We start from the raw sequence: 57,138 nt of genomic DNA, 5'->3' as shown, positions 1-57,138 counted from the left end.
CGTGAAGAAGGGCGCGTTCCTCAACGACGAGCCCGACTCCTACACGTACGCGCCCACCACCATCGAGGCCTCGGACGTGTTCCGGAAGTCCGACGGGCAGACCCGCTCCAAGCACTACTCCAAGCGGCGCGTCATGGACTACGACCACATCGGCTGGTCCGCCGGCGGCGTCGGTCTGTGGATGGTGCGCAGCAACCACGAGAAGGCCTCCGGCGGGCCCTTCTACCGCTCGCTGCTGCGTCACCAGAGCGCGGACGGTGGCGGCCTGTACGAGATCCTCTACTACGGCCAGAACCAGACCGAGGACCAGCGGTTCGGCCTCCAGGGCCCGTACGTCATCGCCTTCACCGACGGCGGGGCGCCCTCCTCGGCGCTGTTCCCGGGCACGCTGACCACGCCCTGGGCCGACTCGCTCGGCATCGCCGGGTACGTACCGGCGAGCGGCCGGGGCAAGGTGGCCGGGGTCGGGATATCCGGGCGGAACACGGCGTATCCGTACACCGTGGGGCTCGCCAACTCGGCGGCGCAGTACTGGGGTCCGGCGCGTTCCTCGGACGGCTTCTTCTCCATCGCGGGTGTGCTGCCGGGGACGTACACGCTGACCGTCTACAAGGGCGAGCTGGCGGTCCACACGACGTCGGTGAGCGTGTCGGCGGGCGGCACGACCACCCTGAACACGATCGCGATCCCGTCCTCCAACGACCCCTCCAACGCCGGCGCGATCTGGCGGATCGGCGACTGGAACGGCACGCCGGGCGGGTTCAAGAACGCGGACCTGATGACGTACGCGCATCCCTCCGACGTACGGGCCGCGTCCTGGACGGGGAACGTCGTCATCGGCAACGACGCGACCGCGGCGTTCCCCTGCTACCTCTGGAAGGACGTCAACAGCGGCATCCTCGTGTACTTCAGGCTGACGGCGGCCCAGGCGGCGGCCGCGCACACCCTGCGCATCGGCGTGACGACGGCGTACGCCAACGGCCGCCCGCAGGTGACGGTGAACGACGCCTGGACGTCCGCCATCCCGTCCCCGCCCGCCCAGCCGAACACCCGGTCGCTGACCAACGGTTCCTACCGCGGCAACAACCACACGTTCACGTACAGCGTCCCGGCGTCCGCCTGGAAGACGGACCCGAGCCAGTACAACGTGCTCAGGATCAACGTGGTGAGCGGGTCGGGGACGACCGGCTTCCTCAGCGCGGGGACGGCGATCGACGCGATCGACCTGCTGGCCTGAGCCGGGTCAGGTGCCGCGCGTCCACTGCTGGTTGGTGCCCCCGTTGCACGTGTACGTGATGAGCGCGGCACCGTTGGCGGTGGACGCGCCGTTCACGTCCAGGCACTCGCCGGACGCACGGGACTTGACGTTGACGTAGGAGCCGGTGGTGGTCAGCGACCACTGCTGGCTCGTCGCCGAGGAGCAGTTCTCCTGTGTGACCGTGCTCGCGTTCTCCTGCACGCACAGGGAGCTGTTCCTGACCATCAGCTGGTAGTAACCGCTTCCGACGGACTTGAACCAGTACTTCTGGTTGGTGCCGCCGTTGCAGTCGTACTGCTTGAGCTGGGCTCCCGCCCAGAGCGACTGGCTGGTCACGTCCGCGCACTTGGAGGAGTGGCGGGCGATGAGGGTGTGGTAAGTGGCGCTCGTGCCGGAGACGGTTCCGGCGGCCGTGTCGACGGTGACCTCCGGCGACCAGGTCATGGCCATGGTGGTCGAGTTGGAGAAGGTCAGCGGCAGCCAGACGTACCGCGAGTCGTTGACGGTCCCGCCGAAGGAGTTGCCCCAGCGGTCGCCCAGGTAGAGGTACGAGGTACCCGAACTGCCCTGCACCGGAAGGACGTAGGCGGTCTGCGAGCCGTACGCCGTCGAGTCGCCGATGTTCTTCATGGCCGACCAGGGTCCGGCGAGGTTCGTGGCCGTGGCGTACTGCTGCTGGTTGGGGTTCCAGCCCGTGGCACCCGAGGTCAGCATGAAGTACACGCCGTTCCGCTTGAACAGGGCCGGGGCCTCGCGGTGGCCGCCCGGCCAGGGGTTGGCGACCAGGCTCGCGATGCCGGTGTAGTCGGCGGTGAGGCGGTAGATCTGGAGGTCGTAGTTCTCGCGGGCGGCGGAGACCATGTACCCGGCGCCGTCGGTGTCGACGAAGACCGTGATGTCGCGGGACATGTGCTGGCCGAGCGGGCGGAAACTGCCCTTCCAGGTGTAGTTGCCGTCCACGGTGTCGGAGACGGCGACGGCGGCACGGGCCTCGCTGTAGTCGGTGCCGTTCTCCTTGTGCATCCACATCACGAACTTGCCGGTGGACGCGTTGTACATGACCTTCGGCCGCTCGATGTTGGCGGTCGCCAGCTCGGGGGCGCTGGCCTCGGTCAGGACGTGGTTGCGGAACTCCCAGTTCTTCAGGTCGGTCGAGCGGTAGGCGTCGACGTACCGGAAGGTGTTGTCGGCGTTGCGGTGCTCGCCGAACCAGTAGTAGTAGGAGCCGACCTTGAGGACGCCGCCGCCGTGCGCGTGGACGGGGTTGCCGGAGGTGTCCTTGAACTGGGTGCCGTTGGTGACGGTCTGGGGCGCGGCCTGGGCGGGGCCGGCGGTGGCGAGGGCGCCGAACACACCCAGGCACAGGGCGAGGAGGACCGCGCAGGCGCGTCTCATCTCACTCACCCGTCTTCACGGTGTCGGCCACCGGGATGCCGAAGTCGGGAGTGCCGTCCGGCTTCCAGCCGAGCTTCTGGACACGGGTGTGCCGGTTGGGGTCGTTCAGCGGGTCGCCGTTGATCTCCTTGTACTGGCGGGCGTGGTAGACGAGGACGTCGGTGCGGCCGTCCTCGGCGACGGTGAAGCAGTTGTGGCCGGGGCCGTACTGCTTGGTGGTGTCGTTGCTGGTGAAGACCGGCGTCGGCGACTTGGACCAGCTCATGGGGTCCAGGAGGTGGCTGTCGGCGTCGGCGGTCAGCAGGCCCATGCAGTAGTTGAAGTCGGTGGCGCTGGCCGAGTACGTCATGAAGAGGCGGCCGTTGCGCTTGAGGACGTACGGGCCCTCGTTGACCTTGAAGCCGATGCACTCCCAGTCGTACTCGGGGGTGGAGAGCCGGACCTGAGGGCCCTTCAGGGTCCAGGGGTTCGCCATCTCGGACAGGAAGATGCCGGTGTTGTTGTCCAGCCCGGGCTCGTGCTGCGCCCAGGCGAGGTAGCGCTTGCCCCGGTGGGTGAAGGTGGTGGCGTCCAGGGAGAACGTCTCCCAGGCCGTCTTCACCTGGCCCCGCTCCACCCAGGTGCCCTTGAAGGGGTCGGGGTGGGCGTTCTCCAGCACCCATATGCGGATCGCCCACACGTCCTCGGCGGGCGCGGAGGCGAAGTAGATGTACCACTTGCCGCCGATGCGGTGCAGTTCGGGCGCCCAGATGTGCGCGCCCATGTTGCCGGTGGGGTGGGCCCGCCAGATCACGGACTCGGCGGCCGTGCCCAGGCCGTTCAGGGTCCGGGAGCGGCGCAGGATGATGCGGTCGTACTCGGGGGCGGTGGCGGTGAAGTAGTAGAAGCCGTCCTTGTGCCGGTTGATGTGCGGGTCGGCCCGGTTGCGCACGAGCGGGTTCACGAACGGAGCCGGCTTCGGGGACCTGGCCGGGGTGGCGGCCTGGGCCACACCCGGGACGGCGGGGACGGCGGCCAGGGCACCGGCGGCTGCGGCGCCCTTCAGCAGCAGTCTGCGGCTGGGGGGTTCGGGCAGAGCGTGGTCGCGGTCGCGGCTCATGGGGAGGGGCCTGCCTCTCGCTGGGGGACACACGGCGTTGTCCGAAACGTCGTCTGACATGTCGAACACCATCTGTCATTACGAACGCCGAAAAGGTAAGGGTGTGCCACCAGGAGGTCAACGGGTCTGACGGGACGAAGAGAGACGGCTGCGGGAAAGGGGGCAACCTTTCCGGCCCGGGTGACGACTGGTGGGTCGAAAGCGCGATTCCCCTGAACCACGTAAGGACGCAACCGTGGCAACCCACTCCCGCCGCCGTCCCCTCCGCAAGCGGCGCACGGCCCTCGTCCTCGCCGTCGCCGTGGCAGCGGTGGGAGTTCTGCTGTCCCTGATGACGGCACTCCGCCCCGACAGCGAGCCGAACGCCGTGCGGGCCGCTGCGGAGCCCACCGCGGCCAACCGATCGGGTGCCCCGGCGGCGACACCGGAACAAAGGGCCGAACCGAGCCCGAAGCAGAAGCAGAAGCCGAAGCCGAAGCCGAAGCCGTCCAAGGCGTCCCCGACGCCGACCGCGACCACCCCGTCGAAGCGCCCCTCGCCCACCGACGCCCCGCGTTCCACCCCACGGCCGGTGTCCGGCACGGCACCGCTGGCGGGACGTATCCAGCCCCAGGTCACCTACAAGGGGGTCGCCACCCACTACGACGCCGCGGACGGCGACGGCGCCTGCCTGTACGGTCCGAGCCCCGACCTCATGGTCGCGGCGATGAACCACACCGACTACGAGACGTCCAAGGCGTGCGGGGCGTACATCCTCGTCCGGGCGGCGAACGGCGCCTCCGTCACGGTCCGGATCACCAACGAATGCCCGCTGCCCTGCGCCCCCGGGCAACTCGACCTCAGCAAGGAGGCCTTCGCCAAGCTGGCCGGCCTCTCCGCCGGCCGGATCCCGGTCACCTGGAGCCTGCTGAGCCCCGACACGTCCGACACCGTCTCGATCCGCTACAAGTCCGGCTCCAGCAGCCACTGGTGCGGCATCCAGGCCCTCGGCCACCGCAACCCGCTGGCCCGGCTGGAGGTCAGGTCCGGCAGCGGTTGGACCCGGCTGACCCGCACCGAGTACAACTACTTCCTCTCCCCCTCCGGCACCGGCTGCGGCGGCCCGCTGCGGCTCACCGACATCTACGGCGAACAACTCACCGTGGACGGCATCGCAGTCCGCCCGGACGCCAAACAGGCGACACGGGTTCAGTTCGCCCGGCACTGAGCGGTTCACAGAGCAACCGACGGGCCGGGACCGGCGTGGAAGCCTGAGGGCCACCCCCGCGAGTTCAAAGGAGTGCAAGGAATGGCGAGGGCTGGCCACCCGCTACGACAAGACGCCCGAGCGCTCTAGACACGGAAGATGTGCACCACGTGCGGAGTGTCCGCCAGAGTGTGCGGTGCCAGGGCGTGGTACGCCCAGACGTGGACCCAGGCGTTGCCCGTACGCAGTGTGAGCACCGACTTCATCATGCCGGGGGCGAAATACGTGAGCAGCAGGAAGGCCACCGACAGCACGGCGTCGTCGGGCGAACCGAACCGGGTCCAGGCGTCCCACAGGTGGAACGCGGTGTAGGTGAGGCCGCCCAGGACCACCGTGGCCGCGGTCGAGCCGGTGAGCTTGAGTATGCGGGGCAGCAGAATCGCGTAGATGAAGATCATCGCGGGGAGTACCGCGCCCGCGAGGTAGAGCGTGAACGCAAGGGGCAGGCCGAGCAACAGCCGGCGTCCGCCGAGGTCGAGGAGTTCGGGTTCGAGTACCAGGAACTGGACCACCGACTCGGCGACGAGGACGACAGCGATCAGGACGGCGTCGGCCCGGCGGTCGGCGGAGCGCAGGCAGAGCTGTTCTGTGGTGTAGCGGCGGCGGAAGTACAGCAGAGGGACGAGGGCGTACACGACCAGGTTGTAGAGCGCCCAGGTGACGGCCTCGGCCGCGGTGACGTGCTCGTGGGTTCCGTAGAGCGTGCCGGCGAGGTGGAAGCCGAAGGGGTGCCAGCCGAGTGCGCGAGCCAGGACGTATCCGAGGGTGAGACCGGCGGCTCCGTAGGCCAGCAGCAGGAGGGTCTCGCGCAGTGCCTGGGCGCGTTCAGGGGCTCGGGCGGCGAGGTCGGGGCGTGCTCGCCATCGGGTGAGCAGGCAGACGAGGGCCATCAGGAGCAGGGCCTCTACGAGGCCGATGTTGGCTTCCAGAAGATGGTCGGCGGTCTTTTGCCCGGTGCCGGCCGGCCAGGCGAAGGGCAGCCGGTCTCCCGCGACGGCGAGGACGAGGGCGCAGACGGCCAGCCAGCCGAGGGCGGCCGCCCATACGGCCCATGAACGCGGCAAGGACGCACGTCGGTCGGGCTTGGTTTCCGGGGCGGTCGTGGAGCGGGTGAGCTGCATCGGAGCCTCCGCGATTTATTTAGCACGACTGTGCCATGAAGGTCTGAGGGCAATGTAGCACGGCTGTGTTATAAAAGAGCCATGCCGAAGGTGGTCGATCCCCGGCTCCGTCGTAGAGAGCTGGCCGAGGCGGTGTGGCGCGTGGTCCGCCGCGACGGCCTGGAGCACGCCTCGGTCCGCAACGTGGCACGTGAGGCGGGCCTCTCGATGGGCTCTCTGCGGCACTACTTCGCGACCCAGTCCCAGCTCATGACCTTCGCGCTGCGGATGGTCATCGTGGGAATCACGCAGCGGATCGCGGCACTGGCCCCCGGTGGCGACCCGAGTGATCGCGCCGCACGCGTCCTCGCGGAGTTGCTGCCACTGGACGACCAGCGGCGGGCGGAGAACGAGGTGTGGCTGGCCTTCACCGCCCGCGCCATGACCGATCCCGAACTACGGGCCCTGCGCGACGAGGGATACGACGCGCTCCGCGCGGTCTGCCGCGGTCTCGTGACCGAGCTCATCGATCCGGCCCGCGACCCGGACCGGGAGGCCGCACGCCTGCACGCCCTGCTGGACGGACTCGCCGTACACGCGGCCATGCGCCCGGACGTCGACACCCCCGACGTCATGCGCAACGTCATCGCCGACCACTTGGCCGAACTGCTCGCTCCACGGGCGGACACTTGTTGATGCAGCGTTCGACGGTGTCGCGGTCCTTGTGGAGCGCGGTGTCATGGCTGACCGGGCGGCCCCTGAGCGTCCCTTCTGCTTACGGTTGGCCTGGTCGGTCTTCTCCGGGATCACCGCCTTGATGTTGCGTCTGCGCGGGTAGGCGCGGTTGGCGTGGGAGGAGTTCGCCTTATCGCCGGCGGCCGCATCCGGCCGGGTCCGGGGACGGCCGACGCGCCCCTGCACCTTGACCTTCTCCAGGACCGGGACGAAGCGGGGCTGTCCGTAGCCTGACCGGGGGTGAGGATGATGGACAACGGTAGGCAGCGAGGTGGACCTTGCTGGTTGCCCCGCCCCGAGAGCGGCCCGGTTCGGCGGCCCGCAGTCGTGCACGATGGCGCGCGACGACGCATGCTCGCGGGCGCGCTGACACCTCGGGCGTTCGCCTTCCGGATCCACCAGCGCTACGGACATGAGCTGGCCCATGACTGAGCGGCTCGCCGAGCTCGACGACGAGTACGACCTCGTCGAATACATCGACAGAACAGTGGACCAGGTCACTGTCGACGTCACAGCCGAAGCCCGCCGCCTGGCAGCCATCGACCGACACTTGTGCTGAACCGCTCGGGAAACGCCGATCGAAGTTCAAGCTCAGCGGCTGACAGCAACCGCCGAATTTTCTGTTATCGGCCGCCCGCCGCCCCCGTCTCCCCTCCCGTGCACAGCCTCACCCACACCACAGCAGCGGCCGCCGGAGTCCTCGCGGCGGTCGCCTCACTCCTCGCCGCTCCCCCGGCGGTGGCGGCCGGGCCCCGGGACGTCACCGCCGACGTGCTGGCCGACCGGGACGTGACGCTCACGGGCGACACGGTCGTCACCGTGCCGCCGGGGACGACGACGTACGACGGCGTGTTCCGCGGCGAGGGCACGCTCACGGTGCGCGGCAGCGGGACCCTGGTCCTCACCCGGGACAGCGACTTCACGCTCCCCGAGTCGCGACGGCGGCAGCGGGTGCGGATCGCGGGCGGGAACCACCCGTACGTCACCGTCACCCGCCCCGACCCGCCGGCGGTCACCGTGGAGCGCGGCGCGACGCTCCAGTACGGCGACGGCGGTACGACGGGTCTGATCGGCCGTTTCCCGTACAACACCCCGGCGTTCCGCCTCAACCAGGACAACATCCGGGTGGACGGCACGCTGCGGCTGTCACTGACGAGCGCGTACAACCTGGGCACCATCAGCGGCTCCGGGCTGATCACCCAGCCGAGGTTCCTCTGGGGCACCTGGGACCTGTCGGGCACCCACTCCTTCTCCGGGGTGATCGACAACGGCACGCAGCTGAACGCGGGCCGCCCGGAGTACGCGACCTCGCTCCCGAACGTCCGCAAGATCCTCAACCAGGGCACCTGGACCGTCGACACACCGCTCGGCCGGACCGTCACGATGGGCATGGACTTCTACCAGCGCGAGTACGGCAGCGACATCAACGTCCAGTCGCGACCCGGCAGCAAGGTGATCCTCACCGGCCAGTACAGCTGGTCGGACCGGGGCGGCGACAGCGACCCGTCGCTCAGCGACCCGGCCCTCAACTGGACGCCCGCCCGCAAGAACGTCAACAAACGCGGCACCAACATCAAGGGCGCGAACGTCCAGTGGGGCGACGGCACGACCGACAAGATCTTCATGCCGGGCACCGCCGAGACGGTCTACATCAACCTCCTGGCCGCCCGCTCCCGTTCCCGCCTCACCTTCGCCTACAACGGCCCGGTGACGCTCGGCGCCCCCATCGGCGGCGGCGTATTCCACGACACCCTCTCGGCCCCCGGCGCCGGCGACATCGTCATCGCCAAAACCCCCGGCAACGACGTGACCTTCGCGGCCGTCCAGTACTACGACGGCTCCACGACGGTGGAGAAGGGGGCGGTACTCCGGCTGGGCAGCGGGAAGCGCGGCGGGGACAGCGGGCTGTACACGGCGGGCCGCCACTACAAGGTCGTCAACGACGGCTCACTCGTCCTGCGCAACACGAAACGGCCCCTCACCCTGTCCCGCATCGGCGGCAGCGGCTCACTCACCCAGTCCGGAACCGCCACGACGACCCTGACGGGGCCGGCCGTCACGTACACCGGGACGACCACCGTCTCCCAAGGCACCCTGGCCCTTCGCGACGGCGCCACGCTCACGCACAGCAGGGCCGTACGGCTCACGGCGGCCACGGCCCGGCTGGACGCCGGCCCGGCCGGCCTGCGCGTCGCGACCGCGCTCAGCGGCAAGGGCACGGTCACGGGAGCGGTGACGAACGACGGTGCCGTGACGACCGGCCTCACGGTGCGCGGCGCCTACACGCAGAGCCCGAAGGGTTCCCTGGTGCTGAGGGACGGGCCGTTGAAGGTGACGGGGGCCGTGCGGCTGGCCGGGGACCTCGACGTGTCGGCGGTAGCGGGCCGGGCCCGGGCCGCGCGCGAGATCAGCGTCCTCGACCACAAGGGCGACGGCAGGATCTCGGGAACGTTCAAGGGACTGCGGCAGGGCGCCCGTCTGAAGCTGGGCGACACCACCTACCGCATCGACTACCGGGCGGGGGACGGCAACGACGTCGCCCTGACGGCCGGAAGCGTCCCGAGCCCCTCCCCCACCGCTCCCGGGGAGTCCGCGTCCGGCCCCGTGGCGCCCCGGAGCGCCGGCGCCTCCGAGGACGTCGGCTTCGGCTGGTGGCCGTACGCGCTCGGGCTGGCCCTCGTCGTCAGCCTCGCCGTGCCGATGGCGACGCGACGCGGCCGGCGCCACCGTGGCGGCGGTCGGCACGCGGGCCGCGCGCGGCGGTGAGGCTCACAGCTCGGACTCGCCCCACGACGTGACGACCACGTCGTCGCCGACGGACACCCGGCCGGGTCGCAGCACGGCGAACTTCGCGCCGAAGGCGACACCGCCCTCGGCGGCCCGCCGGTAGCCGGCGAGGGTGCGCAGGGGTTCCGGGCCCGCCCTGGTCCCGGACTGCTGCTCGACCAGGGTGACGGCGCAGCGGATGGCGAGCTTGGCATAGCCCAGTTCCGCGTCGCCGATGCGGAGGTGGCGGACGCGGTCCTCGGTGTGCGGTTCGTCCCAGCCGTCGAGGTCGTCCCCGCCGTCCAGTGCGTCCACGCCGTCGACCACGATGTTGGGGCGGAAGCGGTTCATGGGCAGCGGGCTCGCGCCGCGTTCGCTCACTTTCCGGTTGAGGAGGTCGAGGGTGGAGCGCGAGACGATGTGCAGCGCGCAGCTGTCGGCGTAGCCGGAGGTGCCGGGCGTCAGGCCGTCGGTCACCCGGTCGTGTTCCGGCGGTACGCGCACCAGCCGGCTCGGGGTGCGCAGCACCTCCGAGAGCCAGCCGGCTGCCGTGTCGCCCTGGTCGATGCCCTGGTAAGCGGTTCCGAACAGGTCGATTTTCCGCCGGGTGCCCGTGGTGTCCACCCACAGGTGCAGGTCCTCGGTCCCCGGCGCGCTGAGTGTGAGGCGCTCGCCGTCGGCGGTGACGGCGGGCCGGATGACGGCCAGCCGGGGATCCCGGCGCTGGGTCCGGTACACGCCCTCCTCACTGACGACCATGAAGCTGCGGTCGTGCGCCAGTCCGGCGGGGGTCAGCAGTGCCTCGGTCGCCGATGTACCGGCGCATCCCTTGACGGGGTAGTACGACAACTCGACGACGCGGGCCATGCCCTTCCCTTCTCCTGGACGTGCGTGTGCGGCGTCCGGTGTCAGCGGCCGCTCGGTGCCTGAGGAAAGCCCAGCTGGGGCGCCAGCAGCCGGGCCTCGGCCGCCCAGTCGGCGAGGAAGGCGAGGGTCAGGCCGCGTTCGCGGTAACGGAGCCGGGCGGGGACGGACTCCTGGCCGCCGTAGGCCGGCTGCTCGTCGTCCGCCCGGGCGAGCAGCAGCGCGGTGAGCCAGTCGTACTTCACGGCGGAGGCGCACACGCCGAGCCGGACGAGCCGTTCGTCGCCGCGCCAGCCGCTGACGCGCAGGCCGTGCAGGTAGGCGTCGTACGCCGCCTTGGCCAGGCCGGGCAGGTCGGCGGCGGGGACGAACAGGTCGAAGACACAGTCGGGGAGGTAGTTGCCGAGGTCCTCGCCGAGCGCGCCGTCCCCGGCGAACGCCCAGTCGAGGACGACACTGCCGCTGCCCTCGGAGCGGACGTTGGCCGGCCACTGGTCGAGGTGGCAGAAGGCGCGCGGCAGGGACTCCATCACCGTGAGGAACCACTCGCGGTCGTGGTGGAGGCGGACCATGTCCGCGCGCAGGCCCGCCGGGAAGTGCTCCCGGATCAGGGGGTGTTGCCAGGCCTCGTCGTCGTCGAGCAGGTCCTGGCCCGTCGTCTTGCCGGCCGTGTAGTCGCGCAGGAAGCCCTGCGAGAGCCACGGCCGGTCCTCCCCGGCCCCCACCGCGCCCTGCGCGGCCCCGAGCCGGTGCGCGTGCTCGACGTGCCGGGCGAGCGGCCAGGCGGTCGCCGGTTCGCCCGGCACGTCCTCCAGCCACAACGCCAGGTCGCCGTCGGGGCGTTCGGCGCAGGCCAGCAGCCGGGGCGCGCGCAGGCCCTGCGGCTGCCAGACCTGGGCGAGCCCCGACTGGTAGACGTACGCCTCGCGGCGCCAGAAGTTCCAGTGCCGTGGGTCGTTGGAGGCGGCCCAGCCGACGCTGGTCTCCTTGGTCCGCGTCAGTACCTTCAAAACGGCCGCGCGTCCGCCGGCGGTGACCCGCCACACCCCGGCCGTGACGCCGTTCCACGGGTTGTGCGTGAGCGGCTCGAACACCGCCTCCTTCGCCGGTACTCCCAGGACCTCACGTACTTCGGCATCAGCGACAGCGATCTCGGGCATGCCCCGATGCTATGCCGCCGTCTCCGCCCTGTCCGTCGCCTCCGCCCTGTCCTTGCGTCCCCGCAGCCACACGTACACCGGGATCCCGGCGAACAGGAACAGCACGCCCTGGTAGACGGCCGCGTATCCGGCGCCCGCGATCAGCCAGAACGAGAAGCCGAAGGAGAGGACGGCGACGATCAGGTCACGGACCAGCCCGGCGGGGCGGACGCGGTCGGTGGTGCCGCGGGCCAGCCAGTACAGCTGGGCCGCCGCCGACAGCAGGTACGGCACGCAGCCGGTGAACGTGGTGATCAGGACGAGGACGCGGAACGTGGTGTCCGGGCCCGCCGTGTAGTTGAGGGCGATGAGGAGCGAGCCGAGGACCGCGCAGGCCCAGACGCCGAAGCCGGGGACGCCGCCCTTGCCGACCCGGGCGAAGGGCGCGGGGAAGAGACCGTCGCGCGCGGCGGCGTACGGCATCTGCGCGGCCATGAGGATCCAGCCGTTGAGGCAGCCGGTGATCGAGACGACGGCGACCAGGGCGATGGCCGTGCCGCCCCAGGAGCTGCCGGTGAGGGCGTTCACCGCGTCGGCGAACGGTGCGCCGGAGTCGACGAGCCGGCCGTGCGGGACGAGGCCGAACACGGCGACCGTGCCGAGGATGTAGACCAGGGCCGAGGCCAGGGTGCCGAGGACGCTCGCCCGGGCGACGGTGCGCTCGGGGTCGCGGACCTCGCCCGCGCTGACGGCGGCCGACTCGACCCCGAGGAAGCTGTACAGCAGCAGCGCGGCGGAGGCGGCCAGCGCGCCGGAGACGCTCTGGCCGGAGGCGTTGAACGGGCCGAAGTTGTCCGTGTCGACGAAGAACAGGCCGACGGTGGCCAGCAGGAGCAGCGGCAGGAACTTCAGGACGGTGGAGACGACCTGCACCGCGCCGACCCAGCGGGTGCCCGCGAAGTTGGCGGCGGCGGGCAGCCACAGAGCGGCCATGGCGACGGCGGCCTGGAGGACGTGGTTGCCGTGCAGGGGTATCAGGACGTCGACGTAGCCGACGACGGCGACGGCCAGGGCGGCGATGCTGACCCAGCACATCGTCCAGTACGACCAGGCCGACAGGAACCCGGCGAATTCGCCGAACGCGTCCCTCGGGTAGACGTACAGCCCGCCCGTGACCGGGCTGCGCCGCGCCAGCCTGCCGAAGAGCAGCGCGAGGGCGACCGCGCCGACCGAGAGCACGACGAAGGCGAGCAGGCTGACCGTGCCGTAGGGGGCGACGGTGGCGGGCAGGGCGAAGATGCCGCCGCCGATGATGTTGCCCATGACCAGGGCCGTGGCGGCGGCCAGGCCGAAAGTGCGGCGGGGCGGGGGCGCCGGGGCCGGCTCGGCGGGTTCGGCGGTCTCGGCGGGGCTGGGGACGGTCATGGGCGTTCCTGACGAGCGGAGAGGGAGCGGAGGGAGGGCCGTGATCGTAACCTGCCGTCCCACATGTTGGGCGACCTGTTCATGTACCGGACACATTCGGCTGGGGTCCGCCGCCGGGTCTCGACTACGGTCGTCCGTATGACCAGCACCCTCACCCTCGCCGAAGCCCTCTCCGCCGGGACGGTCGTCCTCGACGGCGGCCTGTCCAACCAGCTCGAGTCGGCCGGGCACGACCTGAGCGACGAGCTGTGGTCGGCGCGGCTGCTCGCGCAGCAGCCGGAGGCGATCACCGAGGCTCATCTCGCGTACTTCCGGGCCGGCGCGGACGTGGCGATCACGGCCAGCTACCAGGCCACGTTCGAGGGCTTCGCCAAGCACGGCATCGGCCACGACCGGGCGGCCGAACTCATGGCGCTCAGCATCGAGTTGGCCCGGGACGCGGCCCGGCTCGCCCGCGTCTCCCGCCCGCTGTGGGTGGCGGCCTCGGCCGGCCCGTACGGGGCGATGCTCGCGGACGGCTCCGAGTACCGGGGGCGCTACGGCCTCACGGCCGGCGAGCTGGAGCGCTTCCACCGCCCCCGCCTGGAGGTGCTGGCCGCCGCCCGTCCCGATGTCCTCGCCCTGGAGACGGTCCCCGACGCCGACGAGGCCGCGGCCCTGCTGCGGGCGGTGCGCGGGCTCGGGGTGCCGGCCTGGCTGACGTACTCGGTCGCCGGTGGCCGCACGCGCGCCGGACAGCCGCTGGAGGAGGCCTTCGCACTGGCCGCCGACGTGGACGAGGTGATCGCGGTCGGCGTGAACTGCTGCGCGCCGAAGGACGCGGACACCGCCGCCGCGATCGCCGCCCGGGTCACCGGCAAGCCGGTCGTCGTCTACCCCAACAGCGGCGAGACCTGGGACGCCGACGCCCGCGCCTGGACCGGCCGTGCCAGCTTCACCGCCGGCCAGGTGAAGGGCTGGCAGCAGTCCGGCGCCCGTCTGATCGGCGGCTGCTGCCGGGTGGGGCCGGAGGCGATCGCGGGCATCGCGGGGACGCTGGGGGCGGCATAGGAGCGACATGCTCCGCACCGGGTCACCAGTGCGCGCACAACCCTCCTCCGCTGACCTCCCCACTGCTAGCCTCCGTCCAGGGAACCGGTTTCCATGGTGTTGCCGCAGTTCCTGAGGGGTGGGTGCGGACCGGCGCCCGGAAGAGACGAGGCAGTCATGACGAGGAAGAACGGGGACGCGAGCCGCAGCACCATCCGGGACGTGGCGGCCCGCGCGGGGGTCTCGGCGTCGACGGTGTCACGGGTGCTCGGCGGTGTGTATCCGGTGAGCGCGGCGACGCGGGGGCGCGTGATGCGGGCGGTCCGCGAGCTGGACTACGTGGCGGACGCGCGGGCGAAGGCGGTCGCGGGTGTCGGCACGCCCACGCTGGCCTTCGTGCTGGAGGACATCACCGGCCCGTCGTTCGCGCACATGGCGCACGGCGTGGAGCGCGAGGCGACCCGCCTCGGCCATCTCTGCCTGGTGTGCAGCACGGAGGGCGACGTCCGGCACGAGGTGGAGTTCGTCGAGATGATGCGCGCTCAGCGCGCCGCCGCCGTGATCCTGGTCGGCGGCACCGCCGACACCCCCGAGTACCGCGAACGCACCCACCGCATGGCCGACTCCCTCGCCTCGGCCGGCTCCCGCCTGGTCCTGTGCGGCAGGCCGCCCCTGGACCCGGGCGCGCCGGTGACGGTCATCGAGTACGACAACGAGGGCGGCGCCTACACCCTGGTCGCCCATGTCCTCGCCCAGGGGCACCGCAGGGTGCTGTTCCTCGGCGGCCGGGCGGACCACACCACGGCCCTGGGCCGTGAGCGCGGCTATCTCGCCGCCCACCGGGCCCGGGGCCTCACCCCCGACCCCTCCCTCCTCCTGCACGGCGACTTCACCCGGGACGCGGGCCACCGCCTCGTGCAGCAAGCCCTCAAGGACGGCCTCGACTTCACGGCCGTCGTGGCTGCCACGGACATGGTGGCGGCCGGTGCCCTGACCGCCCTGCACGAGGCGGGCCTGACCGTCCCCGGCCACGTCTCCCTCGCCGGCTACGACGACATCCCCTTCGCCCGCGACCTGCACCCCGCCCTGACGACGGTCCACGTCCCCTACGAGGAGCTCGGGCGCCTCGCCGTCCGCACGGCCCTGGAACACACGCCGGGCGCCCCGGACGAACACCTGCTGCTGGGCACGCATGTCGTGGTGCGGGACTCGGTGGGGCCGCCACCGGCGTGAGCGGCGTCAGTGCCGGCGCAGTGCCCCGGCGCGCCGCAGCCGCCGTACGGCCGACCGCAGTTCCGCGCTACGGGTGGCCGAGGCGTCCGCCGGGGGCGACGCGGGTGCGGGTTCCTCCGGCGTGAGCGCCGCGTCGGTCGACCAGAGGGCGAGTTCGCGGTCGCGGGGACCGTGCGCCGTGTAGGACAGACCGTCCTCGGCGTCCGGCGCGCGGTCTCCGAAGACGCGCACCGGGTGCGTCTCGTCCCAGCGTTCCCAGCCTGGGTCGCCGTCCGTGGCGAAGCGGACCCAGGCGGCGTGCATCGCGTCGGCCAGTTCCTGCGGGGCGCCTTCCCCGGCCAGTTTGCGGGCCTCCGGAACCTCCCCGGTGTCGAAGACGAAGCCGAGCTCCAGCGCGTGGCAGGAGCCGAGGCCGGGGAGGTTCGACGGCCAGGCGAACTCGTAGACGTAGGACGGTTCCGTACGGGCGTCGGCCAGGTGGTGCAGGGGGATGCGCAGGAGGTGGTCGGTGACCAGCTGGCCGACGATCTCCGCCGTACCCGCCTCGGGGTGCAGGGCGCGGTAGCCGCGCGGGACCTCGCTGCCGCAGTGGCAGCGGGCCATGGCTCCCGCGAAGGCGACGGCTCCGAGGCGGTCGACGCGCTCCAGGAGCCCGCCCGGGACCAGCCACAGCCGGTACTCGTCGCGGGTCCAGCCCATCAGCAGCTCGACGCCCTCGGCGGCACCGCCCTCGGTGAGGGCCTGAAGGGGGTCGCGCGGGACGGTGTCACCGTCGACGACGATGCCGAAGGCAGGGCCGCCGACCACCGGGCTGCTGAGCCTGCCCACCTCGGCCTGGGTGTGCAGCAGCAGGTCGCGGTCGACGGCGGCGAAGGCCTCGGCGGTGGCGGGGATCTTCAGCCGGGACGCCATGCGGCGCACCATGCGCCGTACCTTGGCTCGCTCGGACGCCTCGGGCGGCCCGCTCTGCAGGACCGCACGCCGGACCATCCCCTGCGTCTGCGGGGCGGCGATGAGGGCGCCGATGCTGATCGCCCCGGCGGACTGGCCGAAGAGGGTGATGCGGCCGGGGTCGCCGCCGAAGGCCTCGATGGCCTCGTGCACCCAGGTCAGGGCGGCGATCTGGTCGCGCAGGCCGGGGTTCGGGGGCGTGTCCGGGAACAGTCCGTAGCCTTCGACACCCAGTCGGTAGTTGACCGAGACGCACACCACGCCGTCGCGGGCGAAGGCGTGGCCGTCGTAGACGGGGACGGCGGAGGAGCCCCTGGTCAGGGCGCCGCCGTGCAGCCAGACGAGAACGGGGAGCCGGGCCGCGGGGCCCGGCTCGGGGGTCCAGATGTTGAGGTTGAGGCAGTCGTCGCCCGGCACGACCGGGTCGGAGAGGTAGTGCGCGAAGGCCTCGGAGTACGGGGGTTTCGGCGGGGTGGGGCCGAAGTCGACGGCGTCGCGGACGCCGTCCCAGGGCGGCAGGGGTACGGGCGGGCGGAAGCGGCGGGGGCCGAAGGGGGGCGCCGCGTACGGGATGCCGCGGAACACGGCGACTCCCCGCTCGTACCTGCCGCGTACGGCCCCGTACGGGCTCCTGACCACGGGATCCGTCCGGCCTGCCGTCATACGCCCACCAGCCCTTCGCCGCGCTCGTGCACCGGAAACACCAGAGCACCACATCGCTCATCGGTATTCCGGTGCACGAGCCGGCTTGACCGCTATTTGGCGGACGCCTGGGCTGCGGACGCGCTATTTGGCGTACATCAGCGTGCCGAACCCGAGCTGGTCGAAGCCGCCACTGGTGGTGCCGTAGTCACCCCCTCCACCCTCGGGGGCGACCGAGAAGCACATCTGGGCGATGTACTTGTCGTCCAGGAGCAGGCGGCGGCCGTAGTGGTAGTGGAGCATCGCCCACACCGGGCGGACCTGGCCGCGGCTGGTGGAGCTGATCACCGTCTGCGACTGCTGGGAGCAGGTCTGGCCGCTGCCCCAGGTGTAGGTGGTGAAGGGCACGTTCATGTTCAGGTTGTACTTGGCCACGTACTGGGCGGCCTTCATGAAGCGGCGGCCGTCGTAGGAGTACAGGTCGTCGCCCTGGTTCCAGGCCATTTCGCAGACCGCGCCCATCTGGCCCATGCCCATGATGGTGTGGCCCTGGTCGCGGCCGGACTCCTGCCACTGGCCGAGGTCGTAGCCCTCGACTCCCGGGTACAGGAACGGCACCGCCCGCTGGATCTGGCCGTTGCCGCCGCCGCTCTTGAAGTAGTTGACGGCCTGGTCGTACTTGGCGCCGTCGTCGCACAGGATCCCGATGGCCATGATCGAGGCCATGTTGCACAGGTCCCAGTTGGCCCAGTAGTTGGTGATGCAGGCGTCGTTGTGGTTGGTGAGGAAGCTGTTGTTCATCGGGTAGAACACGTTCAGCATCATCTGCTTGAACTTGTTCAGGTCGAACCCGGCGTAGCCGCGCATGAGTTCGGCGACGTTGGCGAACTGCCAGCCGTAGATGCCCGCGGCGAGGAACCGGTCGGCGGTGCCCTGGATGGATGTCAGCGTGTTCGCCCAGGCGTTGAGGATGCGCACGGCGCAGTCCCCGTTGGCGGCGGTGCCGGCGACCTGCCAGCGCAGGGCGTTCTGGTAGGCGGCGGCGATGTCGTTGTAGAGGAGCGAGTAGTTCTCGGGGGTGCCCGATCCCCGGTAGACGACGGACTGCGGCCTGGCGGTCCAGGTGGACTGTGAGTGGGAGTTGGCGGTCAGTCTGTTCCAGCTGGACAGCCAGGGATCGTCGCCCGCGGCGACCCTGACCTTGGCCCGGTTGATGTCGCCCCAGTTGTGCAGCATGCCGGGGTGGGTGAAGGTCGCCGGGGCCGCGTCCGCCGTGGTGGCGGTGGCGGTGGCGCCGAGGGCGAGGGCCGCGGTGAGGCCGCCGGCGGTCTTGAGCAGACCGCGGCGGCTCACCTGGCCGCCCTCGTGGTGCGTGTGGGGGGACGTGCGGCTCATGTGGGTTTTCTCCCATCCGTGGGATTACATGGGGGTGAGGCTCACCTCGTCGAACTCGGTGGTGCTGCGGGCCAGGGGGTTGCGGGAGCAGACCACGAGGCCCACGTAGTAGGGGGCGTCACCGAAGCCGGGGATGTCTCCCTCGGCGAGGGGGGTCCAGGTGGCGCCGTCGTCGGACGAGACGGATGCGGTGAAGTGCGTCCCGGTGCGCTTCAGCCGGAGCAGGCAGGGGGCTGTGACCGCCGCGTTGCCCGTGAACGTGGACTTGCCGGCGACGGTCGGGCGCAGCATCAGCTGGGCGCTCGTGCCGCCGGTGACGATCGTCCCGGCCGCCTGGTCGAACGGCGACAGGGACTTGGCCATGAGCAGGCCGACCCGGTCGCCGGTGGCTCCGGCGCGGGAGACCAGGCGGGCGGTGACCTCGCAGTCACCGGTGACGGGCCGCCGTACGAACTGGCCCGTCATGCCCTGGTTGTTGACGGTGAGGTCGGTTCCGGCGCCCCGCACCACGAAAGTCCCGTCCTCGTGGGCGGTGCTGCCGGGGGTGCGGACGGCGACCACGCCGAGGGTGCCGTAGGCGCGGTCGTCGAGGACGACGTCGCCGAGGTCGCCGTAGGTCCAGGGCGCGGACGGGGGGGTGCCGACCGTGAGGGTGAGGGTGCCGGTGGCGTCCCCTGCGGCGTTGCCCGCGCTGGTGGTGACCTTGAACTCGCCCGTCCGTGTGGGTGTTCCGGAGATCAGGCCGGTGCGCTTGTCGACGCGCAGGCCGTCGGGCAGTCCGTCCGCGGCGAACCGTATCGGTTCGTGCGAGGCGCGCAGGAGGTGCTGGAAGTCCACCCCCTTGTTGGCGAACGCGGTGGCGGCGGAGGTGAGTTGAGGTGTGGAAGGTGTCGGCATCGTCGCCGTGGCGGACTCCGACAGGGGGCCGCGTCCGGCGCAGTTGGTCTTGGCGACGGCGTAGTGGTACGTCGTGCCGGGTGTGCCGGTGGCGTCGGCGTACCGGACGCGGGCGCCGAAGCCGACCGCGCCGATGCCGGTGGCGATCGTCTCGTAGGGGCCGTCGGCCGCGGTGGCGCGCAGCACCTTGTAGCGGGCGGAGAGGTCAGGGTCGGTCCAGGCCAGTTCGACCGCGTCGGCGCCCGCGGTGGCCCGCAGGTCACCGGCGGCCAGGGCCGGGCGGGGCACGGACCAGACCTCGCCGGCGGTCCGGGAGGCGACGCTGACGTTGTCGAAGGCGCCGGTGCCGGTCTCGGCGTACTCCTCGTCGACGCCGAGGCAGGAGGTGAGGGTGAGACCGACGTACGCCGTGCTGCCGAGGTCGACATCGGTGGAGCCGACCTCGGTCCAGCGGATGCCGTCCGGGGAGATGGCGCCGGTGCAGCGGTCGCCCCGGCGGGTGACGCGGACCCAGTACGGCATGCGCAGCCGGTAGCCGTCGCCCGCGCCCTCGACGTAGGGGGCCTGGAGCGGGGTCGCCGACTCGGGCAGGCTGCCGAGGGAGGAGATCGGGAAGGCGGCACTGGTGGTGATCGTCTGCTGCTGGGAGGGCGGCACGGGTGTGCTGCCGGTGCCCTTGACGGCGGCTCCCGCCTTGGCCCGTACGGACCACACGCCGCTCCAGGTGTGCAGCGGCAGGCCCTGGATCAGCATGGCGGCGTGGGCGGCGTCCGCGTCCAGGCCGGCTCGTACGGTGACACCGATCTTGGAGTACTGGGAGCTGAGCGGGTACACGATCCGCGCGGTGATCGTGCCGTCGCCGCGCAGCGGCAGGTACGCCAGGTGGTGGGTGTCGGCGGTGCCGGACGCCTCCAGCACGAACCGCTCGCCGTCGAACACGGCCGAGCCGGGGATCCGCACGTCACCGACGTCCCGTGCCGCCCAGGGGTCGGGCAGCCCGGGGAGTGCCGCCGACCAGGCGGAACGGGCGCTGGTGCCCTGGGAGTTGGTGGCCGTGACCTGGTAGTAGGAGGGCCTGCCCCGGCGGGCGTCCGGGTCGGTGTACTCCGGCCTGCCGAGGCCGGTCGCGATCGTCTCGTACGGCCCGTCGGCGGCGGTGGCCCGCAGCACCGTGTAGGACTCGGCCCACGCGGACGGCAGCCAGGCCACAGTGACGGACTTGTCGCCGCCCACCGCCGTGACACCGGCGGGAGCCGTGGGCTCGGCCGCGGCCGGGGCCTTCGTGCCCGCGAAGGTGAGGGTGCCCCAGCTCGGCAGGTCGTCGTTGCTGCCCTCGACGACCCGGGCGCCGCCCGTGCCGCGGAAGACGGCCGCCTTCGTGTAGGGGGTGTCGAGGCCCCGGACACCGGCGTAGTGCGCGTAGGCCATCTCGTAGATCGGGGGCAGGTTTCCGCGCCCGACGGCGGAGACGGACTTCTTGATGTACTTGCCGGTGCGGTCCAGGTCGGGGACGAAGGGCACGTCCCCGCCGAGGTTGTAGCGGGCGGCGTACTCGACGTTCTTCAGCAGCCGGTTGTCGTCGAAGGCGTACAGGTCGACGCCCTGGTTCCAGGCGACCTGCGCGGCGTCCGCGAGCAGGCCGACGGCGAGCTGCTCGTGGCCCTGGTCGCGGCCGGACTCCTGGCCCTGTCCCGCGTCGGTGACGATGCGGTGCGGGACACTGCCGTTGCCCGCGCCGGCGGCGGCGAAGCGCAGCGCGTCCTCGAAGAGGGTGGGCTCCTCGCAGAACACGCCGATGGCCAGGATGGACTGGACGGACGTCAGGTCCCAGTTGCCGTTGGCGTAGAGCATGTAGCCGGAGATGGCCGGGTACCACACGCGCAGGAAGGACTCCTCGCAGCGCGTGATGTCCTCCTTCGCCCAGCCGTCGTAGCCGCTGTGCCTCAGCAGTTCGGCGGCGTTGACGAACTTGAAGGCCTGGAGCCCGGCGCCGAGCGGGCCGTCGGCGCCGGTGACGGCGGTCAGGGACGCCGACCAGGCGTTGAGGATGTCGCGGGACTTGTCGGCGTAGGGCCGGTCACCGGTGACGCACCACATCAGCGCGGTCTGGTAGGCGGCGGCCGAGTCGGCGACGGCCTGGTTCTGGAAGTTGGTGGGGCCGCGGCCCCAGGAGGTGATCTGGCCGGTGTTCTGGATGGTGTACGTGGCCTTCGAGCGCGCGTGGGCGGCGAGCGCGAGGAAGCCGTCGTAGACCGGGGATTCCTTGGCGGCGACCGCGGCCTTCATGCGGGCGAGGTCGCCGGCGCTGTGCAGCAGGCCGGGGTGGGTGAAGGCGCGGAGCCGGGTCTTGTCGTCCTGGGCCCACGCCGCCGTGGCGGAGGCGGACAGCAGTCCGCCCCCGGCCGCGACCACGAGCCCTGCCGCGCCGAGGAAGGACCGTCGGCTGAGAGGAAGCACGGGTGACTCCATGGTTCTGGGAGGGCCGCGTCACGCGTGCTGGACGGTGAGCGTGAGGGTCTGCGTCGCGGTGCCCACGCTGTTGGTGGCCGAGACGGTGACCGTGAAGGTGCCGACGTTGTCCTCGGCGGTACCGGAGATCAGACCGGTGGCGGTGTCGATGTTCAGCCCCTTCGGCAGCCCGTCGGCGTTGAACGACGTCGGCAGCCCGTCGGCCGTGATCAGGTAGTTGAAGACCTGGTTCTTGGTGGCCGTGGCCTTGTCGGGGCTGGTGATCGCGGGCTTGTCGGTGGACGTGGCCTCGGTGGAGTTCAGGAACCGGGGGTTGATCACGTGCTCGTTGGCGTACGCCGGCATCATGTCCGTGAACTTGTACCAGCCGGGCTTCTTCATCCCGTTGGCGATCGTCTTGCCGTTGATGACCAGGTTCTGGAAGGTGACGTTCTTGATGGCGTGGTCCGCGTCGTAGCCGACCATGATGGACGGGTTGGCGTGCGTCCCGGTGTAGGTCATGTTCCGGATGTACACGCCGTCGATGCCCCGCCCAACGGAGGTGTTGTACGACTTGTTGAACATGACGCGCATATTGATCAGCTGGCCCCAGCGGAAGTCCTCCACCCGGATGTCCTGGGCGCGGACGTTGCGCAGCAGGTTGCTGTCGCCGGGGTTGAGCGCGATGCAGCCCTGGTAGTCCATCTGCGGTTCGCGGTGGTCCAGGACGTCGATGTTGCTGAAGACGAGGTTCTCGATGGTCTCCGGCTTGTCGGTGTTGCCGTGCGTGCCGACGTTGATCGGGTGCGCCACGTCCGCCCAGAGGGTGGAGTTGCGGACGGTGATGTTGCGGCAGTCGCCGTAGTAGTCCCAGCGGTGGGCGTAGATCGCGATGCAGTCGTCGGAGTTGCGCATCCAGACGCCGTCGATGAGGACGTCCTCGCTGGAGAAGACGTCGATGCCGTCACCCCACTGACCGTGGCTGTAGGAGTGCAGGTTGCGGACGGTGACCTGCTTCGACTGGCCGACGGTGACCGAGTAGCCGCTGCTCGGGTTGAGCACCATGATGCCGTCGATCTCGATGTTCTTCGCGTACTCGACCAGGATGCCGTTCACCGTGTTGTACAGCACGCCACGGCCGATGATCCGGGCGTTCTCCACCTCGTGGAACTCCACCCGGGATGTCAGTACCGCGCCGCCGGCCAGGTACAGCGTCTTGCCGCTGGGCACCTTCACCACGTTGTCGGTGGTCTTGTGCAGGCCGGGGCCGAAGTAGATGACGTCGGGGTCGTCGGGGTCGGGCGCGTTCGACTCGATCGGGTTGGCGTGCAGCTGCAGGTTGTTGAAGAGGTCGCCGTCGATCTCGATGGAGAGGTTGCGCGGCTCGGTGAGGGTGAAGGTCACCGTGGCGCCGTCCACCGTGAACGGGGTGTCGTACGACAGCGGGCGGATCCGCGCGGTGCCGATGGTGCCCTTGGACGAGGTGACGGCGACCTCGACGGTGCCCTTGAAGTCGAACGTGGCGACGGAGGAGTTGAAGACCGGGCCGCTGCCCGTGTTCGCGTCGATCTGCTTCGCTCTGGCGCGGTAGACGGGCACCGTCTTCCATTCCCCGCCGGGCGTACGGGCCTTGACGGAGTAGCTGGAGTTGGTGGGAACCCCGCTCGGGATGGGGTAGACCACCAGCTTGTTCGTCGAAGCGGGTTCGTCCGCGGCTCTCGCGGCGCCGGCTGCCGCTCCGATCAGTGAGTAGGCGGCGACGGTGGCACCCGCGGCCTGGAGAACAGTGCGCCGGGACAGGCCGGTGCTCTGGGCGTCGTTCATGGGAAACTTCCTTCAGTACGAGAGGTGAGAGATAGGGAAGGTCACTTGAGGCCGGTGGTGGACATCCCCGCGACGAAACCGCGCTGGGCGATGAGGAAGACCAGCAGGATCGGGACGACGTACATCACGGAGGCGGCGGCCTGGAGCTCGGGGACGGGCGTGCCGGCCTCGCTGACGTAGGTGGTCATCACGGCGACGGCGAGCGTGGTGCGGTCGCTGGACAGCAGCAGCTGCGGGGCGATGTAGTCGCCCCAGGTCCAGGTGAAGGCGATGATGAAGCTCGCGGACAGCACGGGCCAGGACTGTGGCAGGAAGATCCGCCAGAAGATCGACGAGTATCCGCAGCCGTCGACGATCGCGGCCTCCTCCAGCTCACGCGGCATGCCCGCGAAGAACTGCCGGAAGAGGAAGACCAGATACGGCGCCGCGGACAGGCCCCACAGCACCCACGGCCAGTACGTGTCGACCATGCCCATCTTGGCGAAGATCAGGTAGGTCGGCAGCAGCGTGACCATCTGGGGCAGCATCATCGAGCCGAGCAGGACGCCGAACAGCACCTTCTTGCCGGGTGCGTCGAGGCGGGCGAAGCCGAAGCCGACCCAGGCCGAGCTGAGGGTGACGAGCGTGGCGTAGATGAGGGCGATGACCAGGGAGTTGCGGGCGTAGCCGAGGAAGTCGATCTGGTGGAAGGCGTTGGCGAAGTTGTGCCACTGGAAGGCGTCGGGCAGCCAGTGCACGGGCGAGGCGGCCAGTTCGCCCTGGGTCTTCAGACCGGAGAGGATCAGCCAGCCGAAGGGGCCGAGGAACAGCCCGGTGACGGAGACGAGGACCGTGTAGAGGACGAGGCGCCTGGCGCGCACCCGTACACGCACGTCGGTCATCGAAGACTCGGGCGGCAGGGTGGTGGCGGTCACTTCTTCGCCTCCGGGTCGACGTTGTAGAACACCGCGCCGGACGTGAACTTGAAGATCAGTCCGGTCACGACGAGGATCAGGATGAAGAGCACCCACAGCAGCGCGGAGGCGTAGCCGTAGCGGCCGAGCGCGAAGTACTGCGCGAAGACGTGCATCATGTACAGGTAGTTGGATTGCGGGACCGTGGTGATGCCGCTCGTGTCTCCGAGCGGGGCCAGCAGCAGCGGCATGATGGTCTGCACCGAGGCGATCACCCCGGTCACCGCCTGGAAGAGCAGGACGGGCGACAGCAGCGGCACGGTGATGCTGCGGAAGGTGCGCCAGGCGCTCGCTCCGTCGATACGGGCCGCCTCGTGGAGTTCCCTGGGTACGTCCTGGAGCCCGGCCAGGGAGATGATCATGATGTTTCCGGCGCTCCAGAGCACCGTCATCAGCAGCACGTAGCGGGCGTACGGGTCGGCGAGCCAGGGGACGGCGTCGATGCCGAAGAAGGTCAGCGCGCCGTTGGTGGCACCGGAGTTCTGGTCGAAGAGGAACTTGAAGGCGAGGCCCGCGCCCACGGGGGGCACCACGGCGGGCAGATAGAGCAGCGTGCGGAACAGGCCGCGTGCCTTGATCGGCCGGTTGACCAGGACGGCGAGGCCGAGCCCCGCGATGATCGACAGCGGCACCGAGGTCACCGCGAACAGACCCGCGCGGCCCAGCGCGTCCCAGGTGACCGGATCGTTCAGCAGCTCGCGGTAGTTGCCGAGTCCGACGTACTTCCAGTTGGGCGAGATGCCGTCGAACGTGGTGAAGCTCAGCCACAGCGCGTACACCATCGGCGTGATGGTCAGCAGCACGAACCCGATGATCCAGGGCGAGGTGAACATGTAGAACGCCCGGTGCCTGCGCGCGGTCACGGTGAGCTGCGGCCTGCCGGTGGCCGGTGCGCGCCGGGCGCTCGCGGCGGCACCGGGCCGGTCCGCGACGGCTGATATCTGGTCGACCGTCATCCCACCTGCTCCTTACCGCGCTTCATCTGCTCGTTGATGGCCGAGTTCAGGCGCCCGGCGAGGGTGTCGACGGAGATCTGGCCGTTCATCGCGGCGGGGGCGATCTGGTTGAAGAGGGCGTCGATCGCGTCCGCCCGGGTGTAGGGGGTGAACGAGACCACCGAAAAGTGCTTCAGCTCGTCCTGCTGCACCTTCTGCACCCGCTTCTGGTAGTCCTCCTTGGCCGGCATCAGCGGCCTCAGCGACTTCAGGGTGGGGATGCCCCAGCCGCCGGAGGCACGTGCCTTCGCCGGCTCCTCGCCGAAGAACCACTCGAAGACCCGCCATGCGGCGTCCTTGTTCTTCGCCCCGCGCGGCATCCACAGGCCGGTGCCGCCCTGGCAGGCGCTGATCCGCGGGCCGCCCGCGAAGACCGGGGCGGGTGCCAGGCGGGAGACCTCCGCCAGCTTCTTGTCGGTGCCGATCATGCCGCCCAGCCAGTAGCCGGAGTTCGACATGGCCAGCCGCCCGGCCTGGTAGGTGGGCCCGTCCCAGCCGTTGGGGTCGGGCTGGATGAGGCTCGGCCCGACCTTGGTCTTGCAGTAGTCGATGTACCAGGCCAGGGCTTTGCGGGCCTCGGGGGTGGTGAAGTCGACCCGGGAGAAGTCGTCGTTGAAGAGGCTGCCGCCGGCGGACGCCGTCATGGTCGCCAGGAGCGTGGCCCGGGTGAGGCCGCCGTAGCTGCCGCCGAAGACGGTGGTCTGGCCCTTCTTGCGCTGCACGAGGCGCTTGGCCTTGTCCATCCACTCCTCGTACGTGGCCGGCTCGGTCTCCGGCGGATAGTCGACACCGCCCCTGTCGAAGGCCGCGGTGTTGTACCAGTACATGGAGTCCTGGGAGAAGTCCTTCGCCATGCCGTAGCGCGGGCCCTTGCCCTGGGTGCGGCCGTCGAACCGCCAGAGGTCGTTGACGGGGTCCAGGTCGTCCGGTTTGAGGACGCTGCTCCGGGCGAAGTAGGGGTCCAGCTCCTCGGCCACGTCCCGCGCCGCGAAGAACGGCGCGTCCACGGCGCCGACGCCGCGCACCAGGTCGGGCGGATTGCCGCTGGTGAGCATCGCGATCAGCTTGGTGATGTCGTACCTCACCTGGACGATCTTGACGCCGAGGTCCTTCTTGGCCTGCTGGATCTGCTCCGGGAGGATGTCCCCGGAGTTGACCATCACGGTGACGGTCTCGCTCGATCCGCTCACCCCGGTCGACACCTGCATCGCACAGCCGCTCAGCGCCCCCGCACCGGTCGCGGCGCCGGCCGCGGACAGGGCGAGAAAACGGCGGCGGCTCAGGGAAGCACCAGCATGTGGGTGCATGAACGCACCACCTCCTTGCTTTTCCGGCCTGCGGTGGCAACCGGTTGTTGTGCGTGGGGCAGAGCTTCTTGCGGTCGGGATGGCGCGTCAAGAGCCTTGACGAGTTTTCGAAAAGACTATGTAACCTCGATGTCATCAGCGACAGCGCCGATGAGACCTGTTTCCTGGCACCGCGCGCCGGTCGCCGACGCGGGACCGGGCCGCCCTGACCAGGGACGGCGGGGTTCTCGTTTCGGCAACAGGGTTGGGAACCGGTTGCCGAGACGACCGACCGGGTACTCAGGTGGTGACGGCGGCACGGCCGGGCCTCACGGTCGCTCACTGAAACAGTGGTAATCGATTTCTACGAGTTGCTCGGGGCCCGAGGCGTGACGACTCGACCCCTCCCCTCATAGCCGCACGCTCCCTACGGCCCCTCTTCGCTCCCCTCCGCCGGCCCCTCTCCCGGCACGACGTGGGAAAACCAAGGCCGTTGCCCGGAAACCCGGCATTGCCGGCCATCACCTCGGCCCCGCCGATTGACCGCCGCTTCCCGGCGGATCTACGGTAGAAGGCGCTTTCTGAAACAGTTTCCGTCCTCTGCTCCAGGAGAGTCATGCCCAGCCCTCAGCTGCCGCGGGCCGTGTTCGCGATGGACCCGGTACACCTCCCGCTGCTCTTTCCTCCGCCGCTGATGGAGCGGCTGAGGCGCACGGCCGACATCGATCCCGGGTTGGTCGTGCGGGACTTCACCGATCCGGCCGCGGCCTTGGCCCTGGCCTCCGCCGAGGTGCTGATCACCGGCTGGGGCTGCCCGCATCTGGACGCCGGTGCGCTCGCGGCGGCCCCGAAGCTGGGCGCCGTTCTGCACGCGGCCGGCTCCGTGCGTTCCCTGGTCGGCGACGCCCTGTGGGAGCGCGGCGTGAAGGTCTCCAGCGCGGTGACGGGCAACGCCGTGCCCGTCGCGGAGTACACGCTCGCGATGATCCTGCTCGTGGGCAAGGACGCCTTCGACCACCGCGAGCGCTTCCGCCGCACGCACACCTACCCGGGCCCCGCACAGACCGCGGCGACGGGCAACCTCGGCCGCCGGGTCGGGGTCATCGGCGCGTCCCGGGTGGGCCGCCGGCTGCTGGAGCTGCTGCGGCCGTTCGACCTCACCGTGCTGCTGCACGACCCGTACGTGAGCCCGGCCGAGGCGGCCGCCCTCGGTGCGGAGTCGCTGTCGCTGGAGGACCTGCTCAGACACAGCGACATCGTGAGTCTGCACGCCCCCGACATCCCCGAGACCCACCACATGCTCGACCGCGATCGGCTCGCCCTGGTGCGGGACGGCGGCGTGCTCATCAACACCGCCCGCGGCGCGCTGGTCGACCACGAGGCCCTCGCCGACGAGCTGGTCTCCGGCCGGCTCAGCGCGGTCCTCGATGTCACCGACCCGGAGCCGCTGCCGGCCGAGTCCCCGCTGTACCACCTGCCCAACGTGTTCCTCACCCCGCACATCGCCGGCTCGCTGGGCAACGAACTGGAGCGGCTCGGCCGCATCGTCGTCGAGGAACTGGAGCGCCTGGTGGCGGGCGCGCCGCCGGCCCACGAGGTGCTGCGGGCGGATCTGGCGCGGGTGGCGTGACACCGTGATGGCCGGGCTCAGGGCGGATCGAGCAGGACCGGCACCGGCCCCCGGCGGACACGGGATGGCGGGTGGTCCCGTGACCAAACGACGCGGCTCTGCGACCGGACGACATGGGAGGAGCGCGAGGTCGGCCGACGGGCCCTCACTCGGGGGACGGCCTCCTCACTCCGAGGTCCTCGCGCATCGTGGTGCGCATCCTGGACAGGTCTTGCCAGCCCTGCTTGATCGCATCCCGCACGTCCTCGATGCCGTCGCCGTCGCGTGTGGTACCTCGGGTGAGCCGGGCCAGGACGCCGTAGACGGAGTTCAGGTCGCTGTCGACCCGTCTCACCTCCGTCAGCACGATGTCCGGCACGATCATCTGGGCCTCGGCGTACCGGCGACGGTAGTCCACGCGGGCCGCCTCCACCGTGGCCAGCGACTCCTTCGGGTCGTACCCGATGCGCAGTACGTGGGAGTGGTCGTTGAGGGTCGCCAGATAATGGCGGGCGGCGGCGTTGAACTCCGTGTACGCCGCTCTGCGGGCCTCACGGCCCGACTCCGCTCGCCGTGCGGCCATCTCGGCGCGGCGTGTTCCTTCGAGTCGTTCCCACTCCTCGCGGCGGGACACGTCTCCGCGGCGCTGGGTCAACCACGCCGAACCCAGCGTGCCGCCCACGCCCACCGCCGCAGCCAGCAAGCCCGCCACAGCCGAGTCCATCGCGCCTCCCCCGTGCCACCAGCGCCTCCGTACCACCACTCAGTGTGCCTGCCGGAGACGCTCCGCCACAGAACGCGTGACGGCTCGGTGACCAGCGGCCGGGGGAACGCGAGGCGGCCGGCCACGGCAGGGCGGGCGACTCCGGCACACGTCATGCCGGGCGGGTCTGGCCCCCGTCCACAGACCCTCCAGTCCTGGAGTAACGATGGGATACGGTTTCCGCACGGTTGGGGGCAGAGCCCCGGTGCCGGATCGGAACGCAACGGTGAAGGAGCCGCAAGGGTGAGTCAGCGCAAGGCGACGAGCGACGCCGGACGGGCGACCATTCGCGACGTCGCGGAGCGGGCCGGCGTCTCCGTGGCCAGCGTCTCGCGCGTGCTGTCGGGCAACTACCCGGTGTCGGAGGAGCTGCGCCGCCGGGTGATGAAGGTGGTCCGGGACCTGGACTACGTCACCAACGCCCATGCCCGTTCGCTCGCCGGCGGTGGCACACCGACCGTGGCGATCCTCATCAACAACATCACCGGCGCCGCGTTCGCGCATGTCGCGAAGGGCGTCGAGGGCGCGGCCACGCTGCGCGGCTGGCTCTCCCTGGTCGGCACGACCGGTGACGACCCGGAGCGGGAGCTGGCCCTGGTGAACCTGATGCGCCAGCAGGGCGTGGCCGCCGTGATCCTTCTTGGCGGCGCGTACGACTACGACGAGTACCAGCTGCGCATGGCCCGCTTCGCCCGTTCCCTGGACGCGGCCGGCTCGCATCTGGTCCTGGTGGGCCGGCCCCCGCTGGAGGGCGATGTCCCGGCGACGACCGTCGACTACGACAACGAGGGCGGCGCCTACGCGATGGCCAGCCATCTGCTGTCCGCCGGTCACCGGCGCGTCCTGGTCTTGCCGGGACATGCCGAACTGACCACCGCGCAGGGCCGGCTGAGGGGAGCGCAGCGGGCCTTCGAGGCGTACGGCGTGCCGTTCGACCCGGGCTTGGTCCGGCACGGCCCGTACGACTACGAGCACGGGTACGAGGCCGTGGAGGCGGCCCTGCACGAGACGCCGGACTTCACCGCCGTGCTGGCGGGGACGGACGTGGTCGCGGCGGGCGCCATGCAGGCGCTGCGCGCGGCGGGCCTGCGGGTGCCCGAGGACGTCTCGATCGTCGGTTACGACGACATCCCGCTCGCGTCCCAGCTCACTCCCCAACTGACCACCGTGCATGTGCCCTACGAGGAGATGGGCCGTGTCGCGCTGCGCGCGGTGGCCGACCGGCGCGAGGGCGGTGCGGGGCGCCGCAAGAGTGCCGACGGCGACCATCTGGTGCTGGGAACGCATGTCGTGGTCCGCAACTCGGTGCAGCCGCCGGGTCAGCGGGGATAGCGGCGCGGGACGTCGTTACGTAACCGTTTTCCAGAGGCTTTGCGGACCGTTCGGGGGTTCGTCCGCGGCGCCGCCGAGGGCCTGGACCAGCCGGTCCGCCCCTGCACTGACCTGCGCGTATTCGAGACTCCCCGCGAGCGCAGGCCGCGCGCCCCGAGATAACCCCGCGGACAATTCGCCGTAACAAATTTCCGCGCACCTCTTGCTAAGAGCCGAGCCAGCCGCCTACCGTCCCAGCAACCGCTTACTACAGCTTCTGCTTAGCTTGGCCGAACCCCCCGCAACCGCGAGCCGACGGTTTCCGGCCGCCGTTCCTGGCCAGCACAATCGAGCCGCTGCCGTCCTCTCGTTCTGAGAACGCCCTATTCCGAAGGATCACGGTCAGATGAACTTCACCAGCCCCCGGAGAAGGTTCGCCTCCGCCGCTGTCGCGGGTATCGCGCTGACAGGTCTGCTCTCCGCCTGCGGCGGATCCGGCTCGGGCGACGACGCCGCGTCGAAGTCCGGCCCGGTCACCCTCCCCTTCTGGGGCTGGGCCAACGGCCAGGAGGCAGTCGTCAAGGCGTTCAACGCCTCGCACAAGGACATCCAGCTGAAGTACACCAAGGTCACCGACCAGCTGACCATGCAGAAGCAGCTGACCAACGCGGTGAAGGCCGGCAACGCCCCCTGCCTGGTGCAGAACACCGCCGAGTACGTGACGAGCTGGGTCTCGCAGGACGCGCTCGCCGACATCACCCGGTACGTCGAGGGCGAGAAGGACAAGTTCAACAGCGGCGCCTGGGCGAGCGCGCAGGTGCAGGGCAAGCTCTACGGCGTGCCGACCAGCTCGGCGCCCCAGTTCACGATCTACCGCACGGACATCTTCAAGAAGTACGGCCTGAAGCCGCCGGCGACCTGGGACGACTTCATCGCCGCCGGTAAGGAGCTCAAGAAGCACGGCATCAAGATCACCAACTACGCCGGTGAGGACCCCAGCACCCTGGAGGTGCTCGCCATGCAGGCCGGCGCGCACTGGTACTCGATCGACGGCAACGCCTGGAAGGTGAACTTCCAGGACGAGGGCACCCTCAAGGCCGCGAAGGTGATCCAGGAGATCGTCGACAACGACCTGAACGCCAAGCTGTCCTTCGCCGACTACGCGGCCGTGCAGCGCAGCTACGACACCGGTGCCACCGCCACCCGGCAGATCTCCACCTGGCAGATGGCCGGCATGGTGCAGAACTTCACCAAGTCCTTCGGCGACTGGGCCCTGGCCCCGTGGCCGACGTACAAGGGCGAGGCGCCCAAGACGCCGGCGGGTACCAACCTGACGGGCAGCGTGACCCTGGTGACCAAGCAGTGCAAGAACCAGGAGCAGGCGGCGCAGGCCGCGCTGTGGATGTCGACGAACCAGGACGCGGTCAAGACGATGGCGAGCCCGGAGACGGGCAACGGCGTGATGCCGGCGCTGGCCGACAGCGAGTCCTACGTGGGTGAGTCGATCTCGCAGAAGCTGCTCGGCAAGAACTACGAGCCGGCGCAGAAGGTCGTGACGGACAGCCTGGGCACGGTCACCACCGACTGGACCTTCGGGCCCAACTGGACCGCGATGTTCACCGAGCTGCAGGCGGGCTGGGCCAAGGTCGTCAACAAGGAGCAGACGGTCACCGACCTGCTCGCGCACATGCAGCAGTGGACGGTCAAGGACCTGAAGTCCCGCGGTATCAGCGTCAAGGGCTGAGGCATTCGATGATTCGCTCCCTGCGCTGGAAGGGTGCCGCGTTCACGGTGCCCTTCCAGCTCGGCTTCGTCTTCCTGTATCTCCTCCCGATCGGCTACGCCGTATACGAGTCGCTGTTCACGGAGAAGCAGTCCGGGCTGGGCCTCGGCGGCGCCACGACGGAGTTCGTCGGGCTCGAGAACTACACACAGGGCCTGACGGACTCGGCGTTCATGAACTCCATCCTGCGGGTGGTGCTCTTCGCCTGTGTGCAGATCCCGTTCATGCTGCTGATCAGCCTGCTGCTGGCGCTGTTCCTGGACGCGGTCACCTCCAGGGTGGCGAGCCGGTTCCGGATCCTGCTGCTGGTGCCGTACATGATCCCGGGCGTGGTCGCGGCGATCGTGTGGGTCAACCTCTACAGCCCGGACGTCGGCCCGCTGACCCCGATCGGCAAGGCCCTCGGCTTCGACTGGAACTTCTTCGCGCCGTCGATGGTGTGGCCGTCCATCGGCAATCTGCTGACCTGGCACGGCATCGGCTACAACATGGTGATCATCTACTCGGCCCTCCAGGGCGTGCCCCGCGAGCTGTTCGAGGCGGCCCGGCTGGACGGTGCCTCCGAGCTGCGGATCGCGCGCAGCATCAAGATCCCGTACGTGCGCGGGGCGCTGGTGCTGACGGGGCTGCTGTCGATCATCCAGATGCTCCAGATCTTCAACGAGCCGGCGCTGTTCCGGAACATCACCCCGCAGACGGTCAGCGACAGCTTCACCCCGATCATGATCATCTACAACCAGGCGTTCAACGCGGGCAACTACAACTACGCGGCGGCGCTGTCCGTGCTGCTCGCCCTGATCCTGGGCGTGGCCTCCTTCCTCTTCTACCGGCTCACCTCGAAGGAGGCCGACTGATGGTGCTGACCGAGCACACCACGAAGCGGCCCCCCGTCCGCAGCGTCCGGCGCCTGCCCCGCCCGGACGCGGCCTCCCGCGGGCGGGGTGGTCAGCGCTTCCTGCTGGTCGGGCTGATCCTGGCCAGCGTCTACAGCCTGTTCCCGGTGTGGTGGCTGATCGTCGCCGCGACCAAGGACCGCACGGCGCTGTACCAGAGCAACGGCCTGTGGTTCTCCGGCTGGCATCTGTGGGACAACCTGCACCAGGTGTTCACCTACCAGGACGGGATCTTCCTGCGGTGGACGGCCAACTCGTTCCTGTACGCGGGGGTGGGCTCGCTCGGCGGCACGCTGATCGCGCTCGCAACCGGTTACGGACTGGCGCGGTTCGACTTTCCCGGCCGTAACGCGATCTTCGCGTGTGTCGTGGGCTCGTTCCTGATCCCGATCGCCCTGCTCACGCTCCCGCTGTATCTGCTGTTCTCGGCGCTCGGCATGGTGGACACCCCATGGGCGATGCTGATCCCCTGCCTGATCAACCCGTTCAGCGTGTATCTGGCCAAGGTGTACACCGAGGCCACGGTCCCCTACGAGTTGCTGGAGGCGGCCCGCATCGACGGCGCCGGAGAGCTGCGGATCTTCTTCAGCATCGTGCTGCGGATGATGACGACGGGCGGCGCGACGGTGTTCCTGCTGGCCTTCGTCAACACCTGGAACGCGTTCTTCCTCCCGCTGACCGTGCTGCGCGGCAAGGAGAACTGGACGCTCAACCTCGGCCTCTACAACTGGACCGGCACGCGGCTGGAGTCCGGCATCGACCTGACGGGCCTGGTGCTGACGGGCGCGCTGCTGTCCATCGTGCCGATGGCGATCATGATGGTCGCGATGCGCCGCTACTGGCGGACGGGCGTGACGCTCGGCGCGCTCAAGTGACCGGCGGGCCCAAGCGACCCGCGAGCCCGAGCGACCCGCGGGCCCGAGCGACCGGCGGGCCCAAGCGACCCGCCTGCCAGGGTGACCGGCGGGCCCAAGCGACCCGCCTACCCGAGTGACCGGCGGGTCCAGATGACCCGCCCTACCCAGGTGACCGCCGTACAAAGTGACCCGCATGCCCGAGTGATCCGCGGGCCCGAGTGACCCACGGGCCCGAGTGACCGGCGCCATCAGGTGACCGGCTCCCGGTGACCCGCGCGCTCACGTGGTCCGCGCGCCTCAAGTGACGTGCGCTGAAGTGATCTCCCTCGCCCCGACTGACTCCGGGGGCCGCAGGTGACCCTGACTCCCTGCGGCCCCCGGCTGCCCACCCCTCCCGGAGCCCTCACGTGACCGTTCTGCACAACCCCGTCCTGCGCGGCTTCGCCCCCGACCCCTCCCTGATCCGGGTCGGGGACTGGTACTACATGGCGACCAGCTCCTTCGAGTGGTTCCCGACGATCCCGGTCCACCGCTCCCGCGACCTGGCCCACTGGGAGTACGCGGGGCACGTCCGGGGCGCGGCGCCCGGCGGTTCGCTGGCCGGGGTGCCCGACTCCGGGGGGATCTGGGCGCCGTCGCTGAGCTGGGACGGGGAACGGTTCTGGGTGACGTACACCGTCGTGCGCTCGGTCGGCACGCCGTACTTCGACCTGGACACGTACGTCTCGACGGCCACCGAGGTGAGCGGCGAGTGGAGCGCGCCGCGCCGGGTCGCGAGCCACGGCTTCGACCCGGCCCTGTTCCACGAGGACGGCAGGCTGTGGCTGCTGAACCTGCAGAACGACCACCGGCCGGGCGGGCGGAGGTTCGCCGGGATCGTCCTCACGGAGCTGGACCGGGACACCCTGGTGCCCCTCGGGAGCACGCGCCTGCTGCTCCAGCACGACCGGCTGATCGAGGGGCCGAAACTGCTGCGGCGCGCGGGCTGGTACTACCTGGTGCTCGCGGAGGGCGGCACGGGCTGGGAGCACGGGGTGCGGGTGGCCCGCGGCCGGGAGCTGACCGGGCCGTACGAACTCGACGAACGGCCGCTGCTGACCACCCGGGACGACCCGGACGTGCCGTTGCAGAAGGCGGGGCACGGCGAGCTGGTCGAGACGCCGGACGGGCAGTGGCTGCTCGGTCATCTGACGGCCCGTCCGCTGCACACGCCGCAGGGCCGCCGCTGCCCGCTCGGCCGGGAGGCCGCCGTCCAGGCGGTGACCTGGGACGCGGAGGGCTGGCCCCGGCTGCGGCAGGGCGGCGTGCACCCGGCGGTGGACGTCGATGTGCCGACGCGGCCGCACCCGCTGCCCCCTGCCACCCCGCCCGAGGACCTGTCCTGGCCGTGGAGCTCCCTGCGCGAACCGCCGGAGCCGTCCTGGGCCGACACGACGGCCCGGCCCGGCTGGATCCGGCTGCGCGGCCGGCACGGGCCGGAGTCCCGCTGGGCGAGCAGCCTGCTGGCCCAGCGCATCACCGAGCACCGCGCCGAGGCCGAGGTCACCGTCGAGGCGCGGCCGGTCACCTTCACCCAGGCCGCCGGGCTGGTGCTCTGGTACAACCCCGAGGCGTATCTCAGCCTGGACCTGACCTGGGCGGAGCCCGAGGGCGAGCCGCAGCGCGGACAGCAGTGGCGGGGCACGCCCGGTGCGGGAGGCCGTACGGTGCTCAGCCTCGTGGAGCGCGACGTGGACAGCACCCGGCAGGTGGCCGTCGTCGAGGTGGCGGGGACGGCACCCGTGACGCTGGGGGTGACGGTCGAGGGTGCCGAGGCACGCTTCTGGCACGTCCGGGACGGGGTGCGGACGGCGATCGGCCCGGCCCTGGACTTCAGCCGGCTCTCCGACGACCACGGGTCCCGGCTGCGCTTCACCGGTGCGATGGCGGGCATCCACGCCCGGGACCTCGTCGACGCGGCGTTCACGGCGGACTTCACCGGGTTCCGGCTGACCTGCAATCCCGGCTGACCGAGCCTGACACTCGCCTGAACCCGTTGTTCGGGGTTTCGAAAGTTTTGACCGGCGAGAACCCGTGAATTCACTTGTCTTCCCGCCGTCCTGCGCCGCACCTACAGTAGGAAGCGCTTTCTGCCCGGTCGGACGCCGCATCGGGGTGAGCAGCGCTGGTCGAAACTTTCCACGGCCCTCGGGCGGGCCGGAGAGGTGGGTTCCCGATGGTCCGTACGGCGAGTGCGAGCGTGGCGGCCGGTCCGACGCTGGCGGTCGTGGCCCGCGAGGCGGGGGTGTCGGTGCCGACCGCGTCGAAGGTGGTCAACGGCCGGGAGGACGTGGCACCCGAGACGCGCCGCCGTGTCACCGAGGCGCTCGACCGGCTCGGCTATGTACGCAGACCCCGGTTCGACGCGTCGAAGGCGCCGCGGCTGGTGGACCTGGTCGTGCACTCGCTGGAGAGCTCCTGGTCGGGCGCGGTGCTGCACGGGGTGGAGGAGGCGGCGCACGACGCGGGCCTGGAGGTCGTGGTGTCGGCGGCCCTGACCCGCACCCGGGCCGGCCGCCCGGAGCGCGGCTGGCTGGACAAGCTGGTCGCCCGGGGCTCTTCCGGGGTGCTGTTCAATCTGGCCGAGCTGAGCGATTCCCAGTACGCCTGGCTGGAGCAGCACCGCATCCCGTTCGTGATGATCGACCCGGTCCAGGAACCGCCGGAGGGCGTGGCGTCGGTGGGCGCGGCGAACTGGCAGGGCGGTCTGACGGCCACGGAGCACCTGCTGTCCCTGGGGCACGAGCGGATCGCCGTCATCGCCGGTCACCGGCGCACGCTGTGCAGCAGCGCCCGGGTCGCCGGCTACCGCTCGGCGCTCACCTCGGCCGGGGTCCGCAACCGCTCCGAGTACGTCCGGCACGCGGGCTTCGACGAGAGCCAGGCCCGCCGCCGCATGCGGGAACTGCTCGACCTGCCAGAGCCGCCGACGGCGGTCTTCGTCTGCTCGGACCGGATGGCCCTGGGGGTCTACCAGGCCCTGGCCGAGCGGGGGCTGAGCGTCCCGGACGACGTCAGCGTGGTGGGCTTCGACGACCTGCCCGAGGCCCGCTGGGCCTCCCCGGCGCTGACCACGGTCCGCCAGCCGCTGTCGGAGATGGCCGCGACGGCCCTGCGGTCGCTGCTGCGCCTGATGGACGGCCACCACCCGGAGAGCACACGGACGGAGCTGTCCACGCGGCTGGTGGAACGGGCCAGTACCGCCCCGCCACGCTCCTAGGCCCTGTCGCCAAATTCCCGCGGGCGCGGACGGTCGGTCGTGCGTCGCGGTTGTACGGAAATCCTGTACGGAAATCAACGCATTGACCTGCGGTCGGTGGAGGCCGTTGCATGAGGGCGGGCCCCTTGCCGCAGGGGCGGGGGGACGTGTCCACCGGGGGGAAGAATGCGTTCTGCGTTACGCGCGGCCGTCGCCGCCGTGGCATCGCTGTGCGCGGTGGCGCCGGCCGGGCCCGCTGAGGCGTCCGGGCCGGGACCGGGGCCGGAGTTCGTCGATGTCCCGGCCGACGGCGTGAAGGGGAACGGTGCGTCGTCGTATCCCGTGGTCAGCGCCGACGGCAGGCATGTGGCCTTCCTGTCGTGGGCCACGAATCTGGCGCCCGGCGACACCGACACCACGGCCGACGTCTATGTGAAGGACCTGCGGACCGGGAAGCTGCGCTGGGTCAGTGACGTCCCCGGCGGCCAGGGCGAGGAGGTGGACTTCGGGACGCCGTCGATCAGCGCCGACGGCACACGGGTGGCGTTCGCCGCGCCGGCACCCGGCACCTGGCCGCCACCGCGCGACGTGAAGCTCCCGGCCTATGTGCACGACACCCGCACTGGCCGCACCGAACGGATCGACGAGGCGACCGACCCGGCCTTGCGCACGGTGCCGGAACCGGTCCTCAGCGGAAACGGACGGTATGTGACCTTCGCCGGCCGGCCGAGCGGGGCCGGCCATCGGTTCCGGATCCATGTGCGAGACCTCCGGCGCGGCACCGGTTCGTGGATCGACCACCCGCTGCCCGGCGGCGAACAGAGCCTCGGCTCCCCCACGCTGAGCCACGACGGCAGCCGGGTCGCCTATGTCGCGTGGGACGCGGGCACCGGTCCCGGCGCGGACCACGAGGGCGTCTACGTCCTCGACCGGCGGACGGGCGAGCGGGTCCGTGCGGACGCCGACTGCGCCGGGGATCCCGCGGACAACGGGGTCAGCGCTCCCGCGATCAGCGCCGACGGCCGGCATGTCGCGTTCCGCTGGAAGTGCCTCACGCTGCCGTCCGGAGGCACCAGCGACACGGGGGACGTCTTCGTACGGGATCTGCGACGGGGAACGCTGCGGCACGTCCTGGGTCCGCGGCCGCAGTACGCCACGCACAGCGGCCGGCCGAGCGGGGGCGCCCGCCGGATCGTGTTCGCCGTGTACGAGTCGGAGGCCGGTCAGCGTCCCCGCCAGGTGGTCTACCTGCGTGATCTGCGCACCGGCAGGGTGGTTCTGGTCAGCGCCCGCCCCGACGGCACGGTGAACCAGCGGCCCGCGGCCCATCCGACCACCGACGCCCGGGGCCGGGTCGTGGCCTTCGACGGGGAGCGGCTCGACCTTCAGGGCGAGGACGGCTTCAGCGAGCGACAGGCGTTCGTCACGCGCGTGCGCTGAGGGTGTCCAGGGGCGGAATACCGTACAGGGGACGGGAGTTGGGGAGGAGCGCCATGGTCCGCCGCCGGTGCGCGGCGGCCGTACTCCGCGAAAGGACAGCCCGGTCATGACGCACGACCCCCGCACGATCACCAACCCGGCCACCCTCCACGACCCCACGCCGTTCGGCTACAGCCACGCCGTCTCCGCGCCCGGTGAAACCGTCTTCATCGCAGGCCAGTACGCCTCCGACGCCACCGGCGCCCCCGTGCCCGGTGACTTCGCCGCGCAGGTGGAACTGGCCTTCGACCGGCTGCGGTCGGCGCTGGAGGGGGTCGGGCTCGGCTTTGAACACGTCGTACGGCTCGGCACGTTCATCGTGGACCACGACCTCGGCAAGCTGGAGATCCTCGGCAAGGCGATGCAGGCGCGCTTCGGCGGGCGGCTCCCGGCGCAGACACTGAGCGGGGTCGCCTCGCTGGCGCTGCCGGGGATGCTGTTCGAGGTGGACGCGGTGGCGGTACGTCCCGGCGCGCCGGACACCGACTGATCCGCACCGCCGTACGCGGACCGCCCAGGGACGGGTCGCGGGACCTTCCTGGGCCGGGGCGGGACGGATTCTTCCGCAGCCGGCGTTCCCAACAAACGCCATGGTTGGCTCATCCGGCCCGCTTGGGCGCCCGGCTGCTACGACAATGCGTGCATGGACGATGACTGGCAGCAACAGATCGACGCTCTCAAGGAGGAGTTGGTCCGCCGTGACGACCCCGCCGCCTGGGTGCGGGAGGCCGACGCGTTGGACGCCTCACGGCGCTATCCGGCTCTGTCGTTGCGCGGGCCCGTCTTCGGGGTCGCCACGCAGGATCCGGCGGTGGGACCGCAATGGCGGCTGCTGAAGCCGGTGACGGACGGCATGCCGCAGGTGGCCCGGGACGGGCTGCACTCGCATCTGTGGTTCACGGCGAAGGACGACACCGACGACCCGGCCGTCCGGCGTGAACTGCTCGCGGCCGTCGCGGTGATGGAGCGCGAGCCGGTGAACGAGGTCGAGGCGTGCGGGGTCCGCTACCGCGTGGTTCGCGGTGACGAGTTCGCGCGCTGCAACGACGACGGCATCGAGCCGCCGCGCCCCACCGACCCGGAGCCGGCCCGGCGGTCGTGGGACAGGCAGGCCAAGGACACCACGTCCCCGGACGTCGGCTTCGTGCTCGATGCGGCCCGCCCGGACGGACTGGCGGCGGGCGCGCTGCGGCTGGCCCTGCGCGAGTTCGCCTACACCGGCTCCCGTTTTCCCCCCGACGTCCGCGCGGACTCCGAGAAGGCGGTGACCACGTACCCGGACCCGGTGCTGCTGCCCACCGGTTTCGGTGTCGTCGAACGCGGCCGCTACGGCTGGCAGCCCCGCGGCGCCCTGATGGCCACGCCGCACGACGCCCGGCGCCTGCTCCACGGCGGCATGTCCGAGATCTGGGCGATGCTGTACCAGTACGACGACGCCAAGAAGGCCAGGTACGCGCGCGCCGCCGAGGAGTACCAGGCACTCGACCGCGCCGACGAGTTCCGCGTGGACGACCGCCTGTTCCGGATCTGCCGTGTCGAACGCGTGCTGCGCATGGGCCCCGACGGACCGGAGTGCCCGCGCCCCTCGGACATCGACGAGTACGGGCCCATGAAGATGCACCCGACGATGGACGAGGACGGCACGATCCACTACGGGACGGCCTAGGTGTGCGGAAGCGGATGGCTCATGAGCGTTCCATCAGCCGCTTGAGGGCGGTGAGGTCGGCCGTCACCGCCTCCGCGTCGCGGTGGAACTCCTCGTCGCTCATCCAGGGCTGCCGGCGCAGGGTGAACACCAGCTCGCAGCCGGGGCCGTCGTCGAGCACCCGCATCGGGTTGTGGACGGTCTCCCCCGAGGGCAGGGTGACGTCGTGGTCGAGCACGCCGAAGTCGTTCCTGGGTGTGAAGCCCACCACGACCCGCCCCATGGGCGACTCCCCCACCCACCGGCCGTCCACCAGCTCGATGGAACGGGCCAGTCCGGGAGCCCAGCGGGGGACGTTGACGGGATCCGAGACGTAGTCGTAGACCTCCTGTGCGGGTCGGTCGATGGAGATGCCGAGGTGCCGGGACTGCCGTGTCGTGGTCGTCATGGCGGCGACGTTACGGGCCTGGCCGAGAGGCGTCTTGAACGGATCGGACACCCCGCGCGACCGGTGTCCGATTCCTTCAAGACCGGGGGTCGCGGGCCTGCCTACGGTGGGCCCATGACCGCACGATTCGATGCCATCGGCCTGGTCGTCTCCGACATGGCCGCCTCCGTCGCCTTCTACCGCCGGCTCGGGTTCGCCTTCCCCGAGGGCGCCGAGAACCAGCCGCACACCGAGGCCGCACTGCCCGGCGGGCTGCGGCTGATGCTCGACACCGAGGAGACGGTGCGCTCCTTTTGGCCCGCGTGGCGGCCACCGGCGGACGGCGGCCGGACCTCGCTGGCCCTGCGGTGTGATGCGCCGCAGGAGGTGGACGCGCTGTACGCGGAGTTGGCGGGCGCCGGGTGCCACGGTGAGCTGAAGCCCTGGGACGCCTTCTGGGGGCAGCGGTACGCCGTCGTGCTCGACCCGGACGGCAACGGGGTGGACCTGTTCGGCCCTAGCCTCGGCCGGCGAGTAGCTCCCGCAGTGGCAGGCCCGCCAACTCCCTGACGTCCCGGGCGAGATGGGCCTGGTCGGCGTAACCGGCCCGGGCGGCCGTGTCCGCGAAGGGCACACCGCGCCGGGCCAGCGCGAGGGCGCGGCGCAGCCGCAGGATCCGGGCCAGGGTCTTGGGTCCGTAGCCGAACGCGGTCAGCGAACGGCGGTGCAACTGGCGTGCTCCGAGTCCCAGCGCGTCGGCGGTCGCGGCGACGGGCCGGCCCGCGCCGAGGGCGGTCACGACCTGCCGCAGCAGCGGATCCGGCGGATCGGCTGCGGCCGCCTGCCGCAGGGCGAGGTCCTCCAGTCCGCTCGCCGGGTCGGGGGCCGCGTTCACCCGTGCCGCCAGTCGCCGTACCTCTCCGGCCGGCCACAGGTCCGCGAGCTCGACACGGCGGTCGCGCAGCTCGTGCGCCGGTACGCCGAGCAGGGCCGGTGCCGTGCCCGGGAAGAAGCGGACGCCGGCCCAGGTGCCGGTCTCGCCGTCCGTGAGGTACGCGTGCGTGTCGGGCCCGGCGACCAGCAGCCGCCCCTCGTGCCACAGCAGGTCCATGCAGCCGTCGGGCAGCACACGCGCCGCCCCGTCCCGCTCCGGGGCATTGCTCCACACGACCGCTCCCGCCAGCCGTGACGCCCGCTCCACGTACACGTAGGCCAGGCTACGCCGCAGCCGGCGCGGCTGCCGCGCGCGTCCCGGGGGCGGGCTCCCCCGCGGGCCCGTTACTTGTCGGCGGGCGGTGGTGGCTCGCCGTCGGAGTGGCCGGGGGCCTTCGGGTGGGTGCTCTTGACGTGGGTGCGCAGGCGGGCCGTGACGTCTTCCGGGGGGAGGAAGCGGGACCAGCGTTCCGGGAACTCGGAGGGCATGTCGGGGTCGGACTCGCCCGCGGCGCGGGCGACGTACTCGGCGACCTGCGCCTGGCGCAGGCGTTCGTTGGCCTCGCGGGCCGCGGCCGTCGCGGCGGCCGGCCAGACCCGGTCGATGGCGGCGTTGACCGCGGCCCCGACGAGCACGGCGAACGCGGACACACCGATCCACAGCAGCACGGCGACGGGCGCGGCCAGGGAGCCGTAGATCGTCGGGCCCTCGACCGTGCTGGTCAGGTAGATCCGCAGCAGGAAGCTGCCGAGGACCCACATGCCGAGGGCGACGAGCGCGCCGGGCACGTCCTCGATCCACGGGGAGCGGACGGGTACGGACACGTGGTAGAGCGTGGTCAGGAAGGCAATGGACAGGAGGATGACGACCGGCCAGTAGAGGATCTGCACCACGGTCGTCGACCAGGGCACGATCCGTACCACCGCGTCCGGCCCGGCCACCATCAGGGGCAGCGCGATCGAGCCGATCAGCAGGGCGACGACGAACAGCGCGAAGGCCATCAGGCGGGTCTTCACGATGCCCCGGACGCCGTCGAGGCCGTACATGACGGTGATGGTGTCTATGAAGACGTTCACGGCGCGGGAGCCGGACCACAGGGCGAACAGGAAGCCGATGGAGATGACGTCGGGCCGGCCGCCCTTTATCACGTCGTGCAGGATCGGCTCGGCGATCTGCCGCACGCCCCGGTCGGACAGCACCGTGCGGGCCGCCTCCAGAAGGTTGGCCTCGAGACTCTTGATCGTGTCGGCACCGGTCCAGGCGTCGACGTACCCGAGCAGTCCGATCATGCTCAGCAGCAGCGGCGGCACCGACAGCAGCGTGAAGAACGCGGCTTCAGCCGCCAGGCCCAGGATGCGGTACTCGATGCAGGAGTTGACGGTGTCCTTGAGCAACAGCCAGGCGGTCCTGCGCTTGGAGACGTTCCGGTAGAGGGCACGCGCCCGGTGGAGGCGCCCGGAAGGTGTGTCGGGGGTTTCACTTGCTGGCTGCACCCCCTAACGGTATCCGTCGTGCCTGACCGTACTCACCCACAGGTGGGGCTCCGCCGCCCGGCCGGCGCCCGTGGGTGACCGAGGTGCCGCCCCGGGGTACGTTCGCAGCATGGCTGGCAGCACCCACTCCGTGAACAACCAGGTCCCGCCGTTGGTCGGGTACGACGTCTTCTCGGCCGACCGGGCCCTCGCGGCGGCGGTCGGACGGCATCTGGATCCGGGCCTGCGCGAGGAGGTGCTCGGCGAGCTCTCGGCGCTCGGGCGGACCTCCGGCTCGGCCCAGGTGCAGGAATGGGGGGCGCAGGCCAACGAGAACCCGCCACGGCTGCGCACCCACGACCGGTACGGCCACCGGATCGACGAGGTCGAGTTCCATCCGTCCTGGCACCGGCTGCTCGGCAAGGGCGTCTCGGCCGGTCTGACCGCGGCCTGGGACCGGCCGGCCGGGCATCTGCGGCGGGCCGCCGCCTTCCTGGTGTGGACGCAGGTCGAGGCCGGCAACGGCTGCCCGCTGTCGATGACGCACGCGGCGGTGCCCGCCCTGCGCACCGACCCGGACCTGGCCGCCGAGTGGGAGCCGCGGCTGACGTCCATGGTCTACGACCGTGGGCTCAGGCCCGCCCGCCTCAAGGCCGGGGCGCTGTTCGGGATGGGCATGACGGAGAAACAGGGCGGCAGCGACGTCCGGGCGAACACGACGTCCGCGCGGCCGCTCGCCGAGGACGGGACGTACGAACTGACCGGGCACAAGTGGTTCTGCTCGGCGCCGATGTCCGACGGTTTCCTGGTGCTCGCGCAGGCTCCCGGCGGGCTCACCTGCTTCCTGGTGCCGCGGGTGCTGGCCGACGGCACCCGCAACGTGTTCCTGATCCAGCGGCTCAAGGACAAGCTCGGCAACCGGTCGAACGCCTCGGCCGAGGTCGAGTTCGACGGGACGTGGGCGCGCCGGGTCGGCGAGGAGGGGCGCGGGGTGCGCACCATCATCGAGATGGTGGCGGCGACCCGGCTCGACTGTGTGCTGGGCTCGGCCGGGCTGATGCGGCAGGCCGTGGCGCAGGCGGTGCACCACTGCACCTACCGGGAGGCGTTCGGCGGGAAGCTCGCCGACAAGCCGCTGATGCGCAACGTCCTCGCCGATCTCGCGCTGGAGTCGGAGGCGGCGACGACGCTGGCGCTGCGGCTCGCCGCGGCCTACGACGACGGCGGCGAGCAGGAGCGGGCGCTGCTGCGGATCGCGGTGCCGGCGGCCAAGTACTGGGTGACCAAGCGGTGCCCGCCGGTGGCGGTGGAGGCGGCCGAGTGCCTGGGCGGCAACGGCTACGTCGAGGAGTCGGGGCTGCCCCGGCTGGTGCGCGAGTCGCCGCTCAACTCGGTCTGGGAGGGCGCGGGCAACGTCCAGGCCCTCGACGTGCTGCGGGCGTTGCAGCGGGAGCCGGGGGCGCTCGACGCGTATCTGCGGGAGGTCGGGCAGGCGCGCGGCGCCGATCACCGGCTCGACGGGGCCATCAAGAACCTGCTGACCGAACTCGCCGATCTGGACGGCGTGGAGGGGCGGGCGCGGCGGCTGGCGGAGCGGCTGGCGCTGGTGCTGCAGGGGTCGCTGCTGGTGCGTTTCGCGCCACCGCAGGTCGCCGACGCGTTCTGCGCGGCACGGCTGGGCGGCGACGGGGGCGCGGCGTTCGGGACGCTCCCGCACACGCTCGATCTGGCGTCGGTGGTGGAGCGGGCCCGGCCGGTGAGCTGATCCGGGCGGCAAAAGCGGGGGTGGTGCTGCGCCGACACGGCACCACCCCCGCCGCACTGGCCCGTTCGAGCCACTGAACGCCGCTCGGGACGGCGCCGCTCAAGTTTCGGACACGGCCGGGCTGTCCACCAGGGTTGCAAGGGGTTGCAACTTGCTGCTGACTGTGTGCGGACTGTGCGCGCCCCCGTGGGGCAGACGGCACTATGAGACGGACAGTCAGAAAGCGACTCCGGGGGGCCCACGCCTATGGACGTCACGCAGCTCGCCGCCGGGGACACCATGCGTGCGGCCCGGGTGCTCAGCGAGGTCCGTTCCGCCCGGCTGTCCGGGAAGCCCGCGCCCGTGCCGCCGCGCCGGGTGATCGAGCAGTCCTGGGAGCGGATGCTGCGCAGCGGTGTGGATCCGGACCACGACTTCCGGGCGGATCTGCTGTCCCGGGAGGAGGTGCAGCGGCGGCGCGAGAGGTCGGCGCTGCGCCATGTGCTGCCCGTGCTGCGGGAAGGGCTGCTGGGGTTCGCGGACGTCGCCCACCACATCATGGTGGTCGCCGACGAGGAGGGCCGGGTGCTGTGGCGCGAGGGCAGCGCGCCGGTGCTGCGCAAGGCCGACGGGCTGGGCTTCGAACTCGGCGCGGACTGGCGTGAGGACGTCGTCGGCACGAACGGTCTGGGCACCCCGGCGGTGGTGCGCCGGCCCGTGCAGGTCTTCGCCTCCGAGCACTTCGTGCGCTCCCAGGCCGTGTGGACCTGTGCCGGCGCTCCGCTGACGGATCCGCGGGACGGCCGGCTGCTCGGCGTGGTGGACGTGAGCGGTCCGCTGGAGACGATGCATCCGGCCACGCTCGCCTGGGTCGACTCGGTGGCCAAACTCGCCGAGGCCCGGCTGCGGGAGAGGCATCTGGAGTCGCTGGAGCGGCTGCGCGCGGTGGCGGCGCCGGTGCTGGCCCGGCTCGACGGGCGCGCCCTGGTCGTCGACCGGGACGGCTGGACCGCCGCGGTCAGCGGGATGCCGTACACACGGCGGGTGTCCCTGCCCAAGTCCCTGGCGGCGGGCCCGAGGTGGGTGCCGGGGCTCGGGCTGTGCTCGGTGGAGCCGCTGGCCGGGGGCTGGCTGCTGCGGGCGGCCGCCGGCGAACCGGAGCCTCGGGGGGCGGCCGGCATCGTGCTGGACCTCAGACAGGCCCGCGGCTGGACGGTGGCGGTCACCGGCGGCGCGGGCTCGTGGACTCGCGAACTGAGTCCCCGGCACGCCGAGTTGCTTTACCTCCTCGCCGTCCACCGTGCCGGCCGCAGCGCCTCGGACCTGGCCGGCGACGTGTTCGGCGATCCGGCCCGCACGGTGACGGTTCGCGCCGAGATGTCGCGGGTACGGCGCTACCTCGGCGCGTTTCTGGAACACCGGCCGTACCGTTTCGCCGAGGACACCGAGGTCGAGGTGCTCCTTCCGGACGACCCGAAGGCCCTGCTGCCCCACTCGACGGCACCGGCGGTGGTCAGGCTGCGCGGATCCGCACCGGCCCGCTGAGGTTCACGGAACGTGCCGTCCGGCCGCCCCAGAGGGTGCATCTTGCGCATATTTGCAAGGTCTTCGCCCCCCGGCCCGCCCACCTGCCGTAGCATCCTCTACGGGCCACCCCACCTGTTCCTCTGTCAACGTACGGACCACAAGGCGCAGTTGGCCCGCCTCGGGAGGACGTTATGAAGCATCGCGGCAGACACCGGCGGCGCAGGCGGGGCAGGGTACTGCGTGGCACCCTGGCCGGGACGGCTCTCGCGCTCACCGCCGCCGCCACCCTGATCAGCGCCTCACAGGCCACGGTCACCGGCTCGCCCGGGGCCCTGAAACCCATCAGCGTGTCCGCCGAGCCCGGACGGCTGCCGCTGGCCGAGCACCGGATGCCCGGGCGGTGGATCGACCGGCTCACCTCGAAGATGGGCCGGCCCGTCGGCGCCCGCACGGTGCTGGACAGCGCCGACCACACGCTGCGGAACGCGGACGGCTGCCCGGCCGCCGAGAAGCACGCCCTGCCGGTCGAGCCGGCGGCCACGCGCGCGTACTGCTTCGGCGGCGCCGACACCCGGGGCTGGCGGCCCGGCGCGGTCACCACCTCGGGCGACGCGGACGACGACGGCCACTGGGGCCGCGACCGCGTGATCCTCTCCGGCTGGACCCGCGGCGCCGCCGAGGGCGGCTCCCTGGACGGCCCGGCCCCCGAGCGGGGCCTGGCGAAGGTCGCCTTCGTCGACGCCGACGACCCCGGCCGACTCCGCTACACCTGGGCGCTGCTGGCCGTCCCCGTGGACGGCGGGCGGGACTACCGGGGGCTGGCCTCCCCGCTGTCCGGCATGGTCTGGTACCAGGACAAGCTGCTGGTGACGACCCGCGAGGGCGACCGGGACGCGCTGTACGTGTACGACATGGACCGCATCCAGCGCGCCACGGTCGACTCCGAGGCGGTCGGCCGGGTGCGGGGCGGCTGGTCGGCGTACGGCTCCCGGTACGTGCTGCCCGCGGTCGCCTCGTACGCCCTGCCCGGCGGGGACGACGTGCCGCGCCCGGCCGCGCTCTCCCTCGACCGCAGCACCTCCCCCGACACTCTGGTGGCGAGCGAGTGGGTGCCCGCGGACGGCGACCGGCACACCCGGCTGTGGCGCTACCCGCTGAGCCGGGACCCGGCCCGATCCGGTCTGCTCGCCACGGGCCCCTCAGGGCGCGCGGCCCCGGTCGAGGCGTACGAGACGAAGGCGGCCGACGTGCGCGGCGTGCTGTCGTACCGCTCGGGCTGGTACCTCGACCGCGCGGCGGGCACACCCGGCGGGCACGGCACGCTGTGGCGCCAGGACACGAAGGGCGCCCGGGCGGCCCAGTGCTCGACGGACGAGACGCGCCACTGCTGGAGCGGCCGGTCGGGTTCCCTGTCCTACTGGGAGGAGACCGGCGAGCTCTGGTCCCAGTCGGGGCGGATGCTGTTCGCGCTGCCGCTGGCGTCGGTGGACAGGGCGCTGGACCGGTCGGCCGACCGGTAGGTCACGGCCGGCGGACCAGCGGGCCACGATCGACAGACCAGTAGGTCAGATGATTTTCTGGCCCGCATGACCTCCATCGCCGTGACCACCTGGTCCCTGGAGCAGACCGCCCCGACCGACCTGCTGCCGGCCGCCGCGCCGGACGGGGACGTCCGGGTCGTCCGCTCCGAGGTGCCCTCGCCCGAGTTCAGCCGGTACCTGTACGCCTCGGTCGGCGGCGACATCCGCTGGACGGACCGGCTGAGCTGGTCGTACGCGCGGTGGCTGGAGCACCTTGAGCGGCCCGGCGTGGAGACGTGGGTGGCGTACGAGCGGGGCACGCCTGCGGGGTATGTGGAGCTGGAGGCACAGGACGACGCGGTCGTGGAGATCGTCTACTTCGGCCTGCTCCCCGCCTTCCGCGGTCGGCGCATCGGCGGGCACCTGCTGTCGTACGGCACGGCCCGCGCCTGGGACCTCGCGGACCGCTGGGCGGGACTGACGCCGACGAAGCGGGTCTGGCTGCACACCTGCAGCAAGGACGGCGAGCACGCGATGGACAACTACCGGCGCCGCGGCTTCAAGCTGTTCGACACCAAGGTCGAGGAGGAACCGGACGTCACCGCTCCGGGACCGTGGCCTGGGGCGTTCCCCGTCTGACCTGGCCGGACACCCGGGGACGGCCCCATGTGACCAAGGACACGCTCGTCTTGCATGTCGAGACTTGAGTGTCCGAATCTTGGACGAAGCTGGACTGTGTCCAGATCGCCGTGACACGCTTCCGTCATGCCTGGAACTGGGATTGCCTTGGTGAGTCGACGTCACGTCGACCTCGGCCGCATGTCCAGCGCCATCTGTCCGGCGCGCTGAGAGCACTCACGCACCGCCCGACACCCCCCTTTTCGTCGTATTCCCGCGCAATGACGCGCCCTCTCCCCATGCGCGCCCGCACGCGCAGGTCAGAGCCTCCCGCCCGTCACCCGACCGCCACCCCTCAACGACGGCGCTACGCGCCGACCCCCGCCCACTGCTGTCCCGAAGGACGTATCAACCATGGCCGCCACCCCGCAGAACCCTGCCGCCGCGACTCCCCGCCGCAAGGTGAGCCGTCACCGCGGTGAGGGTCAGTGGGCCGCGGGGCACCACACCCCGCTCAACGGCAACGAGCAGTTCAAGAAGGACGACGACGGTCTCAATGTGCGGACACGCATTGAGACGATCTACTCCAAGCGGGGCTTCGACTCGATCGACCCGAACGACCTGCGCGGCCGGATGCGCTGGTGGGGCCTGTACACCCAGCGCCGTCCCGGGATCGACGGCGGCAAGACGGCGGTCCTGGAGCCGGAGGAGCTGGACGACGAGTACTTCATGCTGCGCGTCCGCATCGACGGCGGGGCGCTGACCACCCGGCAGCTGAGGGTCATCGGCGAGATCTCGCAGGAGTTCGCGCGCGGCACGGCCGACATCACCGACCGGCAGAACGTGCAGTACCACTGGATCCGGATCGAGGACGTGCCCGAGATCTGGAACCGGCTGGAGGGCGTCGGCCTGTCCACGGTCACCGCCTGCGGCGACACCCCGCGCGTGATGATCGGCTCGCCCGTCGCCGGTATCGCGGCGGACGAGATCATCGACGCCACGCCCGCGCTGGAGGAGATGAAGCGCCGCGTCCTGAACAACAAGGCGTACTCGAACCTCCCGCGGAAGTTCAAGACCGCGATCTCGGGCTCGCCGCTGCTGGACGTGGTGCACGAGATCAACGACGTCGCGTTCGTCGGCGTGGTGCACCCCGAGCACGGCCCGGGCTTCGACCTGTGGGTCGGCGGCGGCCTGTCCACCAACCCCAAGCTGGGCGTGCGGCTGGGCGCCTGGGTGCCGAGCGACGAGGTCCCGGACGTCTACGAGGGCGTCATCTCGATCTTCCGTGACTACGGCTACCGCCGGCTGCGCAACCGCGCCCGGCTGAAGTTCCTCGTCGCCGACTGGGGCGCGGAGAAGTTCCGCCAGGTCCTGGAGGACGAGTACCTGCGGCGCAAGCTGGTCGACGGCCCCGCTCCCGAGCAGCCGGTCCAGCAGTGGCGCGACCACATCGGCGTGCACCGCCAGAAGGACGGCCGCTTCTACGTCGGCTTCGCCCCGCGCGTGGGACGCGTCGACGGCGCGACGCTCACGAAGATCGCCGACCTCGCGGAGGCCCACGGCTCCGGCCGGGTGCGCACCACCGTCGAGCAGAAGATGATCGTCCTCGATGTCGAGGAGGACAAGGTCGAGTCGCTCGTGGAGGGCCTGGAGGCGCTCGACCTGACCGCCCGGCCGTCCACGTTCCGGCGCGGCACCATGGCCTGCACCGGCATCGAGTTCTGCAAGCTCGCCATCGTCGAGACCAAGCAGCGCGGCTCGCAGCTCATCGACGAGCTGGAGCGCCGCCTGCCGGAGTTCGACGAGCCGATCACCATCAACCTCAACGGCTGCCCCAACGCCTGCGCCCGTATCCAGGTGGCGGACATCGGTCTCAAGGGCCAGCTCGTCGTCGACGACCAGGGCGAGCAGGTCGAGGGCTACCAGGTGCACCTGGGCGGCGCGCTCGGCCTGGAGGCGGGCTTCGGCCGCAAGGTGCGCGGCCTGAAGGTCACCTCCGACGAACTGCCCGACTACATCGAGCGTGTCCTCAAGCGCTTCCAGGCGGAGCGCGAGGACGGCGAGCGGTTCGCCGCCTGGGCGGCCCGGGCCGACGAGGAGGCCCTGTCGTGAGCGAACGAGCGGCCCCCTTCTACTGCCCCTACTGCGGCGACGAGGACCTGCGTCCGAGCGAGGCCGGACACGGCGCGTGGGAATGCGTGGCGTGCAGCCGAGCATTCCAGCTGAAGTTCCTCGGGCTCCTCGCCCAGGGGCTGAAGCGATCCGACACCGGAGGGGCACAGATATGACCACGGTTCAGGAAGAGCGCACGGAAGAGGAACTGAAGGCGCTCGCCGAGCAGGCGGGCCGCGACCTGGAGGACGCCTCCGCGCTGGAGATCCTCCAGTGGGCGGCCGAGACGTTCGGCAAGCGCTTCTGCGTGACCTCCTCGATGGAGGACGCGGTCGTCGCCCACCTCGCCTCCCGGGCGATGCCCGGCGTCGACGTCGTCTTCCTCGACACCGGCTACCACTTCGAGGAGACCATCGGCACCCGTGACGCGGTCGACGCCGTGATGGACGTCAACGTCATCACGCTCACGCCCCGCCAGACGGTCGCCGAGCAGGACGCGGAGTTCGGCCCGAAGCTGCACGACCGCAATCCCGACCTGTGCTGCGCCATGCGCAAGGTGGAGCCTCTGGAGCGGGGCCTGAAGAACTACCAGGCCTGGGCGACCGGTCTGCGCCGCGACGAGTCCCCGACCCGGGCGAACACCCCGGTCGTCGGCTGGGACGACAAGCGCCGGAAGGTCAAGATCTCCCCGATCGCCCGCTGGACCCAGGACGACGTGGACGCGTACGTCACCGAGCACGGCGTCCTGACGAACCCGCTGCTGATGGACGGCTACGCCTCCGTCGGCTGCGCCCCCTGCACCCGCAGGGTCCTGGAGGGCGAGGACGCGCGCGCCGGCCGCTGGGCGGGCCGCAGCAAGACCGAGTGCGGGCTGCACGGATGACCGCGCCTCAGGCTCAGACGCCTCAGACGACTCACACTCAGACTCAGACGATTCAGGAGACCGACGTGACGACCGGAGCCACCGTCTGGCTCACGGGTCTGCCGAGTGCCGGCAAGACCACCATCGCCTACGAGCTGGCCGGCCGGCTCCGCGCCGAGGGCCACCGCGTCGAGGTGCTCGACGGCGACGAGATCCGCGAGTTCATCTCGGCGGGCCTCGGCTTCAGCCGCGAGGACCGGCACACCAACGTGCAGCGCATCGGCTTCGTCGCCGAACTGCTCGCCCGCAACGGCGTGCTCGCCCTCGTCCCCGTCATCGCGCCGTACCAGGACAGCCGCGAGGCGGTGCGCAAGCGGCACCAGACGAACGGCACCGGGTACGTGGAGATCCACGTGGCGACTCCGGTGGAGGTGTGCAGCGAGCGGGACGTGAAGGGCCTGTACGCCCAGCAGGCCGCCGGCGAGCTCAAGGGGCTCACCGGGGTCGACGACCCGTACGAGGCACCCGAGTCGCCCGATCTGCGCATCGAGTCGCAGCACCAGACCGTGCAGGAGTCCGCGGCGTCCGTGTACGCCCTGCTGAGCGAAAGGGGACTGGCATGACGACCGCCGCCACGGTTTCCGAGGAGACCGACAGCCCGTACGCGCTCTCCCACCTCGACGCTCTCGAGTCGGAGGCGGTGCACATCTTCCGTGAGGTGGCGGGTGAGTTCGAGCGGCCGGTGATTCTCTTCTCCGGCGGCAAGGACTCGATCGTCATGCTGCATCTGGCGCTGAAGGCCTTCCGCCCGGCGTCGGTGCCGTTCTCGCTGCTGCATGTGGACACCGGTCACAACTTCCCCGAGGTCCTCGACTACCGGGACCGCACGGTGGCCCGGCACGGGCTGCGGCTGCATGTCGCCTCGGTGCAGGACTACATCGACCGGGGTGTGCTCAAGGAGCGCCCGGACGGCACCCGCAACCCGCTGCAGACGCTGCCGCTGACGGAGAAGATCCAGCAGGAGAAGTTCGACGCGGTCTTCGGCGGCGGCCGCCGCGACGAGGAGAAGGCCCGGGCCAAGGAGCGGGTGTTCTCCCTGCGGGACGAGTTCTCCCAGTGGGACCCGCGCCGGCAGCGCCCGGAGCTGTGGAACCTCTACAACGGCCGGCACGCCCCGGGCGAGCACGTCCGCGTGTTCCCGCTGTCGAACTGGACCGAGCTGGACGTGTGGCAGTACATCGCCCGAGAGGGCATCGAGCTGCCGGAGATCTACTACGCGCACGAGCGTGAGGTGTTCCGGCGCAGCGGCATGTGGCTGACGGCCGGTGAGTGGGGCGGTCCGAAGGACGGCGAGACGGTGGAGAAGCGCCTGGTGCGCTACCGCACGGTCGGTGACATGTCCTGCACCGGCGCCGTCGACTCCGACGCCGACACGATCGAGAAGGTGATCGTGGAGATCGCCGCGTCCCGGCTGACCGAGCGGGGCGCCACCCGCGCCGACGACAAGATGTCCGAAGCGGCGATGGAAGACCGCAAGCGCGAGGGGTACTTCTAGAGATGAGCACCATCACGACCGAGGAGCTCTCGGCGACCACCCTGCTGCGGTTCGCCACCGCCGGTTCCGTCGACGACGGCAAGTCCACCCTCGTCGGGCGGCTCCTGCACGACTCCAAGTCCGTCCTGACCGACCAGCTGGAGGCCGTCGAGCGCGTTTCCGCCAGCCGGGGGCAGGAGGCGCCGGACCTGGCGCTGCTGACCGACGGTCTGCGGGCCGAGCGGGAGCAGGGCATCACCATCGATGTGGCCTACCGCTACTTCGCCACGCCCCGGCGCCGGTTCATCCTGGCCGACACCCCGGGCCATGTGCAGTACACCCGCAACATGGTCACCGGTGCCTCCACCGCCGAGCTGACGGTGATCCTGGTCGACGCCCGCAACGGCGTGGTGGAGCAGACCCGCCGGCATGCCGCGATCGCCGCGCTGCTGCGGGTGCCGCACGCGGTCCTCGCCGTCAACAAGATGGACCTGGTCGGCTACGACGAGACGGTGTTCGCCGCGATCGCCGAGGAGTTCACGGCGTACGCGACCGAGCTGGGCGTTCCGGAGGTCACCGCGATCCCGATCTCCGCCCTCGTCGGCGACAACGTCGTGGACCCCTCGGCGAACATGGACTGGTACGGCGGGCCGACGGTGCTGGAGCACCTGGAGACGGTCCCGGTCGCCCACGACCTGAGCCACTGCCACGCCCGGCTGCCGGTGCAGTACGTGATCCGGCCGCAGAGCCCGGACCACCCCGACTACCGCGGCTACGCCGGGCAGATCGCGGCCGGTTCCTTCCACGTCGGGGAGGAGGTGACGGTGCTGCCGTCGGGCCGCACCTCGAAGATCACGGGTATCGATCTGCTGGGTGAGCCGGTCGAGGTGGCCTGGACGACGCAGTCGGTGACCCTCCTGCTGGAGGACGACATCGACATCTCGCGCGGCGACCTGATCGTGCCGACCAAGGACGCGCCCGCGACCACGCAGGACATCGAGGCCACCGTCTGCCACGTCGCCGACGCACCCCTGACCCTCGGCCACCGGGTACTGCTCAAGCACGGCACCCGCACGGTCAAGGCGATCGTCAAGGACATCCCCTCCCGCCTCACGCTGGCCGACCTGTCCCTGCACCCGCACCCGGGACAGCTCGTCGCCAACGACATCGGCCGGGTGAAGATCCGTACCGCCGAGCCGCTGCCGGTCGACTCCTACGCCGACTCGCGGCGCACCGGCTCGTTCATCCTGATCGACCCCAACGACGGCACGACGCTGACCGCGGGCATGGTCGGCGAGTCCTTCGCCGCCCCCGATCCGGTCAAGGACGAGTCCGAGGACGACGGGTGGGACTTCTGACATGAACTCCTCCGACTTCTACTCGATGTTCGCGAAGGAGGGCGGCCGCGTCGGCAGCGGTGCTCTCGGCAGCGGGCAGGGCGGAGTCACGCGATGTGTGCGCTGACGTACGCGCACCGCTCGCGCGCCCTCACCCCCCACCGCCGTAGACGAAAACCCGCCGACCTCCCGGCCACGACCTGACAGACGTGACCGCCGGGCCTCCGAGAGGAATCCCTCCCGTGCCTGCATCATCCGCTCTGCGCCGATCCTTCGCGGTGCTGGCCGCACTGCCGCTGCTCACCCTGGCAGCCTGCGGCTACGGCTCCCAGGCGAAGGACGACGGCACCGCCAAGGTCGCCGCCGGGGCGAAGAAGATCGACGGTCTCGACTCCGTCAAGATCGGCTACTTCGGCAACCTCACCCACGGCACCGCGCTGGTGGGCATGCGGAAGGGCTTCTTCCAGAAGGCGCTCGGCGCCACCAGGGCCGAGCCCGCGCTCTTCAACGCGGGGCCCTCCGAGATCGAGGCCCTCAACTCCGGCTCCATCGACATCGGCTGGATCGGCCCCTCCCCGGCCATCAACGGCTACGTCAAGTCCCAGGGCAAGAACCTGCGGATCATCGGTGGTTCGGCGTCCGGCGGCGTGAAGCTCGTGGTCAACCCGGACAAGATCAAGTCCCTGAAGGACGTCGAGGGCAAGCGGATCGCGACCCCGCAGCTCGGCAACACCCAGGACGTGGCGTTCCTCAACTGGGCCGCCGACCAGGGCTGGAAGATCGACCCGCAGAGCGGCAAGGGCGACGTCACGGTCGTGCGCAGTGACAACAAGGTCACCCCGGACGCCTACAAGTCCGGCTCGGTGGACGGTGCGTGGGTGCCGGAGCCGACGGCGTCGAAGCTGGTCGCCGAGGGCGGCAAGGTCCTCCTCGACGAGGCGTCGCTGTGGCCGGACAAGAAGTTCGTGATCACGAACATCATCGTGCGCGAGCAGTTCCTGAAGGAGCACCCCAAGGTCGTCGAGGCCGTGCTGAGGGGCTCCGTCGAGACCAACAAGTGGATCAACGCCAACCCGGACGCGGCGAAGGCGGCCGCGAACGAGCAGCTGGCCACGGACTCCGGCAAGGCGCTGCCGGCCGACGTGCTGGACCCGGCGTGGAAGTCGATCCGGTTCACCGACGACCCGCTGGCCTCCACCCTCAACACCGAGGCCGAGCACGCCGTGAAGGCCGGGCTGCTGCAGAAGCCCGACCTGAAGGGCATCTACGACCTCGCGCCGCTGAACAAGGTCCTCAAGGCCGAGGGCGAGCCCACGGTCGACGACGCCGGTCTCGGCGCGAAGTAAGCCCGGTTCCCGAAGAGTCCCAGGAGGTGACGACCATGGCCACGACCCTCGCCAAGGCCGCCGACGGCACGGAGGCGGCCACCCACGCCGCCCGGATCGAGCACGTCTCGAAGTCGTTCGCGGGCCCCGCCGGGCAGCAGCTCGTGCTGGACGACATCACCCTCGATGTCGCGCCCGGCGAGTTCGTCACCCTCCTGGGGGCCTCGGGCTGCGGCAAATCCACGCTGCTCAACCTGGTGGCGGGCCTGGACCGGCCCTCCGCCGGCGAGATCACCACGGACGGGCGCCCGGCCCTGATGTTCCAGGAACACGCCCTGTTCCCGTGGCTGACCGCGGGCAAGAACATCGAACTGGCCCTGAAGCTCAGCGGGGTGCCGAAGGCGGAGCGCCGCGAGCGGGCGGAGCGGCTGCTCGAACTCGTCCGGCTCAAGGGCGCGTACGGCAAGCGGGTGCACGAGCTGTCGGGCGGTATGCGCCAGCGGGTCGCGCTGGCCCGGGCGCTGGCCCAGGAGAGCAAGCTCCTGCTGATGGACGAGCCGTTCGCGGCGCTGGACGCGATCACACGGGACGTGCTGCACCACGAGCTGACCCGGATCTGGCGCGAGACGCAGGTGTCCGTCCTGTTCGTCACGCACAACGTGCGCGAGGCGGTCCGGCTCGCCCAGCGTGTGGTGCTGCTGTCCTCCCGTCCGGGACGGATCGCCCGCGAGTGGACGGTGGACATCCCGCAGCCGCGCCGCATCGAGGACACCGCCGTGGCGGAGCTGTCCGTCGAGATCACCGAAGAACTGCGTAGGGAGATCCGCCGTCATGGCCAGCACTGACTCGACGACGACCGTCGACAAGGACGGCAACGACCTCGCCGGGCTGGAGGCGGGCCTCGACGCGCTGGAGACACGGCAGACCAGCCGCACACCGTTCCGGCAGACCCTCACCGAGAAGATCCTGCCGCCCGTCCTCGCCGTCGCGCTGGTGCTGGCGGTCTGGCAGGCCCTGGTCTCGTTCAAGGTCGTCGACGACCCGACCAAGCTGCCCGCGCCCTCGGCGGTGTGGGACGTCGTCCACCAGGCGTGGCTCCAGGGTGAACTGCTCGGCTACATCTGGACCAGCGTCTCGCGCGGTCTGCTCGGCTTCTGCTTCGCCCTGGTCATCGGCACCCCGCTGGGGCTGCTGGTGGCCCGCGTGAAGTTCATCCGCGCGGCCATCGGCCCGATCCTGTCCGGCCTGCAGTCCCTGCCCTCCGTCGCCTGGGTCCCGCCGGCCGTGATCTGGCTGGGCCTGAACAACTCGATGATGTACGCGGTGATCCTGCTCGGCGCGGTCCCGTCGATCGCCAACGGCCTCGTCTCGGGCGTCGACCAGGTGCCCCCGCTGTTCCTGCGCGCGGGCCGCACGCTCGGCGCGACCGGTCTGAAGGGCACCTGGCACATCGTCCTCCCGGCCGCGC

At 71.0% G+C, this 57,138-nt stretch carries 49 protein-coding genes and 1 pseudogene (2 of these 50 running past the window's edge); 32 read left to right on the top strand and 18 right to left on the bottom strand.

Annotated elements, in window-relative coordinates:
* Positions 1-1,237 carry the 3' portion of a rhamnogalacturonan lyase B N-terminal domain-containing protein gene (locus ACFZDA_RS02670; protein WP_391073744.1) on the top strand. Its footprint begins 437 nt before the window's first position, so 1,237 of the gene's 1,674 nt are visible here — the last part of the coding sequence; its start codon lies beyond the left edge, outside the window; its stop codon occupies positions 1,235-1,237.
* 6 nt (positions 1,238-1,243) lie between these two features.
* Here ACFZDA_RS02670 and ACFZDA_RS02665 read toward each other — a convergent pair whose 3' ends face one another.
* Together ACFZDA_RS02665 and ACFZDA_RS02660 are read right to left on the bottom strand one after the other, a co-directional pair.
* Positions 1,244-2,653: an RICIN domain-containing protein gene (locus ACFZDA_RS02665; protein ID WP_391074568.1), complete on the bottom strand. Its 1,410-nt coding sequence runs from the start codon at positions 2,651-2,653 to the stop codon at positions 1,244-1,246.
* Position 2,654: 1 nt separating this feature from the next.
* Complete coding sequence (locus ACFZDA_RS02660) at positions 2,655-3,752, bottom strand: family 43 glycosylhydrolase (RefSeq protein ID WP_391073741.1); 1,098 nt, start codon at positions 3,750-3,752, stop codon at positions 2,655-2,657.
* Positions 3,753-3,987: 235 nt separating this feature from the next.
* Between ACFZDA_RS02660 and ACFZDA_RS02655 the strand changes: the two genes are divergently transcribed.
* Positions 3,988-4,959, top strand: a complete 972-nt coding sequence (locus tag ACFZDA_RS02655; protein ID WP_391073738.1) for an expansin EXLX1 family cellulose-binding protein — start codon at positions 3,988-3,990, stop codon at positions 4,957-4,959.
* A gap of 125 nt (positions 4,960-5,084) precedes the next feature.
* Here ACFZDA_RS02655 and ACFZDA_RS02650 read toward each other — a convergent pair whose 3' ends face one another.
* Positions 5,085-6,119 carry a hypothetical protein gene (locus tag ACFZDA_RS02650; RefSeq protein ID WP_391074625.1) on the bottom strand — a complete coding sequence of 345 codons (1,035 nt, stop codon included), beginning with the start codon at positions 6,117-6,119 and terminating at the stop codon, positions 5,085-5,087.
* An 81-nt stretch (positions 6,120-6,200) separates the two neighbouring features.
* On the opposite strand from ACFZDA_RS02650, the gene ACFZDA_RS02645 reads away from it, so the two are divergent.
* The gene (locus ACFZDA_RS02645; RefSeq protein WP_391073735.1) at positions 6,201-6,794 is read left to right on the top strand and encodes a TetR family transcriptional regulator C-terminal domain-containing protein; all 594 of its coding nucleotides are present in this window, start codon (positions 6,201-6,203) and stop codon (positions 6,792-6,794) included.
* On the opposite strand, the pseudogene ACFZDA_RS02640 reads toward ACFZDA_RS02645, so the two are convergent.
* Positions 6,787-7,173, bottom strand: a pseudogene (locus ACFZDA_RS02640) (IS5/IS1182 family transposase); the annotation flags it as partial. The gene ACFZDA_RS02645 and the pseudogene ACFZDA_RS02640 overlap by 8 nt on opposite strands.
* Positions 7,174-7,257: 84 nt before the next feature.
* On the opposite strand from ACFZDA_RS02640, the gene ACFZDA_RS02635 reads away from it, so the two are divergent.
* Both ACFZDA_RS02635 and ACFZDA_RS02630 read left to right on the top strand, forming a co-directional pair.
* Positions 7,258-7,392, top strand: coding sequence for a hypothetical protein (locus ACFZDA_RS02635; protein ID WP_391074622.1), 135 nt, complete (start codon positions 7,258-7,260; stop codon positions 7,390-7,392).
* A 98-nt stretch (positions 7,393-7,490) separates the two neighbouring features.
* Positions 7,491-9,599 (top strand): autotransporter-associated beta strand repeat-containing protein, encoded by a 2,109-nt coding sequence (locus ACFZDA_RS02630; RefSeq protein WP_391073732.1) that lies wholly within the window; start codon positions 7,491-7,493, stop codon positions 9,597-9,599.
* Between the two features lie 3 nt (positions 9,600-9,602).
* Here the strand turns inward: ACFZDA_RS02630 and ACFZDA_RS02625 are convergent, their stop codons facing one another.
* Genes ACFZDA_RS02625 through ACFZDA_RS02615 form a run of 3 tightly spaced genes read right to left on the bottom strand, consistent with a single transcriptional unit; the run spans position 9,603 to position 13,027 of the window.
* Positions 9,603-10,466: an MOSC N-terminal beta barrel domain-containing protein gene (locus ACFZDA_RS02625; protein WP_391073729.1), complete on the bottom strand. Its 864-nt coding sequence runs from the start codon at positions 10,464-10,466 to the stop codon at positions 9,603-9,605.
* A gap of 41 nt (positions 10,467-10,507) precedes the next feature.
* A complete protein-coding gene (locus tag ACFZDA_RS02620; RefSeq protein ID WP_391073726.1) occupies positions 10,508-11,623 on the bottom strand; it encodes an aminoglycoside phosphotransferase in 1,116 nt (371 codons plus the stop codon).
* A 9-nt stretch (positions 11,624-11,632) separates the two neighbouring features.
* Positions 11,633-13,027: an amino acid permease gene (locus tag ACFZDA_RS02615; protein WP_391073724.1), complete on the bottom strand. Its 1,395-nt coding sequence runs from the start codon at positions 13,025-13,027 to the stop codon at positions 11,633-11,635.
* 138 nt (positions 13,028-13,165) lie between these two features.
* Between ACFZDA_RS02615 and mmuM the strand changes: the two genes are divergently transcribed.
* Entirely contained in the window at positions 13,166-14,077 is a 912-nt protein-coding gene (mmuM, locus tag ACFZDA_RS02610; protein WP_391073722.1) for a homocysteine S-methyltransferase, read from the top strand.
* Between the two features lie 156 nt (positions 14,078-14,233).
* Positions 14,234-15,289: a substrate-binding domain-containing protein gene (locus ACFZDA_RS02605; RefSeq protein ID WP_391073718.1), complete on the top strand. Its 1,056-nt coding sequence runs from the start codon at positions 14,234-14,236 to the stop codon at positions 15,287-15,289.
* A 6-nt stretch (positions 15,290-15,295) separates the two neighbouring features.
* On the opposite strand, the gene ACFZDA_RS02600 is transcribed toward ACFZDA_RS02605, so the two are convergent.
* From ACFZDA_RS02600 to ACFZDA_RS02570, 7 genes are all read right to left on the bottom strand, one after another.
* The gene (locus tag ACFZDA_RS02600) at positions 15,296-16,903 is read right to left on the bottom strand and encodes a carboxylesterase family protein (RefSeq protein WP_391073716.1); all 1,608 of its coding nucleotides are present in this window, start codon (positions 16,901-16,903) and stop codon (positions 15,296-15,298) included.
* Between the two features lie 123 nt (positions 16,904-17,026).
* Positions 17,027-18,277, bottom strand: a complete 1,251-nt coding sequence (locus ACFZDA_RS02595) for an alginate lyase family protein (RefSeq protein ID WP_391073713.1) — start codon at positions 18,275-18,277, stop codon at positions 17,027-17,029.
* A gap of 24 nt (positions 18,278-18,301) precedes the next feature.
* Positions 18,302-21,631, bottom strand: a complete 3,330-nt coding sequence (locus tag ACFZDA_RS02590) for an alginate lyase family protein (RefSeq protein WP_391073710.1) — start codon at positions 21,629-21,631, stop codon at positions 18,302-18,304.
* Positions 21,632-21,661: 30 nt separating this feature from the next.
* The gene (locus ACFZDA_RS02585; protein WP_391073708.1) at positions 21,662-23,446 is read right to left on the bottom strand and encodes a putative Ig domain-containing protein; all 1,785 of its coding nucleotides are present in this window, start codon (positions 23,444-23,446) and stop codon (positions 21,662-21,664) included.
* 41 nt (positions 23,447-23,487) lie between these two features.
* On the bottom strand, positions 23,488-24,360 hold the full coding sequence (locus tag ACFZDA_RS02580; RefSeq protein ID WP_391073706.1) for an ABC transporter permease subunit: 873 nt from the start codon (positions 24,358-24,360) through the stop codon (positions 23,488-23,490).
* Positions 24,357-25,355, bottom strand: coding sequence for an ABC transporter permease subunit (locus ACFZDA_RS02575; RefSeq protein ID WP_391073704.1), 999 nt, complete (start codon positions 25,353-25,355; stop codon positions 24,357-24,359). Before ACFZDA_RS02575 ends, ACFZDA_RS02580 begins: the two co-directional genes overlap by 4 nt.
* Positions 25,352-26,701, bottom strand: a complete 1,350-nt coding sequence (locus tag ACFZDA_RS02570; RefSeq protein WP_391073701.1) for an extracellular solute-binding protein — start codon at positions 26,699-26,701, stop codon at positions 25,352-25,354. The genes ACFZDA_RS02575 and ACFZDA_RS02570 overlap by 4 nt, the downstream gene beginning before the upstream one ends.
* Positions 26,702-27,296: 595 nt before the next feature.
* Between ACFZDA_RS02570 and ACFZDA_RS02565 the strand changes: the two genes are divergently transcribed.
* Positions 27,297-28,310, top strand: a complete 1,014-nt coding sequence (locus tag ACFZDA_RS02565) for an NAD(P)-dependent oxidoreductase (protein ID WP_391073698.1) — start codon at positions 27,297-27,299, stop codon at positions 28,308-28,310.
* Between the two features lie 145 nt (positions 28,311-28,455).
* On the opposite strand, the gene ACFZDA_RS02560 is transcribed toward ACFZDA_RS02565, so the two are convergent.
* Entirely contained in the window at positions 28,456-29,013 is a 558-nt protein-coding gene (locus ACFZDA_RS02560) for a hypothetical protein (RefSeq protein WP_391073696.1), read from the bottom strand.
* 282 nt (positions 29,014-29,295) lie between these two features.
* Here ACFZDA_RS02560 and ACFZDA_RS02555 point away from each other — a divergent pair, with 282 nt between their 5' ends.
* From ACFZDA_RS02555 to ACFZDA_RS02515, 9 genes are all read left to right on the top strand, one after another.
* The gene (locus tag ACFZDA_RS02555; RefSeq protein WP_391073693.1) at positions 29,296-30,384 is read left to right on the top strand and encodes a substrate-binding domain-containing protein; all 1,089 of its coding nucleotides are present in this window, start codon (positions 29,296-29,298) and stop codon (positions 30,382-30,384) included.
* A gap of 385 nt (positions 30,385-30,769) precedes the next feature.
* Positions 30,770-32,107, top strand: coding sequence for an extracellular solute-binding protein (locus tag ACFZDA_RS02550; RefSeq protein WP_391073691.1), 1,338 nt, complete (start codon positions 30,770-30,772; stop codon positions 32,105-32,107).
* Positions 32,108-32,115: 8 nt separating this feature from the next.
* Complete coding sequence (locus ACFZDA_RS02545; protein WP_391073688.1) at positions 32,116-33,000, top strand: ABC transporter permease subunit; 885 nt, start codon at positions 32,116-32,118, stop codon at positions 32,998-33,000.
* Positions 33,000-33,914, top strand: a complete 915-nt coding sequence (locus tag ACFZDA_RS02540; RefSeq protein ID WP_391073685.1) for an ABC transporter permease subunit — start codon at positions 33,000-33,002, stop codon at positions 33,912-33,914. Before ACFZDA_RS02545 ends, ACFZDA_RS02540 begins: the two co-directional genes overlap by 1 nt.
* 389 nt (positions 33,915-34,303) lie before the next feature.
* Positions 34,304-35,905, top strand: coding sequence for a family 43 glycosylhydrolase (locus ACFZDA_RS02535; RefSeq protein WP_391073682.1), 1,602 nt, complete (start codon positions 34,304-34,306; stop codon positions 35,903-35,905).
* Between the two features lie 206 nt (positions 35,906-36,111).
* A complete protein-coding gene (locus tag ACFZDA_RS02530; protein WP_391073679.1) occupies positions 36,112-37,155 on the top strand; it encodes a substrate-binding domain-containing protein in 1,044 nt (347 codons plus the stop codon).
* A gap of 165 nt (positions 37,156-37,320) precedes the next feature.
* Entirely contained in the window at positions 37,321-38,574 is a 1,254-nt protein-coding gene (locus ACFZDA_RS02525) for a TolB family protein (protein ID WP_391073676.1), read from the top strand.
* Between the two features lie 106 nt (positions 38,575-38,680).
* Positions 38,681-39,103: a Rid family hydrolase gene (locus ACFZDA_RS02520; protein WP_391073674.1), complete on the top strand. Its 423-nt coding sequence runs from the start codon at positions 38,681-38,683 to the stop codon at positions 39,101-39,103.
* Positions 39,104-39,256: 153 nt separating this feature from the next.
* Entirely contained in the window at positions 39,257-40,279 is a 1,023-nt protein-coding gene (locus ACFZDA_RS02515) for a DUF5954 family protein (RefSeq protein WP_391073672.1), read from the top strand.
* Positions 40,280-40,298: 19 nt separating this feature from the next.
* On the opposite strand, the gene ACFZDA_RS02510 is transcribed toward ACFZDA_RS02515, so the two are convergent.
* Positions 40,299-40,706 (bottom strand): SRPBCC family protein, encoded by a 408-nt coding sequence (locus ACFZDA_RS02510; protein ID WP_391073669.1) that lies wholly within the window; start codon positions 40,704-40,706, stop codon positions 40,299-40,301.
* Between the two features lie 114 nt (positions 40,707-40,820).
* Here ACFZDA_RS02510 and ACFZDA_RS02505 point away from each other — a divergent pair, with 114 nt between their 5' ends.
* Positions 40,821-41,255, top strand: coding sequence for a VOC family protein (locus ACFZDA_RS02505; RefSeq protein ID WP_391073666.1), 435 nt, complete (start codon positions 40,821-40,823; stop codon positions 41,253-41,255).
* On the opposite strand, the gene ACFZDA_RS02500 is transcribed toward ACFZDA_RS02505, so the two are convergent.
* Together ACFZDA_RS02500 and ACFZDA_RS02495 are read right to left on the bottom strand one after the other, a co-directional pair.
* Positions 41,203-41,892: a DUF6597 domain-containing transcriptional factor gene (locus ACFZDA_RS02500; RefSeq protein WP_391073663.1), complete on the bottom strand. Its 690-nt coding sequence runs from the start codon at positions 41,890-41,892 to the stop codon at positions 41,203-41,205. The two genes, ACFZDA_RS02505 and ACFZDA_RS02500, sit on opposite strands and share 53 nt — an antisense overlap.
* Before the next feature lie 71 nt (positions 41,893-41,963).
* Positions 41,964-43,112, bottom strand: coding sequence for a YhjD/YihY/BrkB family envelope integrity protein (locus tag ACFZDA_RS02495; protein WP_391073660.1), 1,149 nt, complete (start codon positions 43,110-43,112; stop codon positions 41,964-41,966).
* 109 nt (positions 43,113-43,221) lie between these two features.
* Between ACFZDA_RS02495 and ACFZDA_RS02490 the strand changes: the two genes are divergently transcribed.
* From ACFZDA_RS02490 to ACFZDA_RS02425, 14 genes are all read left to right on the top strand, one after another.
* Positions 43,222-44,856 (top strand): acyl-CoA dehydrogenase family protein, encoded by a 1,635-nt coding sequence (locus tag ACFZDA_RS02490; RefSeq protein ID WP_391073657.1) that lies wholly within the window; start codon positions 43,222-43,224, stop codon positions 44,854-44,856.
* 246 nt (positions 44,857-45,102) lie between these two features.
* Positions 45,103-46,380 (top strand): GAF domain-containing protein, encoded by a 1,278-nt coding sequence (locus tag ACFZDA_RS02485; RefSeq protein WP_391073654.1) that lies wholly within the window; start codon positions 45,103-45,105, stop codon positions 46,378-46,380.
* A 173-nt stretch (positions 46,381-46,553) separates the two neighbouring features.
* A complete protein-coding gene (locus ACFZDA_RS02480; RefSeq protein WP_391073651.1) occupies positions 46,554-47,882 on the top strand; it encodes a hypothetical protein in 1,329 nt (442 codons plus the stop codon).
* 66 nt (positions 47,883-47,948) lie between these two features.
* Positions 47,949-48,521 carry a GNAT family N-acetyltransferase gene (locus ACFZDA_RS02475; RefSeq protein ID WP_391073648.1) on the top strand — a complete coding sequence of 191 codons (573 nt, stop codon included), beginning with the start codon at positions 47,949-47,951 and terminating at the stop codon, positions 48,519-48,521.
* Between the two features lie 126 nt (positions 48,522-48,647).
* Positions 48,648-48,731: a putative leader peptide gene (locus ACFZDA_RS02470; RefSeq protein WP_310887545.1), complete on the top strand. Its 84-nt coding sequence runs from the start codon at positions 48,648-48,650 to the stop codon at positions 48,729-48,731.
* A 183-nt stretch (positions 48,732-48,914) separates the two neighbouring features.
* A complete protein-coding gene (locus tag ACFZDA_RS02465) occupies positions 48,915-50,612 on the top strand; it encodes a nitrite/sulfite reductase (RefSeq protein WP_391073645.1) in 1,698 nt (565 codons plus the stop codon).
* Positions 50,609-50,788 carry a hypothetical protein gene (locus ACFZDA_RS02460; protein ID WP_391073644.1) on the top strand — a complete coding sequence of 60 codons (180 nt, stop codon included), beginning with the start codon at positions 50,609-50,611 and terminating at the stop codon, positions 50,786-50,788. Before ACFZDA_RS02465 ends, ACFZDA_RS02460 begins: the two co-directional genes overlap by 4 nt.
* A complete protein-coding gene (locus ACFZDA_RS02455) occupies positions 50,785-51,495 on the top strand; it encodes a phosphoadenylyl-sulfate reductase (protein WP_391073641.1) in 711 nt (236 codons plus the stop codon). The genes ACFZDA_RS02460 and ACFZDA_RS02455 overlap by 4 nt, the downstream gene beginning before the upstream one ends.
* Positions 51,496-51,560: 65 nt before the next feature.
* Positions 51,561-52,097: an adenylyl-sulfate kinase gene (gene cysC / locus ACFZDA_RS02450; RefSeq protein ID WP_391073638.1), complete on the top strand. Its 537-nt coding sequence runs from the start codon at positions 51,561-51,563 to the stop codon at positions 52,095-52,097.
* Positions 52,094-53,029, top strand: a complete 936-nt coding sequence (gene cysD / locus ACFZDA_RS02445) for a sulfate adenylyltransferase subunit CysD (RefSeq protein WP_306962220.1) — start codon at positions 52,094-52,096, stop codon at positions 53,027-53,029. The genes cysC and cysD overlap by 4 nt, the downstream gene beginning before the upstream one ends.
* A 2-nt stretch (positions 53,030-53,031) precedes the next feature.
* Positions 53,032-54,366 (top strand): GTP-binding protein, encoded by a 1,335-nt coding sequence (locus ACFZDA_RS02440; protein WP_391073634.1) that lies wholly within the window; start codon positions 53,032-53,034, stop codon positions 54,364-54,366.
* Between the two features lie 221 nt (positions 54,367-54,587).
* Positions 54,588-55,691 (top strand): aliphatic sulfonate ABC transporter substrate-binding protein, encoded by a 1,104-nt coding sequence (locus ACFZDA_RS02435; protein ID WP_391073631.1) that lies wholly within the window; start codon positions 54,588-54,590, stop codon positions 55,689-55,691.
* Between the two features lie 35 nt (positions 55,692-55,726).
* Positions 55,727-56,515, top strand: coding sequence for an ATP-binding cassette domain-containing protein (locus ACFZDA_RS02430; protein ID WP_391073628.1), 789 nt, complete (start codon positions 55,727-55,729; stop codon positions 56,513-56,515).
* A protein-coding gene (locus ACFZDA_RS02425; RefSeq protein ID WP_391073625.1) for an ABC transporter permease subunit crosses the window boundary here: on the top strand, positions 56,502-57,138 show its 5' portion. The gene runs 260 nt beyond the window's last position; only the first 637 of its 897 coding nucleotides appear in the window; the start codon lies at positions 56,502-56,504; the stop codon falls past the right edge of the window. Before ACFZDA_RS02430 ends, ACFZDA_RS02425 begins: the two co-directional genes overlap by 14 nt.

It is taken from the genome of Streptomyces sp. NPDC007991 (assembly GCF_042958445.1).
In the GTDB taxonomy this organism is placed as follows: domain Bacteria; phylum Actinomycetota; class Actinomycetes; order Streptomycetales; family Streptomycetaceae; genus Streptomyces.
The sequence above is the reverse complement of the archived record's forward strand: the minus strand, read 5'-3'. Positions and strand labels throughout refer to the sequence as shown.

Excerpts from the sequence above, each read along its gene's own strand:
- ACFZDA_RS02665 (WP_391074568.1), bottom strand. The coding sequence starts at position 2,653 with ATGAGACGCGCCTGCGCGGTCCTCCTCGCCCTGTGCCTGGGTGTGTTC.
- ACFZDA_RS02660 (WP_391073741.1), bottom strand. The coding sequence starts at position 3,752 with ATGAGCCGCGACCGCGACCACGCTCTGCCCGAACCCCCCAGCCGCAGA.
- ACFZDA_RS02650 (WP_391074625.1), bottom strand. The coding sequence starts at position 6,119 with ATGCAGCTCACCCGCTCCACGACCGCCCCGGAAACCAAGCCCGACCGA.
- ACFZDA_RS02645 (WP_391073735.1), top strand. The coding sequence starts at position 6,201 with ATGCCGAAGGTGGTCGATCCCCGGCTCCGTCGTAGAGAGCTGGCCGAG.
- ACFZDA_RS02635 (WP_391074622.1), top strand. The coding sequence starts at position 7,258 with ATGACTGAGCGGCTCGCCGAGCTCGACGACGAGTACGACCTCGTCGAA.
- ACFZDA_RS02625 (WP_391073729.1), bottom strand. The coding sequence starts at position 10,466 with ATGGCCCGCGTCGTCGAGTTGTCGTACTACCCCGTCAAGGGATGCGCC.
- ACFZDA_RS02620 (WP_391073726.1), bottom strand. The coding sequence starts at position 11,623 with ATGCCCGAGATCGCTGTCGCTGATGCCGAAGTACGTGAGGTCCTGGGA.
- ACFZDA_RS02615 (WP_391073724.1), bottom strand. The coding sequence starts at position 13,027 with ATGACCGTCCCCAGCCCCGCCGAGACCGCCGAACCCGCCGAGCCGGCC.
- mmuM (WP_391073722.1), top strand. The coding sequence starts at position 13,166 with ATGACCAGCACCCTCACCCTCGCCGAAGCCCTCTCCGCCGGGACGGTC.
- ACFZDA_RS02605 (WP_391073718.1), top strand. The coding sequence starts at position 14,234 with ATGACGAGGAAGAACGGGGACGCGAGCCGCAGCACCATCCGGGACGTG.
- ACFZDA_RS02600 (WP_391073716.1), bottom strand. The coding sequence starts at position 16,903 with ATGACGGCAGGCCGGACGGATCCCGTGGTCAGGAGCCCGTACGGGGCC.
- ACFZDA_RS02595 (WP_391073713.1), bottom strand. The coding sequence starts at position 18,277 with ATGAGCCGCACGTCCCCCCACACGCACCACGAGGGCGGCCAGGTGAGC.
- ACFZDA_RS02585 (WP_391073708.1), bottom strand. The coding sequence starts at position 23,446 with ATGAACGACGCCCAGAGCACCGGCCTGTCCCGGCGCACTGTTCTCCAG.
- ACFZDA_RS02575 (WP_391073704.1), bottom strand. The coding sequence starts at position 25,355 with ATGACGGTCGACCAGATATCAGCCGTCGCGGACCGGCCCGGTGCCGCC.
- ACFZDA_RS02570 (WP_391073701.1), bottom strand. The coding sequence starts at position 26,701 with ATGCACCCACATGCTGGTGCTTCCCTGAGCCGCCGCCGTTTTCTCGCC.
- ACFZDA_RS02565 (WP_391073698.1), top strand. The coding sequence starts at position 27,297 with ATGCCCAGCCCTCAGCTGCCGCGGGCCGTGTTCGCGATGGACCCGGTA.
- ACFZDA_RS02560 (WP_391073696.1), bottom strand. The coding sequence starts at position 29,013 with ATGGACTCGGCTGTGGCGGGCTTGCTGGCTGCGGCGGTGGGCGTGGGC.
- ACFZDA_RS02550 (WP_391073691.1), top strand. The coding sequence starts at position 30,770 with ATGAACTTCACCAGCCCCCGGAGAAGGTTCGCCTCCGCCGCTGTCGCG.
- ACFZDA_RS02545 (WP_391073688.1), top strand. The coding sequence starts at position 32,116 with ATGATTCGCTCCCTGCGCTGGAAGGGTGCCGCGTTCACGGTGCCCTTC.
- ACFZDA_RS02540 (WP_391073685.1), top strand. The coding sequence starts at position 33,000 with ATGGTGCTGACCGAGCACACCACGAAGCGGCCCCCCGTCCGCAGCGTC.
- ACFZDA_RS02530 (WP_391073679.1), top strand. The coding sequence starts at position 36,112 with ATGGTCCGTACGGCGAGTGCGAGCGTGGCGGCCGGTCCGACGCTGGCG.
- ACFZDA_RS02525 (WP_391073676.1), top strand. The coding sequence starts at position 37,321 with ATGCGTTCTGCGTTACGCGCGGCCGTCGCCGCCGTGGCATCGCTGTGC.
- ACFZDA_RS02520 (WP_391073674.1), top strand. The coding sequence starts at position 38,681 with ATGACGCACGACCCCCGCACGATCACCAACCCGGCCACCCTCCACGAC.
- ACFZDA_RS02515 (WP_391073672.1), top strand. The coding sequence starts at position 39,257 with ATGGACGATGACTGGCAGCAACAGATCGACGCTCTCAAGGAGGAGTTG.
- ACFZDA_RS02510 (WP_391073669.1), bottom strand. The coding sequence starts at position 40,706 with ATGACGACCACGACACGGCAGTCCCGGCACCTCGGCATCTCCATCGAC.
- ACFZDA_RS02505 (WP_391073666.1), top strand. The coding sequence starts at position 40,821 with ATGACCGCACGATTCGATGCCATCGGCCTGGTCGTCTCCGACATGGCC.
- ACFZDA_RS02490 (WP_391073657.1), top strand. The coding sequence starts at position 43,222 with ATGGCTGGCAGCACCCACTCCGTGAACAACCAGGTCCCGCCGTTGGTC.
- ACFZDA_RS02485 (WP_391073654.1), top strand. The coding sequence starts at position 45,103 with ATGGACGTCACGCAGCTCGCCGCCGGGGACACCATGCGTGCGGCCCGG.
- ACFZDA_RS02480 (WP_391073651.1), top strand. The coding sequence starts at position 46,554 with ATGAAGCATCGCGGCAGACACCGGCGGCGCAGGCGGGGCAGGGTACTG.
- ACFZDA_RS02475 (WP_391073648.1), top strand. The coding sequence starts at position 47,949 with ATGACCTCCATCGCCGTGACCACCTGGTCCCTGGAGCAGACCGCCCCG.
- ACFZDA_RS02470 (WP_310887545.1), top strand. The coding sequence starts at position 48,648 with ATGCCTGGAACTGGGATTGCCTTGGTGAGTCGACGTCACGTCGACCTC.
- ACFZDA_RS02465 (WP_391073645.1), top strand. The coding sequence starts at position 48,915 with ATGGCCGCCACCCCGCAGAACCCTGCCGCCGCGACTCCCCGCCGCAAG.
- ACFZDA_RS02455 (WP_391073641.1), top strand. The coding sequence starts at position 50,785 with ATGACCACGGTTCAGGAAGAGCGCACGGAAGAGGAACTGAAGGCGCTC.
- cysD (WP_306962220.1), top strand. The coding sequence starts at position 52,094 with ATGACGACCGCCGCCACGGTTTCCGAGGAGACCGACAGCCCGTACGCG.
- ACFZDA_RS02440 (WP_391073634.1), top strand. The coding sequence starts at position 53,032 with ATGAGCACCATCACGACCGAGGAGCTCTCGGCGACCACCCTGCTGCGG.
- ACFZDA_RS02430 (WP_391073628.1), top strand. The coding sequence starts at position 55,727 with ATGGCCACGACCCTCGCCAAGGCCGCCGACGGCACGGAGGCGGCCACC.